This window comes from Mesorhizobium intechi (assembly GCF_002879535.1).
Taxonomy (GTDB): Bacteria; Pseudomonadota; Alphaproteobacteria; order Rhizobiales; family Rhizobiaceae; genus Mesorhizobium; species Mesorhizobium intechi.
Genome location: NZ_PNOT02000262.1, coordinates 1 through 48,434, shown reverse-complemented (window position 1 = coordinate 48,434; position 48,434 = coordinate 1). Strand labels below are relative to the sequence as shown.

Here is a 48,434-nt window from a genome sequence, read left to right as displayed (position 1 = left end):
GTGGGGCATGGGCCGTCGCAGCCCCGCCCCGTCTCGCAGGCCTCGCAAGATGCAGAGCCTGTTGGCCGACCCTCCCCGCAAGGGGGAGGCCGAGGCTCACAGCGCCTGCGTCGTATAGTCCCCTTCGGCCTCGTAAAGCCCGTCCTCGATCTTGGTCTTGTGCACGACCTTGAGCTTGCCGCCTTCGACCTTGGAGATGTTCTGGATGCCGAAGCACTGATGGATCTTGCCGTTGAAGGTCTTTGGCCCCTGCGGATGCTCCGGACCTTCGGCGAAGGCGGTCAACGCCTCGGTTGCCTCGACCAGCTTGGCGCGGTCCTCCGGTCCCTTGTACCCGGCATCTTCCATCGCCTTCTTGACGACATAGAGCGTTTCCCAGCAGCCGAACATGTGCGCTGCGGTGGAGACGTCCTTGGGGTCGCCAACCGCCGCGCCATTGTCGTCGATGCCGACCGCGGCGCGATAGGCCTTTTGCGCGGCGCTGTCATCGGGCTGGGCGTAGCGCGGCGAGCCTTCCCAGAAATGGCTGCCGTCCAGGAATTCCAGGCCGGGGCTGTTGATGTCGGTGGCCTCGAGCGAATCGATGAAGCCGAACAGCTGCGGCCGGTTGGAGCCGTAGAACTCGCCGAGCTCCTTGACGAAGGTGAGCACGGCCGGACCGACCATGACGTGATAGATCACCTCGGTCTCGGGCGGGATCTGCGGAAAATATTTGGTGAAGGACGATTCCGTCGGCGGGATGGCGATCTGCGCGATGACCTCGGCGCCTTGCGCCTTCAGCGCCGGCGGCAGGTAGTCGCGGTGGTCGTAGCCGAAGGCGAAATCCGGGAAGATCTGCGTCACCTTCTTGCCGGCATTGGCCGCGATCCACGGCGCCATCGACTGGATCTGGCTCTTCACGTCGGTGATGCCGGGCTGGAAGACATAGCGGTTGAGCTTGGTCGAGGCGACGTGGTGGCCTTCGCTGACGACGAAATAGGGCATCTTGTTCTCGCCGGCGGCAGGCGCCGAGCCGATGACGACATGCGAGAACAGCGTGCCGAAGACAATGTCGGTCTTGTGCTGGGTGGCGAACTTGCCGACCACTTCGGCGCCGCGGCCGGGGTCGGTGCCGTCATCCTCGATGATGACCTCGACCTGGCGGCCATTGATGCCGCCGGCGGCATTGATCGCCTTGACCGCGGCAGCGGTGGTCTTCTCGTACCAGCGGCCATAGGCGGCGCCGATGCCGGTGCGGTGCGACTGGAAGCCGATCTTGATCGGCGCCGAGCTCTGCGCCTGGGAGTAGCGGACGAAACCGGGCGCCACGGCGAGGCCGGCGCCCGCGGCAAGGCCCTTCAGCGCTGTGCGGCGGGTGAGGGCAGTCTTGGAGAGGTCGAAAAATCCGTTCTTGTCAGCCATGTTCGTTCCCCTGTTTTTTCAGTCTTGACCAACGATGAAGGCGGGTTCGGCATCCTCGCTCAGAGGATGCGGAAAATTGCATGTGTACAAACTAAATCACCAAAGCCCTGATGTGGCAAGCGAGCTTTCCCTAACGACATCGTGGGCGCCCTTTTGTCATCCGACGGTCGGGGTGGCAAGCAGCCAGAGGCCGAAGACCGTGTAGGCTATCATCAGCAGGGTGAGCGGAAACTGGCTGAGCGCGGCGCGGCCAGGCTGCGGATGCAGCCGCCAGGCAAAGCCGTGCGCGACCAGCACGGCGAGCACGTGGCCCAGGATGATCGCGCCGGCCTGGATGTTCCACAGCCACCAGGCCGACTCCGCCCCGGCGACGATGCCCGCCTCAACCTGGATATCGGCGGTGCCGAACAGGTTCCAGCCCAGCGCGAACGGGTCGGACAGCGCGGCGGCCGCATACTGGCCATCGACCAGCAGCGCCGTCAGATAGTGCGCGACATGATAGGCGAGCGCGATCGGCACGATCGACCACACCAGCAGTCCCGCCGCCTGGCCGAGCGGCGGACCGCCGCCGGCCAAACGCTGGCCGAGCCAGACGGCGAGAAGGAACACCACCGTCAGCAGCGCGAATGTCAGAACGAGCCCAAGGGTGCCGCTGCCGATCACGGCAGTGCGGCCGGGGAATTCGAGCGGGTTGATACCGAACAGGCCCAGCCAGAAGAAGGTCTTCGACAGGCCGTCGAAGGAGACAGAGGACAGGGCCAGCAGCAGGAAGGCTATGCCGCTTGGCGGCAGTGGCTCTGCGGCGAGCAGCTTGGCGGCCGGCCAGCACAGCGCAAGCCGGCCCTGCTCGTCGCGCTCGACCGGCGCGAAACGCGCCACCATCGAGAAGAAGACGATCAGGAACTCGCCGCCGCGGCTCCAGCCGCGATAGCCGAACACCAGCATGGCAAGAAAGGTGATCAGCCAGTAGAGGACGGCGGCAAAGGCGAGCCGGGCCGGATCGTCGGGCGCCGGATCGATGAGCTCGAACCAGGCAAAGGCAAGGAACAGGATGACGGCAGGCCAGCTCCCGAGCCATCGCGGGAGGCGCCATGGTCCGCCCTCGCCTGTGCCGAGCAGGCGCGAGGCGAGACGCCACGGTCCAATCCAAGGGTTCAGCCATGACCAGAGATCGCCGAAAACGCCTTGCAGCAGCGTGATGCCGGCCCACAGCAGCGTCCAGATCACCAGGGGCAATGGGTTGGAGAGCGGATCGCGGCTGCCGAAAAGGCCGGCGGCGACGAGAATTGCGAAGCCGGCAAAGGATATCAGGCTGATAGCGGTGCGGGCGCTGTCACCGAGGGTGAACAGCGGCAGGCGCCTGCGCCAGAAACGGTCGAGGGAGGCCGCGGGCAGCAGCGCCAGCACGAGGAAGCTGATGGCCACGGCGAACGCGCCGCCAATCAGGTAATAGCCGGTCGGCAGGAGCAGGACGTGGCCTCGGTCGGAGGCGTGGGCGAAGGCGGGCGTGGGGAGGAGGGCTAGCAGGGCGATGGCGAAAGCTAACCCGTGAGGATGGCGCTCGACGGCGGGCGCGGAGGAACTCGACCTATCCAACTTTGCCATCTCTTATGGGAATACAGGAGGCACCGCCTCCTCACACCTTGACCAGTTGCTCCACCCGGTCCTTCTCGCCGAAGATCCTGAGATAGCGCTCGATCTCCTTCTCGTCCCCCGTCGCCTTGGCCGGGTTGTCGGAAAGCTTCACCGCCGGCCTGCCATTGGCCTCCGTCACCTTGCAGACCAGCGATATGGCGTCGAGGCTGTTGGTTTCGGTCGGCGCGCAACCCTCGAAATCGTTGGTCAGGTTGGTGCCCCAGCCGAAGGACATGCGCACCTTGCCCTTGAAGTGGCGGTAGGTCTCCTCGATGGTTTCGACCTCGAGCCCGTCGGAGAAGATCAGCAGCTTTTGCTTCGGGTCCTTACCCTTCTCGCGCCACCAGGACAGGATCTTTTCGCCGCCCTCGATCGGCGGCGCGCTGTCGGGACGAAAGCCGGTCCAGTCGGCCACCCAGTCCGGCGCGTCGCGCAGGAAGGAGGCGGTGCCGAAAGCATCGGGCAGAACGATCAAAAGGTTGCCGCCATAGTAGCGCTGCCAGTCCTGCAGCACCTTGTAGGGGGTCTGTTTCAGCTCCTTCTCCGAATTGGCAAGGGCGGCAAACACCATCGGCAGCTCATGCGCATTGGTGCCGAGCGCTTCGAGGTCGTTGTCCATCGCCAGCAGCACGTTGGAGGTGCCGGTGAAGGCCTCGCCGATGCCTTCCTTCAGCGCCTCGACGCACCAGCGCTGCCACAGGAAGGAATGCCGCCGGCGCGTGCCGAAGTCGGAAATGCGGATGCCTGGCAGTGCCTTCAGCCGCTCGGTCTTGGCCCACATCTTGGCCTTGGCGCGGGCATAGAGCACATCGAGCGCGAAGGGGCCGAAGGCCCGCATGGCCGCGCGGGAACGCAGTTCATTGATGATAGCCAGCGCCGGGATCTCCCACAGCGTGGTGTACATCCATGGCCCGCCGAAGGTCAGTTCGTACTGGCCGTCACGCCGCGACAGTTCGTACGCCGGCAGCCTGAAATTCTCCAGCCAGGCGAGGAATTCCGGTTCGAAGATCTGCTTGCGGCCATAGAAATTGTTGCCGCCGAGCCAGATCATTTCCTTCTTGGAGAAGCGCAAGGTGCGGGCGTGGTCGAGCTGTTCGCGCAGTTCACCTTCGTCGATCTCGTCGGCAAGCCGCACCGAGGTGGTGCGGTTGATCAGCGAGAAGGTGGCGTCGACCTTGGGGTACATGCCCCAGATCATCTGCAGCATCAGAAGCTTGTAGAAATCCGTGTCGAGCAGGCTGCGCACGATCGGGTCGAGCTTCCAGGTGTGGTTGTAGACACGCCGCGCTATATCGGTTTTTGCCATGCTCGCTGCCGCCTTCGCTGCCTGCCATCCACAATCGCGACAGGCCTCATAGCATCGAATTGGCCAAAGCGCTGCCGGCTTTCAGGCTGGCCCGACAAAAAGAACGGCCTGCGCATGAGCCATGAGCGGCCGCTCTCAGCCCGCCGCCTTCGCGCCGATGACCTTGAGTTGCGGACGCTTGCGGCGGCCGATGATCCGGCCGGCGACCGGAGCGTCGGCGCGGCCGTCATCCCCGGCCTTCTCGGCGAACAGCCAGTCGATGAACACCTGCACGATCGGCGTCGTGCGCATTTCGTTGCGGCAGACAACGTAGAAATCGTCGACCGCCGGCACCGAAAGGCTGAACGGCGCGACCAGCATGCCCCTGGCCAGCAGCGCGCTTGCCGTCACCGAATCGCCTAGCGCCACGCCATGGCCGTGCACCGCCGCCTCGGTCGCCATGCGCGCATCGCCCAGATGATGGCGGCGGCCGCGCTCCAGGTCCAGCGCATCGGCGGCCGCCAGCCAGGTGTGCCATTCGCGGCCATCATCGCCATGCAGGAAGACATGGTCGGCCAGATCCCTGACGCTGCGGATCGGCCGGTTGTTGATCAAGGTCGGGCTGACCACGGGAAACAACTCCAGCCCCGACCATTTGCGCATCCAGCAATCGGCCCAGCTGCCATCGCCATAGTGTACGCAGACATCGATGTGCGGCGCACGGATATCCCTGGGATCGTTGGAAGGGATGAGCGTCAGCTGGATGTCGGGATATTGCGCGGTGAAGCTGCCGAGCCTCGGCGTCATCCACAAAAGCAGCAATGCCGGCACGCAGGACACCGACAGTGCGCCGCTGCTTGCCGGCCGCGTCAGCCGCTGCGTCGCCGCGGCGATGCCGTCGAAGGCGGTCGATACCGCCGGCAGCAGCTCCGCGCCATGCGGCGTCAGTCTGACCCTCTGGCCGATACGCTCGAACAGCTTGACGCCGAGCGACTGCTCCAACGCTTTGATCTGGTGGCTGACGGCGCCATGCGTGACATTCAGCTCACTCGCCGCCTTGGTCAGCGAGCCATGGCGCGCCGTTGCCTCGAAGGCGCGCAGCGGGTTCAGGGGTGGCAGGCGATTGACCATGGATGTCCGACTTCTTTGTGAGATTTTCTCACAGAGAACACCCTAACAATATCAATTGCATTTTCAATGCGCCTGCCGGACACTTCAGCTCGAAACAACATCAAGACGTGAAATCTGCAGGCAGCCAGCGGGACAGAGACCCGGCCGGATGACGGTCAGTTCGCTCGAGATCGCCAGCAGCCGCATTGCATCAGCCTAGGAGGAACGGAATGGGTTACGATCGCGGCAAGCTCGACGCCTTGCGTCGCAAATATGGCGAGAGCCACGGCGGCGAGATGTTCGACCCGAAATTCCGCAAGGTCGCCGACAAGATCTTCTCCAAGAGCGGCACCAGGCTGGCGCCCTATTCCGGCATCCCGACCTTCCTTGCCGCCCCCTACCGCGAAATCGCCGCGGAGAACCCGGATTTCGGCGACCTGCAGGTGGCGATCATCGGCGTGCCGATGGATCTGGGCGTGACCAACCGGCCGGGCTCGCGCTTCGGGCCGAGGGCGCTGCGCGCCATCGAGCGCATCGGCCCCTACAATCATGTGCTGGAATGCGCGCCGACGCATGAGCTTCGTGTTGCCGACATCGGCGACACGCCGTTCCGCAGCCGCTACCGGCTCGAGACCAGCCACGAGGATATCGAGCGCCGCACCAATCAGATCGTCGATGCCGGCGTCATCCCGCTGTCGGTGGGCGGCGACCATTCGATCAGCCACCCGATCCTGAAGGCCGTCGGCAAGAAGGCGCCGGTCGGCCTCATCCACATCGACGCCCATTGCGACACAAGCGGCCTGTTCGACATGACCAAGTTCCACCATGGCGGCCCGTTCCGCAACGCGGTGCTGGACGGTGTGCTCGACCCGACGCGCACCATCCAGATCGGCATACGCGGCTCGGCCGAATACCTCTGGGAGTTCACCTATGAGTCGGGGATGACGGTGGTGCACGCCGAAGAGGTGACCGGGATGGGCATCCCCGCCATCATCGAGAAGGCGCGCAAGATCGTCGGCGACGGCCCGACCTACGTCTCCTTCGATATCGACAGCGTCGATCCGGCCTTCGCGCCCGGCACCGGCACGCCGGAAGTCGGCGGGCTGACGACGCGCGAAGTGCTCGAGCTGCTGCGCGGCCTCAAGGGCCTCAACATCGTCGGCGGCGACGTCGTCGAGGTGGCGCCGCAATATGACGCCACCACCAACACCGCGCATGCCGGCGCCCAGGTGCTGTTCGAGATATTGAGCCTGATGGTGTTCAGCCCGGCCATATCAGGCAAGGGCGCCTGACACCTGAAACGAAAGGCGGCCGCCGCGCTGGAGCCGGCAGCCGCCTCAAACAATCAAAAGCTTCCAGAAGGGGAATAAAAATGACAATCCACTCGACACTGAAATCGTCCATCTCCGCCATCCTGGTGCTTGGCGCCGCTGGCTTCGGTCTCGCCACGCAGGCGGCCAACGCCGACGCGCTGGCTGACATCACCAAGGCCGGCACCATCAATGTCGGCGTCTTCGCCGACTTCCCGCCCTTCTCCTCGGCCAGCGCCGATATGAGCCTCAAGGGCTATGACATGGATGTCGCGCAATACATCGCCGACACGCTCAAGGTGAAGCTCAATCCGGTCGCAGTCACCGGGCAAAACCGCATCCCCTATCTCAACGACCATCGCGTCGACATACTGATGAGCGTCGGTTACTCGAAGGAGCGCGAGCAGGTCATCGACTTCGCCGCCGCCTACGCGCCCTATTACATCGCGGTGATCGGTCCGGCGGCAATGTCCGTCAAAGGCAAGGAGGACCTTGCCGACAAGTCGATCGCCGTCAATCGCGGCACGCTCGAGGACACCTCGTTGACCGAGGCCGCGCCCGCTTCCGCTGACATCAAGCGCTTCGACAACTACAATTCGGTCATCCAGGCCTTCATCTCCGGCCAGACCCAGCTCATGGTCGTCGGCAACGATGTCGGCGCCCAGGTGCTGGCCAAGCAGGATGCGCTGAAGCCGGAGCAGAAGTTCCAGCTTCTGACCTCGCCTTCGCATATCGGCCTCAACAAGAACGAGGACGGGTTGAAGAAGGCGGTCAACGACGCCATCGCCAAGATGCTGGCGGATGGCAAGCTGGACGAAAGCTCGAAAGCCTGGCTGAAGACGCCGCTCAATCCCGACAACCTCAAGGATTGAGTTCCCATGGCCTTCGGCTGGCTTCCAGGCGCCGTGGGCGATATCGCGCATGGCGCGGCCACGACGATCCTGCTGATCGCCGTGACCACGCTGGCGGGGACGCTGCTCAGCATCCTGGGCGCCGCAGGCCGGCGAAACGGACCTTTGCTGCTGCGTCACGCCATCGCCTGGTATGTCGAAGTGATGCGCAACACGCCGTTCCTGGTGCAGCTGTTCTTCATCTTCTTCGGCCTACCCAGCCTCGGCATCAGGCTCGATCCGATCCTGGCCGCCATGCTGGCGATGACGCTCAACATGGCGGCCTATACGATCGAGATCGTCGGGGCCGGGCTCGATGCCGTGCCGGGCGGACAGACGGAGGCCGCCCTGGCTTTGGGGCTCAGGCCGCGGCAGGTGTTCATCAAGATCGTGCTGCCGCAGGCGCTTAAGATCATCTATCCGGCGCTGACCAGCCAGATCGTCATCATGATGCTGGAATCGGCCGTGGTGTCGCAGATCGCGGTGCGCGAGCTGACCTATGAGGCCGACATGTTGCAGGCGCGCACCTTCCGGTCCTTCGAGACCTATTTCGTCGTGACGCTGGTCTACCTCGCAATGTCGATGGCCTTGCGCCGGCTTCTGGTCACCGGTGGCCGCCGCGCGCTCGGAGCGGGCGTGTCATGATCGAGTTCACCCTCTGGGACATCGTGCGCAACCTTCTGCTGGCCACGCGCTGGACCGTGCTGTTGTCGCTGGCCGCCTTCGTCGGCGGCGCGCTGGTCGGCATGGCGGTGCTGTTCTTCCGCATCTCCAAGCAAAAATGGAGCCGGCGCCTTGCTTCCGGCTATATCGCCCTCTTCCAGGGCACGCCGCTCCTGATGCAGCTGTTCCTGATGTTCTTCGGCCTGCCGATGCTCGGCCTGCGCATCGAGCCCTGGACCGCAGCGGTGCTCGGCCTGACCTTCTTCGCCAGCGCCTATCTCGCCGAGATCTGGCGCTCCGGTGTCGATGCCTTGCCGCGCGGCCAGTGGGACGCCGGCGCCAGCCTCGGCCTGCACTATCTGCAGGAGCTCCGGCTGATCATCCTGCCGCAGGCATTCTCGATCACCCGCGCGCCGACGGTCGGCTTCCTGGTGCAGCTGATCAAATCGACGGCGCTGACCTCGATCATCGGTTTCGAGGAACTGGTGCGGACCTCCAACGCCATCAACAACGCCACCTTCGAACCGTTCAAGGTCTACGGGCTGGTGGCGCTGATCTTCTTCCTCATGTGCTTCCCGCTGACGCAATATGCCCGTTCGCTCGAAAAGCGCGCGGCGGCCCGCTAGATCCAGGCGGATTGACCGGGATCGAGTGGACAACGGCCTGTCCGCTTCTCGCGATCGGCAGGGACAAGCCGCTATCCCCGTGCGCTACTTCAGGGGCAGGAAGAGTTCGACGACGACTTCGTGCAGTGGGCCTTCCGCGAGGCGGGACAGCCGGCGCTGGCAATAGACCGGAAAGTCGCGCACTTCCTCGCCGCTGGCCGGAAGCCATTCACGATAGAGGTAGAGTGCTGCGGGTTCGAGATTGTTGGTGTTGCCGGGGTAGCGCAGCACCGCGCAGCGCCCGCCCGGGATCACGCCGGCCTTCATCTGCCCGTCTTTCTCATCGATCGGCTGATCGGTCCCCACACAAATGTCCATGCTGTAGTCAGACGCGATTGCCGGCTCCCTTTCGGAACGGAAGACGTTGAAGGTCGGGCTTGTCTCGGGTGACAGGCCCGCCGCCTTGCGCCAGGCGATGAACCGCTGGATGGTGTCCTGGAGTGTCGCTCGGTCTCCGCGATGCTCCATGATCGCCACCGGTGTGGGCGGTACGTCGCGGATCGTTACGTCGTCGTGGTCAAAGATGATCTGCATGAGCGTGTTCCTTGCTTTGTCGAAAGGCCCGAAGGCCGTGAGCCACGCCGCCCAGTCGGGAGATTTCCGAAACGACGAAGGCGACTGGCCGAACCGTTGCCGAAAGGCCCGGGCGAAGGCATCCGGTGCGTCGTAACCGGCATCCATGGCGATATCGGTGACGCTTTCGGCGTCTCTGTCGACCAGCCGGTACGAAGCGCGCTTCATGCGGGCGAGCTGGACGTAGCGGTGCACGGACAGCCCGAAGGTGGCCATGAATTGCCGGTGGAAATGGAATTTCGAGAACGCCGCGACGCCGCTCAACGCTTCCAGGCCCAGATCGTCGTCCAGGTGCTGGTCTATGTGGTCCAGCACCCGCTGCATCCGGGCATGATAGTTTTCAACGGACGCCTTCACCGTCTCATCCTCCGTGGCAGCACCAGATAGACGCTCCCAAATAAGTCGCGCTCGACCGATCTTGCGATTTGGCATGGTCGCCTATCTTCACCACGCAACCGTGATTTGCGGTAAGCCGGACCGCGCCTCAATGTCACCACAGCGGCTTTCGGGAGAGAGGGCTCTGGCGATGCAGGCGAAATATCGTGTCGCTCTCGCGGGCTTGTTTGCCCTTTGGATGATACAGCCGGCCGCGGCCGCCGACCAGGCGCCCGACCGCGTCAGCATCCCGGCCGACGGCGAGAACGAGCCGGCGACGCTGGACGCAATACTGTTCAAGCCGCAAGGGCAAGGGCCGTTTCCGGCGGTCGTGGCCATGCATGGCTGCAGCGGCCTGTGGAGCAGCAAGAACAAGGCGGAACTCGGCCCGCGCCATGCCGACTGGGGCCGCCGCCTGGCCGCTCTCGGTTATGTCGTGATCTTTCCCGACAGTTTCGGCTCGCGCGGTCTAGGGCCGCAATGCAAGAACGGCGACCGGGAGGTCGAACCGTATCGCGAGCGGGTGGAGGATGCGAACGCTGCCCGCCGCTATCTGCAGACGCTGCCCTACGTGAAGCCCGCAGCCATCGCCTTGCTCGGCTGGTCGAATGGCGGCTCGACCGTTCTTTACACGGTCCGGCCAAAGGACAGGCCGAAGGCTGGCTCGCCGGACTTCCGCGCGGCGGTCGCTTTCTATCCGGGCTGCACGGCTCCGGCCGAAAAAGGCGATTGGGCGACCCGTGTGCCGCTGCTGATCGTGATGGGCGAGGCGGACGACTGGACACCGGCCGCGCCGTGCAAGGCCCTCGCCGACGCCAATCCCGGCAGCGTGAAGCTCATCCTCTATCCCGGCGCCTATCATGATTTCGACAATGAGGCGCAGAAACTGCACGAACTGCATGGGCTGGCCTATACCGCCAATGGCGACGGCGTGGCCCATGCCGGACTGGATCCGGCAGCCCGCGCGGCAGCGCTCAAGGACGTGCCCGACTTCCTCGCCGTGCTGAAGCAATAGGCGACATCGGATCAACCTGACTGTCACCGGCTACGGGCCGCACGCGGCCCGAATTATGTGCAAGACAGGAATATCATTCACGGCTAATATTCCAGCGCTGACCACCGATCCTGGGGGAAACCGCCTGCGGGTGCTGCTCGCAAGCGATTGATCTAAAGTAGCGCGCCTGAATCGGGGGACTGTGATGATACGGGTGATCGGAACGGGCTTTGGCCGGACAGGTACGGACTCGATGCGCGAGGCGCTGACGATCCTTGGCTTCGGCCCGTGTCACCACATGTACGAAGTCATGGCCAACGAAGACCAGAAGCGGCTTTGGCGCGCTGTGGCCCAGGGCGCGGCCCCAGAATGGAATCGTCTGTTTGCCGGCTACGCATCCTGCGTCGACTGGCCCTCGGCGCACTATTGGCGTGAGCTGATCGACTTCTACCCGGACGCCCGGGTCATCCTGACATATCGTCCCCCTGAAAGCTGGTGGGCAAGCTTCGAGAAGACGATCCTGGCGGGCATCAGCCAGAGTACGGATCAGGAATCGCTCGGTCTTGCCTTGGTCTCCAGGCAGGTCTTCGGCGGCCGGGCGCAAGATCGCGCCCATGCGATCGCCGTCTACGAAGCCAATGTAAGGGCGGTCATTGCGACAGTGCCACCGGATAGGCTGCTGGTCCACAATCTGGGGGACGGATGGGAGCCGCTTTGCCTGCATCTCGGCGTGCCGGTGCCGGACCGGTTGTACCCCCATCGCAACAACACCGAGGACTTCCGGTCGGCTCTCGAACAGAACTAGCTTGACCATGTTTGCAAGTGTTGATGGCCGCCTGGCGACCGCCGACGGTCTGGTTCAATGTCCAAATGCCAGCGGCGGTGCTATGCGGTCCCGCCGCAACCAGCGCGCCAGCAGCAGCGCCGCCACCACCGCCAGCCCCGATGACAGGCCGATCCAGATACCGACGCCGCGGAAGCCGAAATGGAAGGCCAGCAGCACGCCGAGCGGCAGGCCGACGCCCCAATAGCCGATCGCGGCATAGATCATCGGCACCTTGGTGTCGTGCAGGCCGCGCAGCATGCCGGCGGCGACCGCCTGCGCGCCGTCGAAGACCTGGAACAGCGCTGCAAACACCAGGAACGAAACGGCAAGCGCGATCACCCGGGCGTTAGCCGGGTTGGCGAGGTCGATGAAGGCGCTGATCAGCAGATGCGGCCACAGCACCATCACCAGCCCCATCAGCGCCATGAACGAGACGCCGATGACGAACGCGGTCCAGCCGGCGCGCGACACGCCTTCCGGATTGCCGGCGCCGTGCGCAAGCCCGACGCGCACCGTCACCGCCTGGTTGAGACCCAGCGGCACCATGAAGGAGATCGAGGCGATCTGGATGGCAATGGCATGCGCGGCCAGCGAATCCGCGTCGATCAGGCCCATCAGAAGGGCTGCCGCGTTGAAGATCGTCACCTCGAAGGCGAGGATGCCGGCAATTGGCAGGCCGAGCCGCAGAAGGCCCTTGAAGCGCGGCCAGTCGGACCGCCAGAAGCGGCCGAACAGGCGGTAGCGCTGGAACTTCTTCTCCAGCATCACCACGAGAGCCATGCCGATGAACATCAGCGTGCTGGAGAGCGATGTGGCAAGGCCTGAGCCGGCAATGCCCATGGCCGGGACACCGAGATTGCCGAACATGAACACCCAGTTGAACAGCGCGTTGCAGGCGACGGCCACGAAAACGATGATCAGCGCCCAGCCCGGCCGCTCCAGTGCCGAGATGAACGAGCGCAGCACGATATAGCCGTAGAAAGGCAGCACCGCCCATTCCAGCCAGCGCAGGTAGATACCGGCCTGATGCGCCAGCGCGGGTTCCTGGCCCATGGCCAGCAGGATCGCCTCGCCGTGCCACAGCACGATCCAGATCGGGACCGAGATCAGGATCGCCAGCCACAGGCCCTGGCGTACGGTGCGGCGCAGGTCACGCACCGAATAGCGGCGGCGGCCGAGTTCCGTCGCGATCATCGGCGAGGTCGCCAGCATCAGGCCGAGGCCGAAGATCAGCGGCATGAAATAGAGGTTGGCGCCGAGCGCCCCGCTGGCCAGCGTGTCCGGCCCGAGCCTGCCCATCATCATGACGTCGGTGGCCGTCATCGCGGTCTGGCCGAGATTGGTCAGCACCATCGGCCAGGCGAGCGCCAGCGTCGCCCTTATTTCCTGACGCCAATGATTTTCCGGCGCGCGAGCGCCGGCTTCGATCGCAGACATTGTTCCGCTCTTTCAAGGTTGCGGCGCATCGGCATAAGGCCGGAAGCCGCATTGCAAACGGCAAAACCTTCGGTTTCGCGGCGTTTGCGCCGTCTATTGAACGAAATGCGACATGATGGCAAGGGAGGAGGAGCGGGCACCGATTGAGCCAGCGCCATTCCAGGGGGTACGTCGCCGCGTTCCCTTGCCGGCCGCTGGCTGCTGCCGATTGCCGTGGAGACCGCCAGCCAGCGGCCCGCCGGGAGGAATGGATGGCGTTCAGGCAGCGAAAAAACACGGCCGCGATTCCGCGCACAGCGCCGGCTTTCGAGCACATCGTTACCGAAGCGAGCGACAGTTTCCTGTGGCGGCTGGACGACTATCCCTGGGAACGCAATGTCTGGAACTTCCATCCGGAATACGAGATCCACCTGCTTCGCAAATCCTCCGGCGTGGTCCTGGTCGGCGATCATATCGGCGAATTCGGGCCGGGCTACCTGACCATTGTCGGTGGCGGCCTGCCGCATGATTGGGTGACGGCGGTGCGGCCTGGCGAGTTGATCGAAGGCCGCGACATCGTCCTGCAGTTCGATGCGCAGAGGCTGCGCGGCTCGGCGGGCCTGCTGCCGGAACTGCGCGAACTGGAGCCTTTCCTGGAGCGGTCGTTGCGCGGCATGGTTTTTCACGGCCGCACGGCACAGGAAGGTGCCGAACTGATGGAGCGGATGGGAACCGTGCACGGGCTCGCGCGCCTTTGCCGGTTCCTCGAACTGGTCGACCTCCTGGCCAGGACCGACGAATACGAGCTCTTGTCGTCGCCGGATTTCTCGCCGGTTCTCGACGCCGCCTCGCTCGACATCATCCAGCGCACCCTGACCTATCTGTTCCAGCATTTCGCCGAGGATCTGAAGCTGCCCGACGTTGCCGAACGCGCCGGAATGAGCGAGAGCACATTCTCGCGCTTCTTCCAGAAGAACACCGGCAACTCCTTCAGCGACCACCTCGCCAAGCTGCGGCTCTGGCAAGCCTGCAAGCTCCTGGCCGACACCGATGTCGCGATCACCGACATCTGTTTCCAGGTCGGCTACATGAACATCTCCAACTTCAATCGCGCCTTCCTGCGCAAGCACAAGATGACGCCGTCCTCCTATCGCAAGCTGTCGCGGCAGCGGCTGACGATGCGCGCATAAGCACAAGCTGAATCAGCGGCTTTCACGCGATCGATACTCATGTGACGAACTTCGTTGCAGGGTTGCGGATTTTGCGCTGCACAATGCATAAAAGTACAGGTTTGCTGCAACGGGGCTTCTAGCTTGGCCCGGTTGAACTCCGCATTTTGGCGATGGGTGGCTTGTCGCTCGGGCGATGGTGAGGATCGCGGAACCCGAGGACTTGCGCTTCCTGCGAATGTTCCTGGAGGAGAAAAACAATGAAACCAATTCGGCTCGCTGCGGGCTTGGGCGCAGCTTTCGTGCTTTCCGCTACCGTATCAACCATCGCGCTGGCGCAGGCGCCGGTCTGCTCGGCGCCGGTCAAGGTGCTGGCGCAGCCGCGCGACGGCCTGACGCTTCTGGAGGACTCCAAGGCCGAGTTCGAGAAGCTCGCCGGCGCCGGCTTTCAGATCGACTATCTCAACGAAAACGACCGCCGGGCGAAATCACGCGCCGATGCGTCCACCGTCGGCAATTACAACGTCTACTATGTCGACGAAGCCAATGTCGCTCTGTTTGCCTCGTCGAAATGGATCGTACCGTTGACCGATTATTATCCGGCTGACTATGACTATGCCGACTTCGATCCCGGCCGCCAGAAGGTCGCCACCTATGAGGGCAAGGTCTGGTTCGCGCCGCTGACCGGCGGCGGCGACCTGATGGTCTACCGCAAGGACGTGCTCGAGGCCGCCGGCATCCAACCGCCCAAGACGCTGGACGAACTGATCGCCGACGTGCCGAAGCTCACCAACCCGGACAAGGGCATGTATGGCATCGCGTTGCGCGGCGCACGCGGCTCGGGCGCCAATGTCTGGCGCTGGATGCCGTTCTTCAAGGCCTATGGCGGCCAGTGGTTCGATGGCGACAAGCCGGTCTTCAACTCGGACGCCGCCGTCAAGGCGACCGAGACCTATCTGAAGCTGTTCAAGGATTCGGCACCCGGCACGCAGACCGGCAGCTGGGATGAATCGACCGGCGCCTTCCTGTCGGGCCAGGTCGCCATCCTCGTCGAATCGACGCCGCTGTCGGGCATGGCGGTCGATCCCAAGACCTCGCAGGTGGTCGGCAAGATCGGCTTCCTGCCGCCGCCCTCGCCGCTGCCTGGCGGCGGCTACGGCCATGGCCTCGCCATCGCGGCGAAGGCCAATGCCGACGATGCCTCGAAGAAATGCGCCGGCCTGTTCATCGCCTGGGCGACGTCGAAGGAAAACGAGAAGCGCCGGCTCGACGCCCATCAGTTCGGCGAGCTGAATCGCAGCAGCATCCTGTCCAACAAGCAGTTCGCCGACATCTACGGCGCCGATCTCGGCCAGGCGCTGGCCGAAACCGGCAAGGTCACGGCGGTCAATTTCTGGCAGGATCCGCGCTGGCCCGATCTCGGCGACCGCTGGGGCATCATCCTCGAGGAACTGGTGACGGGCACCCGCACCGATATCAAGGGCGGCCTCAACGAACTCGAGGCCTATGCCAACGAGCTGGCGAAGAAGAAGTAGGGCCATCCTCCCGCCCGTGGCGCGCGGTCCGCGGCATTGTCGCCAATGCCGGGACCTGCGCGTCGCGGGACTTTGCCCAACGAGGAAATCATGCCGACACGATCGAGACGCAAGCGAGGATAGATGCCCATGGCCCGACGCACGTCGCTCCCCGTCACCTTCGTCGTTCCTACCATCGCCATCCTTCTGGTGCTGTCGATGGTGCCGACGCTCTACGCCATCGTCATCGCCTTGCAGAACCGCGAGTTGAGCACGCCCGACTATTCCTGGGTCTGGCTGTCGAACTTCGCCGACCTGTTCCTCGACCGCCGCTTCCTCAACGCGGTCTGGGTCTCGGTGAAATGGGAGATCGTCACCGTCGTCGCCACCATGGTGGTGGCGATCGGGCTCGGCGTGCTGATGTTCGAGGTCGCCGGCCCACGCCTGCGCAACCTCCACTGCCTGCTCTTCATCATCCCGGTCCTGCTGCCGCGCGTCTCGGCGGCCTTCGTCTGGAAGTTCGCCTATCATCCGCTCTACGGCATCGCCACCTATCCCTACAGGCTCGTCACCGGCGGGCTGATCTTCGACCCGTTGTCCAAGCCGGGGACGGCCTTGTTCGCCGTCGCTTCGGTCGATGTCTGGCAATGGGGACTGTTCTTCGCGGTTATCGTGCTGAAACTGCTCGAAACCCTGCCGCCGCAGCCGATCGAGGCGGCACGACTCGACCATGCCAAACGCTGGCAGATCCACGCCTATGTCACCTTGCCGATGCTGAAGGCGCCATTGATCAGCCTGATGTTCGTCAAGATGATCGAATCGCTGCGCTCCTTCGACCTGATCTATGTCATGACCCGCGGCGGACCGGGCGTGGCGACCGAGACGCTCGACATGTACGCCTTCTCGCAAGGCTTCATCGAATCCGGCAAGGTTTCCTACGCCTCGGCCATGGCCGTGCTGATGATGATCGCCACCGTCATCACCTTTACCATGCTGTGGAAGCGGGTGCAGGCATGAGGCCCGGCAGACTGATCGGCAAGGCCATTTTGGCGGTGGCCGGGTTCCTGGCCGTGTTTCCGCTGCTGTGGACGGCCCTCAATGCGCTCAAGAACAATGTCGACATCATCACCCGCGTGCCGCGCCTCGTGTTCACGCCGACATGGGCCAACATCATCTACATTCTCGGCCGCGACAGCGTGCTGACCGGGCTCTACAACTCGGTCGTCGCCTGCGGCTCGGCCGTGCTGATCGGCGTCGTCCTCGGCCTGCCGGCGGCCTACGCGGTGGCGCGCTATCCCAACCGCTGGGCCGGCGACATTCAGTTCTTCGTGCTGTCGCTGCGCTTCCTGCCGCCGGTGGCGGTGGCCATCCCGCTGATGGTGATCTGGCTTCAGGTCGGCCTTTACGACACTTTGCCGGCGTTGATCATCACCTATTCGCTGCTCACCATCTCGGTGATCATGTGGCTCGCCATCCCCGCCTTCCAGAGCGTGCCGAAGGAGATCGAGGAGGCCGCCTTCGTCGACGGCTACGGCGCCTATTCGGTGTTCTGGCGCATCGCGTTGCCCGTGGCGGCCCGCTCCTTGGCAGGGGCGGTCGCCTTCAGCTTCGTGCTGGTCTGGAACGAATTCCTGATCGCGCTGATGCTGTCGAGCTCCAACGCCAAGACCTTGCCGATCGTCGCGTCCGAACTCTCCCAGCAAGGCATGAACGTGCCATGGGGCATTCTCAACGCCTCGGTCGTGCTCCTGTCGCTGCCGCCGTTGCTGTTCCTCGGCGTCCTCAGCGGCTTCCTGAATTCCGTTTTCCGGCAAAAAAAGACTTGATGCGAGGATTTCCCGATGCGGGCACTGGTGCTTGAGAAAAAAGGCGAACTGTCGCTGCGCGAGATCGCGCTGCCGCTCGATGTCGGACCGGACGACGTCAAGATAGCCATCCACACGGTCGGCGTCTGCGGCAGCGACGTGCACTATTACACGCATGGCGCCATCGGCAGCTATGTCGTGCGGGCACCCATGGTGCTCGGTCACGAAGCCGCGGGGACGGTCGTCGAGACCGGCGCCAATGTCGGGACGTTCAAGGTCGGCGACCGCGTCTGCATGGAGCCGGGCGTGCCGAACCTTTCGTCGCGCGCGACGAAACTCGGCATCTACAATGTCGACCCCGACGTCAGCTTCTGGGCGACGCCGCCGGTGCATGGCGTGCTCGCGCCCTACGCGGTGCACCCCGCCGCCTTCACTTACAAACTGCCGGACAATGTCTCCTTCGCCGAGGGCGCGATGGTCGAGCCCTTCGCCATCGGCATGCAGGCGGCGAGCCGTGCCCGCATCGTTCCGGGCGATGTCGGCGTCGTCGTCGGCTGCGGCCCGATCGGCATCATGATCGCGCTAGCCGCGCTGGCCGGCGGCTGTTCAAAAGTGCTGATCTCCGATTTTTCCGCGCCCAAGCTGAAAATCGCCGCGCAGTACGCCGGCATCGTGCCGGTCAATATCGGCGAGCAGTCGCTGGTCGACGCCGTCGCGGCGGCGACCGACAATTGGGGTGCCGACATCGTTTTCGAGGCCAGCGGCAGCCCGAAGGCCTTCGCCGATCTGTTCGATGTCGTGCGGCCGGGCGGCGCGGTGGTGCTGGTCGGACTGCCGGTGGAACCGGTGGCCCTCAACGTGCCGGCGGCGATCTCGAAGGAGGTGCGCATCGAGACGGTGTTCCGCTATGCCAACATCTTCGACCGCGCCTTGCAGTTGATCGCTTCCGGCAAGGTCGATCTCAAGCCGCTGATCACCGGCACCTATGATTTCCCGGACAGCATCAAGGCATTCGAGCGCGCCGCCCAGGGCAATCCGGAAGACGTCAAGCTGCAGATCCTGCTCACCGGCGAGAAAGGATGATCATGTCCGCGATCGTTTGCTCCCATGTCGACAAGGCCTATGGCGCCACGACGGTCATCCGTGATCTCAACCTCAGCATTGAAGAGCACGAATTCGTCGTGTTTCTCGGCCCGTCCGGCTGCGGCAAGTCGACCTTGCTGCGCATGCTGGCGGGGCTGGAGGACATCAGCGGCGGCGAGGTCTCGATCGGTGGCAAGGTAGTCAACGACCTCGATCCGGGCGACCGCGGCATCGCCATGGTGTTCCAGAACTACGCGCTCTATCCGCACATGACGATCTTCGACAACATCGCCTTCGGGCTGCGGCGCCAGAAGGTGCCGGCGGCCGAGATCCGCAAGCGGGTCGACGCGGTGTCGAGGACGCTCGGGCTGGACCCTTATCTCGGCCGCAAGCCGGCCGAGCTGTCCGGCGGCCAGCAGCAGCGCGTCGCCATTGCCCGCGCGATGATCAAGACACCAAAGGTGTTCCTGTTCGACGAACCGCTTTCCAATCTCGACGCCAAATTGCGCAACCATATGCGCGTCGAGATCGCGCGCCTGCACCAGTCGCTGAAGACCACCACCGTCTACGTCACCCATGACCAGCTGGAGGCGATGACGCTGGCCGACCGCATCGTGCTGCTCAAGGAGGGTGTCATCGAGCAGATCGGCGCGCCGGCGGAAATCTATCTGCGCCCCGCCAACATGTTCGTGGCCGGCTTCATCGGCACGCCGAACATGAATTTTGTCGAGGTGACGGTCGGCCGCTCGGACAATGGCTGGACGTTGACGGGCGCCGGAACGGTGCTTTCGATCGAGGGCTGGGGTTTCCATCTGCAGCATGGCGACCGCGCCGTGCTGGGTATACGGCCGCCGGATCTGAAGACGGCCGGCGCCGGCACCGCCGCCATACTACAAGGCACGGCCGATCTCATCGAGTTCCACGGCAATGACGCGCTGGTGACATTCGGCTCCGGCGGCAAGGAAATCAGCGCGTTGGTTCCGGCACGCGAATGCCCGGCGCTGAATGCCCCCGTCCGCTACACATTCGAGGAGGAAAGCATCCATCTGTTCGAAGCGACGTCAGGCGCATCGCTGCGCAAGCAGTAGGCAAAAGCCTACCGGATCGCGTCGAGCGCCTGGCGCTGGCGGTGCATCTCCAGGAAGATCCGGTAGTCGCGGTCGAAGCGGGCCCCTGCGGCCGGGTTGGCGGCACGCCTCTTGCCGCCTTGCTGCATGGCAAGGCAGGCGGCGTTGAGGTCGGGGAAAAGCCCGGCGGCGGTGGCGGCGACCATGCCGGTGCCGAGCAGCACCGCCTCGTCGGCCAGCGGCTCGACCACCGTGCAGCCGGTGGCGTCGGCGTAGAGCTCCATCAGCAGCGGGTTCTTGGTGTGGCCGCCGGTGACATGCAGCGTGTCGATCAGATAGCCGTTCTCGTTCAGCGCCTCCAGCACATGGCGCACGCCCAGCGCGATGCCGACGGCGGTGCGCCAGTAGAGCTTGCACAGGCTGTCGAAGGAGGAGTCAAGCGTCAGCCCGCTGACGACGCCGACCGCATGCGGGTCGGCGAGCGGCGAGCGGTTGCCATGGAAATCCGGCAGCACATGCAGGCGCGCGGCGAGGTTATCGCCCTCGGAGGCGCGCAGTTCGGCGACCCGCCTGGCGATCTTGGCGTGCATGGCGGCGTCCGGCTCGCCGCCGGCGCCGTGCAAGCGGATGATGTGGTCGAGCAGCGCGCCCGTGGCCGACTGGCCGCCTTCCGACAGCCACAGCTTCGGCAGCGCCGCGCCGTAGTAAGGCCCCCAGACGCCGGCGAAAGGCTGCGGATCGGGCGACATCGCCATGACGCAGCTCGACGTACCGGCGATCAGCGCCAGATGCCGGCTGATGTCCTGCTCGTCGCCGGCAAAGCCGCCGAGCACGCCAAGCGCGCCGGCATAGGCGTCGATGACCCCGGCGCCGACCCGGCAGCTTTCCGTCAGGCCGAGCTCCGCCGCCGCTTGCGCCGTCAGCGGACCAATGTCGGCGCCGACCGGGCTGGCGCGCTCCGGCAGATTGCCGTGCTCAAAGAGATCGTCGAGGCCGACGATCTCGAAGAAATCGCGCTGCCAGGCGGTGTCTTCGTGCGCCAGGTAGGTCCATTTCGCGGTCAGCGTGCATTGCGAACGAGCGAGCGACCCGGTCGCCTGCCAAGTCAGGAAATCGGCCAGGTCGAACAGATAGCCGGCTTCATTCCATGTATCTGGCAGATTGCGTTTCAGCCACATCAGCTTCGGCGTCGCCATTTCCGGCGACATCACGCCGCCAATATAGTTAAGGACCTCGTGGCCGCTTGCCGTGCATTCGTCGGCTTCGGCAATGGCGCGGTGGTCGAGCCAGACGATGGTGTCCCAGCGCTTCTGGCCGGTGGTCGAAACGCTGAGCTGGTCGCCCTGCCGGTCGCGGACGACCAGCGAGCAGGTGGCGTCGAACGAGATGCCGACAATGTCTTGCGCCGCGACGCCGGCCTTTTCGCGGGCGGCACGCACGGCGGCGCAGACCGCCGACCAGATATCGCGCGAATCATGCTCGGCATGATCGGGCTTTGGCTGGTTCATGGCGATCGGCCGATCGGCGCGGCCAAGCAAAGTACCACTGGCATCGAGAATGCCCGCGCGAGCGCTCCCGGTGCCGACATCGACCGCGCAAACAAACTGTTTCGTCAAGATGCTCTAACTCTCGCTCCCAGGCCTGCAATCAGATCGGGCAATTGCAGCATGTCAGCGAATATAAAGTCCGGTTCACTCGACGCAAGCCGCGCTTTCAGGGCGGCGTTGCCGGCATGCGCGCCGCCGGTGAAGGCAAGGACGCGCATGCCGGCCGCGCGCGCCGCCGCGACGCCGGCCGGACTGTCCTCGATGACGAGGCATTTGCGCGGGTGTGCCCGCATGCTGGCGGCGGCGTGCAGGAAGAGGTCGGGCGCCGGCTTTCCCTTGGCCACCATGGCGGCGCTGAACAGATGCGGCTCCATCAACCCGAGCAGATCAGTGACGTCGAGCGCATAGCGGATGCGGTCCAACGTGCCCGACGAGGCGACGCAGAACGGCAGGCCGAGCTTCGGCAACATCTCCTTGACGCCGGGGATCGGCTTGAGCTCCTCGCGGAATTTTCGCATCAGGTCGACACGCATCGCGGTCAGATGCTGATCGCTGATCTCCAGGCCGAAGTCGCTGGCAAGGATCTCGCGCACGCTTTTCATGCTCTTGCCGAGGAAATGCTCATAGGCGGCGTCCTCGCTGAGGGTACCGCCGGCAAGTTTAATCATGCCGAGCAGCGCCGAGACGGAGAGCGCCTCGCTGTCGACCAGAACGCCATCGCAGTCGAAGATGACCAGTTCAGGCGTCATGATGGCTGATGGCTCTCAGAGCTTGCCGGCGATGTAGCGCGTCAGCGTGGCGCGGGCGCCGCTGGCCCACAACACGTTGAGCGCGTGGCCGAAGGCCTCGACAAACGTCGTGGCGCGGCCGACATCGCCATAGATGTCCTCCATGGCCAGCCAGGCGGCGGGCGTCTCCTTTGCCGCCTTCGCCGTGGCCTGCAGCCGATCCCAGCTCGGGTCGTTGGGTTCGATGACGGCGCCGCTGTCTGACGTGCCGAAACAGTAGCGGCACCATAGCGCCGATTCCAGCGCCAGGCCGGCGACGCCTTTTCTGGCCTTCAGGCGGTCGGAGATGGCCGGGATGATGAATTTCGGCTGACGATTTGAGCCGTCGAGGCAGAGCCGGCGGACGGTATCGCCGATCTTGGGGTTGGAGAAGCGCTTCTCGATGAGCTGGTAATAGTCCTCCAGCACTGTGTTTGGCACCGGCGGCACGGTCGGGATGATCTCGTCATGCTCGAGCTTGTCGAGAAAGCCGCGCACAAGGGGCTCCTGCATCGCCTCATGGACGAAATGGATATCCATCAACCCGGCTGGATAGGCGATGGTGGCATGGCCGCCATTGAGGATGCGGATCTTCATCAATTCGTAGGGGGCGACGTCCTTGACGAACTGCACGCCGACCTTTTCCAGCGGCGGACGGCCATCGGTGAAGCGGTCTTCCAGCACCCATTGCCGGAACGGTTCGCAGAACACCGGCCAGGCGTCCTCCACGCCAAAATCCTTGGCCAGTATCCCGCGCTCGCGGTCTGTGGTGGCCGGGGTAATGCGGTCCACCATGCCGTTTGGAAAGGCGACGTTGCTGCTGACCCAACTGGCCAGATCCTCGTCGATCAGCCGCGCCAGACCAATGACGCCGTCCGAGGTGACATGCCCATTGTGAGGGATGTTGTCGCAGGACATCACGGTGAACGGCACGGTGTCCTCGTCGCGCCGGCGCAGCAGCCCGGCGAGGATGATGCCGAACACGGTTTTCGGCGTCGCGCCCGGCTGCGCGTCGGCGACGATGTCCGGATGAGCGGGGTTGAACTTGCCCGACGCCGGGTCGATGAAATAGCCGCCTTCGGTGATGGTCAGCGACACGATCTTGATCGCCGGATCGGCCAGCCGTTCGATGATGCCGGCCGCATCGCCCGGCATCAGGAAGTCGATCATGGCGCCGGTGACACGGGCGCTCATATGGCCCTCATCCTGCTCGACCACCGTGGTCAGCCAGTCCTGCTCTTCGAGTTTGCCGCGACCGATCTTCTCGCCCTCGAAGACGCCAGCGCCGACCAGCGCCCAGTCGTGGCCGACACCTGAATTGAACAGATCGTCGAGATAGACCGCCTGGTGCGAGCGATGGAAATTACCGACGCCGAAATGCACGATGCCAGGTCTGAGCGCCGCCCGGTCGTATTTCGGACCGGCGACATTGGCGGGCAGCCTGGAGAGATTTGAGGACGAGAGCTTCACGGTCATCTGTCTTACCCTTTGGCCGGGTTCCGGCCTTCGCTATTTAGGCCTCTGCTCCCCGCGCAGGGGCGGGGAGCAGAGGCCGTCCCCCGCCTCAACTCATCCACTGGCCGCCGTCGACATTGTAGGTCTGGGCGACGATGTACTCGGCGTCGCTGCTGGCGAGAAAGACCGCCATGCCGGCCAGGTCCTGCGCCGTACCCATGCGGCCATACGGCACCGCCTCGCCGACCAGTTTCTTCTTCTCGCCCTTCGGGCGGTTCTCATACTTGGCAAACAGTGCATCGACGTGATCCCAGTGCTCGCCGTCGACGACACCAGGGGCGATCGCGTTGACGTTGATGCGGTGCTTGATCAGGTCGAGCCCTGCCGACTGGGTCAGCGAAATGACGGCGGCCTTGGTGGCGCAGTAGACGCCGACCAGCGGCTCGCCGCGCCGGCCGGCCTGGCTCGCCATGTTGATGATCCTGCCGCCCTTGCCCCGGGCGATCATAGAGCGGGCCGCCGCCTGCAGCATGAACAGCGTGCCGGCGACATTGACCGAGAACAGCCTTTCATAGCTCGCCCGCGAGATCTCGACGATCGGCGCCAGGTCGAACAAGGCGGCATTGTTGATCAAGATGTCGAGACCGCCGGCCTCGCTCTCCACCGCCTTGACCGCGGCGTCGATGGAGGCCTGATCCGTGACGTCGAGCTTGACGGCATAGGCCTTGGCGCCGATCTCGGCCGCCGTCTTTTGCGCGGCCTCGAGATTGATATCGGCGATGGCAACGACAGCGCCTTCGCGCGCATAGGCTTCGGCGAAGGCCTTGCCGATGCCACGCGCCGATCCGGTGATCAGCGCCGATTTGCCTTTCAGCCTCATGCTGCCATTGCCTTGCCGTCGGCGCCGAAGCGATGCAGCTTGGCCTTGTCGGGCGTCAGATAGATGGTATCGCCATGATGCACGGCCAGTTCGCCGTCGGCACGCACCGTCAGCGGACCGACGCCGTCGGCCTGGACATGCAGGAAGGTGTCGGATCCCAGATGCTCGGCAACGCCGACGGTGGCCTTCCATTCGCCCGCCGTGGTCGAAATCTGCATATGCTCGGGGCGGATGCCGATGGTCTTGGCGCTATATTTGGCGGCCGGCGCGCCTTCGACCAGGTTCATCTTCGGCGAGCCGATGAAGCCGGCGACGAACAGGTTGCGCGGCGTCTTGTAGAGCTCCATCGGCGAGCCGACCTGCTCGATATTGCCGGCATTCAGCACGACTATCTTGTCGGCCATGGTCATTGCCTCGACCTGGTCGTGGGTGACGTAGATCATCGTCGTCTTGAGCTGGTGGTGCAGCTCGCTGATCTCCAACCGCATCGTGCCGCGAAGGGCCGCGTCGAGGTTGGACAGCGGCTCGTCGAACAGGAAGGCCGAGGGCTGGCGCACGATGGCGCGGCCGATGGCGACGCGCTGGCGCTGGCCGCCGGAGAGCTGGCCGGGCCGCCGTTCGAGATAATTGGTGAGGTTCAAGACGCGCGCCGCGTCCTTCACCTTCCGGTCGATGGTCGCCGGGTCCTCGCCCGCCATCTTCAGCGGGAAGGCGATGTTCTTGGCCACGGTCATGTGCGGGTAAAGCGCGTAGGACTGGAACACCATGGCGAGCTTGCGCTTGGCCGGCGCCTCGCCGGTGACGTCGCGGCCGTCGATGTTGATGGTGCCGCCGCTGGTGTCCTCCAGCCCGGCGATCAGCCGCAGCAGCGTGGACTTGCCGCAACCCGACGGGCCGACGAAGACGACGAACTCGCCATTCTCGATCACCAGGTCAATGCCCGGAATAATGACCGTCGACCCGAACGATTTGGAGACGTTCTTGAGCGTGATGTTTCCCATGGTTTCCTCCCCGAGGGGTTATTGTCCGACGTTCTTGAGCGCCACGTTACGCCACGGCTTACTTCACGGCGCCAAAGGTCAGGCCGCGCACCAGCTGCTTCTGGCTGAACCAGCCCATGATCAGGATCGGGGCGATCGCCAGCGTCGAGGCCGCCGAAAGCTTGGCCCAGAACAGGCCTTGCGGGCTGGAGAACGAACTGATGAAGGCGGTCAGCGGCGCTGCTTCCGTGGTGGTCAGGCGGATCGTCCAGAACGCCTCGTTCCAGGCCAGGATGATGTTCAAGAGCATGGTCGAGGCAATGCCGGGCACCGCCATCGGGGTCAGCACATAGACGATCTCGTTCCACAGCGAGGCGCCGTCCATGCGCGCCGCTTCCAGGATCTCGCCGGGGATCTCGCGGAAATAGGTGTAGAGCATCCACACCACGATCGGCAGGTTGATCAGCATCAGCATGACCATCAGGCCGATGCGGCTGTCGAGCAGGCCGGTGTCGCGGAAGATCAGGTAGATCGGGAACAGCACCGCGACCGCCGGCATCATCTTGGTGGACAGCATCCACATCAAAATGTCCTTGGTCCGCTTGGTCGGCGAGAACGCCATCGACCACGCCGCGGGAATGGCGACCAGCAGGGCCAGGACGGTCGATCCGACCGAGAGCAGAACGGAATTGAAGAAGAACTTGAAGTAGCCGCTCTGCGCCTGAACCTCGGCATAGCTCTCGAACGTTCCCGACGGGATCAGGGCGAAGCCCTGGATCGCCTCCTGTTCCGACTTGAACGAGGTGATGATCGTGTAGAGGATCGGGAAGAAGATCAGCAGGGCGACGATCCAGGCCGCAACCGTGGCGATCGTCTTGTGCTGGGTGGTGACTGCACGGGCCATCTTGTCCTCCCTTACTTGTCGAGGTTCTTGCCGACCGCGCGCATGGCGAAGAAGGCGACGATGTTGGCGAGAATGACGGCAATCACACCGCCCGCGGATGCCTGGCCGATTTTGAACTCCAGCAGTGCCTTCTGGTAGACGAGGAAGGGCAGGTTGGTGGAGGCGTAACCGGGGCCGCCATTGGTGGTGACGAGGATCTCGGCATAGACCGAAAGCAGGAAGATCGTCTGGATGAGAATGACGACGGTGATGGCGCGCGACATGTGCGGCAGCGTCAGATAGATGAAACGGCTGATGAAGCCGGCGCCGTCCATTTCGGCGGCTTCCTTCTGCTCGCCGTCGAGGGACTGCAGCGCGGTCAACAGGATCAGCGTCGCGAAAGGCAGCCACTGCCACGCTACGATGATGATGATCGCCGTCATCGGATGCTGCCCGAACCAGTCGATCGGTTGCGCTCCGAAGAAGCGCGCTATGTCGGCGAACACCCCATATTGCGGGTGCATGATCATGTTCTTCCAGACCAGCGCGGCCACCGGCGGCATGACGAAGAACGGCGAGATGACGAGGATGCGCACGATGCCCTGTCCCCACATCGGCTGGTCGATCAACAGCGCCAGCAGGATGCCGCCGATCACCGTGATCAAGAGCACGCTGATCACCAGGATCAAGGTGTTGAGGATCGACTGCAGGAAGGCGGGATTGGAATAAAACAGCGCGTAGTTGGAGAAACCGACGAACCCGTCGCGGATCGGGTTGAGGGGATTGTACTGCTGGAAGGAGAACCAGATGGTGATGACCAGCGGCACGATCATCCAGACGAACAGCAGCACGACGGATGGCGCCATCATGAAACGGGCAAGCGAGCGGGTCTGCTGAGTAGCCATGACGGTCACCCTTCAATGGTCAGACTGAATTTTCAGAGGCGTTGAAGGCGGCCGCCCGAGCTGGGAACTCGGGCGGCCGTTGCCGGTCGAGGAGGCAACCGGCATTCGGCACCGGGAGGAGCCTTACTTGATATACCCGCCTTCGGTCATCGCCGCGGTGGCTGCGTCCTGGGCCTGCTTCAGCGCATCGTCGACGCTCGACTGGCCGGCAAGAGCCGCCGAGAAGAGCTGGCCGACCGTGGTGCCAAGCCCCTGGAATTCAGGGATGGCGACAAACTGGACGCCGACATAGGGCACCGGCTTGACCGTCGGATGTGTCGGGTCGGCGGCGTTGATGGAGTCCAGCGTCATCTTGGCGAACGGAGCCGCCTTCTGGTATTCGGGGTTGGCGTAGAGCGAGGAGCGCGTGCCCGGAGGAACGTTCGCCCAGCCTTCCTTCGAAGCGACGAGTTCGGCATAGTGTTTGCTGGTCGCCCACGAGACGAACTTCTCGGCGGCGTCAGCCTTCTTGGTGCCGGCCGGAATGGCGAGCGACCATGCCCACAGCCAGTTGCCGCGCTTGCCGAGGCCGTTGTCGGGAGCCAGCGCATAGCCGACCTTGTCGGCGACCTGGGATGCCTTGGGATCGGAGACGAAGGAGGCCGCGACGGTGGCGTCGATCCACATGCCGCACTTGCCCTGCTGGAACAGCGCCAGGTTTTCGTTGAAGCCGTTGGAGGACGCCCCTTCGGGGCCGTCGGCCTTCATCAGGTCGACATAGAACTGCAAGGTCTTCTTCCACTCGGGCTGGTCGAATTGCGGCTTCCAGTTCTCGTCGAACCAGCGGGCGCCGAAGGAGTTCGACATGGCGGTCAGGAAGGCCATGTTCTCGCCCCAGCCGGCCTTGCCGCGCAGGCACACGCCGTTCACGCCATTGGCGCGGTCGGTCATCTTGTCGGCGGCCTGCTTGATGAAGTCCCAGGTCGGCGCGTCGGGCATCTTCAGTCCGGCCTTCTCCATCAGGTCCTTGCGGTACATGACGAAGGAGCTTTCGCCGTAGAAGGGCGCGGCGTAGAGCTTGCCATCGACCGAAAGACCGCCTGATATGGCCGGGATGATGTCCTTGGCGTCATAGTCGTCGCCGAGCTTGTCGAGCGGCAGCAGCCAGCTCTGCTTGGCCCAGATCGGAACCTCGTAGGTGCCGATGGTCATCACGTCATACTGGCCGCCCTTGGTGGCGATGTCGGTGGTGACGCGCTCGCGCAGTACGTTCTCTTCGAGAGTGACCCAGTTGAGCTGGATGTCGGGGTTGGCCTTGGTGAAGTCGTCGGTCAGCTTCTGCATGCGGACCATATCGCCATTGTTGACCGTGGCGATGGTGATGGATTCGGCATGTGCGGCCAAAGCGAGAGCGCTGGCAGACAACAAGCCCAGGGTGAGCGTGCGCAGTTTCATCAAATTCCTCCCATGAACCAAGATGAGCATTTGCCTTGGCTGTGAGCAATTACTCACTTGCCGTGAATTATGTCAAGCCGGATTCGATGCTGCAGCGCAGCACCGGGACCTGTCGATTGACGGGACGACAAGAGCCGCACCCGCGCGCGATATCAGGCGGCGTGACAGGAAGGCCTGGAAGATTGGATCGGGAGGCGGGCGCCCGTCAGCAGGCGATCTCGGCCAGCAGCCAGTCGCGGAAGGCGCGGATCTTCGGCACGTTGCGGCGTGCTTCGGGATAGACCAGCCAGTAGGCGTGGCCGTCATCGCCGACCAGGTCGAAAGGCTGGATCAGGCGGCCGTCGGCAAGTTCGCTCTTGAATAGCGCCCGGGTCAGGATCGCCACGCCATGGCCAGCGATGGCCGCATTGGCCTCATAGGCCTGCGCGCCCATGCTGCTGCCGGGTCGCTTGGCAAGATCATGCGCATGCACGCCGGCCGTCTCGAACCATTGCCTCCACCAGACATCGCCCGGATCGAGGATCGGCAGCCGCAGCAGGTCGGCCGGCTCCTTGACGCCGCCGATGCTGGCGGCGAGCTTCGGGCTCAGCATCGGCGTGAAATCGGCGTCGAGCAGCTTATGAGCTTCCAGCCCCGGCCATTTGCCGCCGCCAGAGCGGATGGCGAGATCGACATCCTCGCGGGCGAAATCCGTCAGCCGGCTCGATGTTTCGAGCCGCACGGCAAGCGCTGGATGAGCCATCTGAAACGAGCCCAGATGATGCGCCAGCCAGTTCGAGGCAAAGGTCAGCACCGTGGTGACGCACAGCAGCCCGTCCGCGCCGCCGCGCGCGGCGGCATAGGCCTGGCTAAGAATGGCAAAGGCCTCGCTGACCGCCGGCGCCAGCCTCTGGCCGGCTTCCGTCAGTTCGATCTGCCGCGGCCGGCGCAGGAACAGCGGTGCCCCGACACGCTCTTCCAGTACCTTGATCTGATAGCTGACGGCGGCCTGTGTCATGGCGAGTTCCACGGCGGCCTTGGTGAAGGAAAGATGCCGCGCCACCGCTTCGAACACCCGGACGGCCTGCAGCGGCGGCAGTTGCGAAACCTGCGGCGGGCTTAGATCCGGCATAAAGCCTCCTTATGGGTCCTTATCGACGTTCGATTGGCAAAGCCGGCCGGCAGGACCGACATTCACTGTCAACCCGTCATTCGGGTTCAGGATAGCGAAGGTTGACGATCATGACCATGGCGCAGCAAAAATGCACTCCCGCTCCCGATCACCGCTGGACTTCGTGGCTTGTGAACGGATTCGGCTGGTTCGCGATCAGAAAAAGGGCGCATCTCGACATCAGGGACCTGTCGCCGCATCTGCAGCGCGACCTCGGTTTCCTCGATGGCAACGACCCTTTCGGCCGGCACAGATAGATTTGTTGGCTTTATCGCCAGGCGGTCGCCGCAGCCGCATCGGGGAGGCGGCAGCGCTTCCCGATCAGATGCTGGCCAGCAAAGCGGTCGCCGTCCGCTCGTCGGTGATGAGACCATTGACCAGCCGGCGATTCACGGCCGCCAGGATACCCGGCAGCTTGCGCTCGCCCATGGCCAGCGCGATGACCAGCGATTTCTCGCGCGACGGCAGCGATGCCGACGACACCCGGTCGTTGGTGATGCCTTCGATCATGCGGCCTTCCCTGTCGAACACCCAGCCGACGATCTCGGCGATGCCGCCAGCCTTCTGCAAGGCCTTCAACTCGCTTTCGGAAATGAAGCCGTCCTCGTAGAGAGGCGCCTTCGGCCCGAGGTCGCCGATGCCGATGAAGGTGACATCGGCTTCCGCCGCAAGGGCCAGCGTCGGCTGGATCATCGGCTGGTTCAGCAGCATCTCGCGCTCCTGCGGCGAGGAGGCGATGACCGGTAGCGGCATCGGGAAGGAGCGTGCCTTGACCCGGTCGGCCATGGTGAAGATGACGTTGTAGAAAGCGGCCGAACCATCAGGCGAGATGTTGCCGGTCAAGGACACCACCTTGTGCTGCGGGCATTCCATCGGCGGCAATTGCTCGATCGCGGCCTTCAGCGTGCGCCCGGTGCCGATGCCCATGACGATCGGCGTCGGCGAGCGCAGCCGCCGCTCGATCTCGGCCGCCGCCGCTTCGGCGATGCCGATGGTGGTGGAGGATGAATTCGGATCGCTCGGCACCACCTCGATCAGGTCGAGCGCGAAACGCGATTTCAGCCGGGCGGCAAGGTCAAGGCAGTTGGCGATCGGATGATCGACGCGGACCTTGATCAGGCCCTCCGACACCGCCAGCGACACCAGCCGCTGCGCCGTCTGCCGCGAGATGCCGAGCGTGGCGGCGATCTGGTCCTGTGTGTTGCCGGCGACATAATAAAGCCAGCCGGCGCGCGCCGCGTCGTCCAGCCTGTTGCTGCCGCCATCCTGCCGGGTATTCACGTCCTGCCTCCGCAACCGCATAGGAGCGGCCCGCTCCCAGTCTCGCAGGGAACGGCTTCCTGCGCAATTGTCAATCTCAAGGGCAATTGCTTGGCCGCGCACGGCCGGCATTTTCTCGCTGACACTGTCACGAGGCGCAAGGCGGAGCGGCTTTGCTTCCGGCGGCGGTCACCTTCTGTGATCGCGACGGTTTATCTCCCGGCGCAAACCCTTTAAGGGGATCGCAAAAGGAGCGCTGCATGACACCGAAGGCGGTTTTCTGGGACATGGACGGCACGCTGGTCGACAGCGAGCCGCTGCACGAGGCAGCCCTTGTAGCGGCAATGCGCAATGCAGGCCTCAAGCCGCCCGCCGACCTTCATGAGCGCGTGCTCGGCGTCGCCGCCTGGCCGGTCTACGAAATGATGCGCGACGAGTTCGGTCTCGATCTTCCTTTCGACGACTGGATCATGCGCAAATACGAGCACTATCTGCCGCTGGTGGAGGGGCTGAAACCGCGTCCGGGCGCCATAGAAGTCTTCAACGAATTGCGCGCGCTTGGCGTGCAGCAAGCGGTGGTCTCGAATTCGGACCGGATGATCGTCGACGCCAATCTGCGCATGGTCGGCCTTTTTTATCCAGGCATGAAAACGATCAGCCGCAACGATGTGCGTGATGGCAAGCCGCACGCCGAGCCTTTCCTGCGCGCCGCCTACCTGGCCGAAGTCGATCCCGCGCACGCCGTGGCGGTCGACGACAGCTGGCCTGGCGCCATGGCGGGACTGGCGGCGGGCATGAAGACGATCTTCTGGCCGGAAAAGCCGATGGAAGGACCGCCCGGCGCCGTCGTCATCAACAGCGCCGACCAATTGCGGGCTCAGCTCGGGCTCTAGTTCCGGTAGACCGGCTCTTCCTCGTCGAGGATCGCCTTCAGCTCGGCGAGATGGCGCTGGGCCTGGCCGGGATAGTCGTCCATTTCGCTCGCCGCCTTTTCGGCGATTGCGTCGGACAGCGTACGCAAGGGGCGGCCGGTCCACAGTGCCTTGATGTAGGTCTCGGCGGCGCGCTCGAAATAGAACATGCGGTTGAAGGCATCGGCGACCGTATCGCCGATCACCAGCACGCCGTGATTGCCCATCACCATGACCTTGACCTTGGGATCGGTGAGAAGCTGCGAGCAGCGCTCGCCCTCCTCCTCGAAGGCCAGCCCGCCATAGTGTGCGTCGACGACGTGGCGGTTGAAGAACATCGCCGAATTCTGGTCGATCGGCGGCAATGTCGAGTCGGCCAGCGAGGCCAGCACCGTGGCATGGATCGAATGGACATGCATGACGCAGCGCGCGTGCGGTACATTGCGATGGATGGCGCCGTGCAGGCCCCAGGCCGTCGGGTCGGGCGCGTTGGGGCCTGACAGCGCGTCCGGATCGTTGGCGTCGATCATCAACAGATCGCTCGCCTTGATGCGCGAGAAATGCACCTGGTTGGGGTTCATCAGGAACTGCGTGCCGTCTTCATTGACGGCCAGCGAGAAGTGGTTGGCAACCGCCTCGTGCATGTTGAGCCGCGCCGTCCAGCGAAAGGCACAGGCGAGATCGACGCGCTCTTCGTAGAAGGGCAGGTTGGTCAGCGTTTCCTTCTGCAGGCGGGCGATGCTCATCGAAATCCTCCGGTTTTGGCGAGAATGCCGCGACCGACGGCTGCCCGCAACGGGTTTTGGTTGGTGCAGGGGGAACTGATGCCTGTCAGGCCGCCGTGCTGGTGGCGGTGCCAACCCTCAGCCCGCCATGCTCGACGATGAAATCGATGACCTCCCGCAGCCCCTTGCCGCGCGACAGATCGGTGAAACCGAACGGCCGCTTGCCGCGCATGCGGGCGGCGTCGCTCTCCATCACATCGAGGTTGACGTTCACATAGGGCGCCAGATCGCTCTTGTTGATGACCAGGAAATCGGAACGGGTGATCGCCGGTCCGCCCTTGCGCGGGATTTCCTCACCCTGGCAGACCGAGATGACATAGAGCGTCAAATCCGCGAGATCCGGCGAGAAGGTGGCGGCAAGATTGTCGCCACCGGATTCGATGAAGATGATGTCGAGATCGGGGAATTTCCGGTTGAGCTCGGCGATCGCCTGCAGATTGATCGAGGCGTCCTCGCGAATGGCGGTGTGCGGACAGCCGCCGGTCTCGACGCCGACGATGCGGTCTTCCGGCAGCGCCTGCAGCCGGGCCAGCATCATGGCGTCTTCCCTGGTGTAGATGTCGTTGGTGACGACGGCGATGGAAAACTCGTCGCGCAGCGCCTTGCAAAGTTTTTCGGTGAGCGTCGTCTTGCCGGAGCCGACAGGGCCGCCGATACCGATGCGAAGGGGACCATTGGCTTGGGTCATGCCGGGAACTCCATGATGGCCAGGATTGCGAAGCCGAGCCCGATCAACAGGCACAGCGGCGAATAGTAACGCACATCGAGCCGCGCGAAAGGCTGTTCGGGCGCCAGGCGCCGCCACCACGGCGTGAAGCCGGCAATGCCGCGCCCCAGGAACACCAGCCCGATGAGCAGCGAGGTGGCGGCAAGGCCCTCCCTCGGGAAAGGCGAGGCAAAGAAGCCGATGAGCGCCAGCGGCCAGAGCGTCGCCAGGCCGAGACAGGCGGCAACGGCGAAACTGGCGAAGGGCGTCGGCATTTCCTGGACGCCGCGAAAGCCGACGACCGCGCGGGCGCAGGAGGCCGCGTCCCTGCCCGGCCAGATGCCGCCAATGCCCCAATAGACATGCAGCGCCGTGATCAGCAGCAGGACGAATGAAAGCGCGAAGGCCAGGGCGATCATGAACGGAACAGCCGCGAATACTGGGTTTCGTGCCGCATCGCCATGACATCGGAGACGAAGGCGCAGCCGCCGAGATCGTCCAATGCCGAACGGGACGCGCGGTCGGCGGTCGAGAGCGCCAACGGCTCGAAGCCGGCCAGCAGCGTGGTGGCTTCGCTCTGGCCGATGACACCGAGCCTGATCGCCGCCTGGACCAGATTGGAGAAGAAGGCCTGCAGGAAGGCGGACAACGCATCCTGCAGTGCAATGCCGTTGCCGCCGGCAATGGCGCCGACGGCGACGCAATAGGCGCATTCGGCAGGCAGGCGCGCCAGCACCGGATTGCCCCACGGGGCGGCGGCTTTGAGGAAGGCGGTACCTTGCAGCATGGTCTCGGTATGGCGTTCACGAGAGCCGGCCAGCGCCTCGGCCAAGGCGGCGACTTCGTCGAGATTGCCGGCGTCGCGGGCGCGGCGCCAGCTCTCGGCAAACAGCACCGCATCGTTCCAGCCCGAGCCCATCTCGACCAGCGTTTCCAGCCAGTGAGCCAGGCTCGCGGCATCGGCAACCTGCCCGTCATGCACCGCCCGTTCGAGACCGTGGCTGTAGGCAAAGCCGCCGACCGGGAAGGCCGGCGACAGCCACGCCATCAGCCGCAGCAGGGCGATGTTCGAAGGCTGGTCAGTCATGATCGTGGTGATGATGGTCGTGGTGGGAATGGCCGTGCGCGTGCGAATGCGATTCGCTGCGCGCGTGCGAATGGGCCTCCGCATGGCTGTGCGCATGCGCGTGCCCGTGATCATGCCCGCCGGAATAAGCGCCGCGCACCGGCTTGAATGGTTCGGAGACCTCGCGCACCGTGGCGCCCAGCCCTTCCAGCATTGCCTTGATGACATGGTCGCGCAGGATGACGATGCGATCCGCCTCGATGCCTGCCGCGAGGTGACGGTTGCCGATATGCCAGGCCAGCTCGGTCAGATGCACGCCGTCGCGGGCGCGGATATCGTAGACCTCTTCCGGCGCCGCGATGATCTCGACATGGCGGCCATCCTCCAGCACCAGACGGTCGCCATCGTTCAGGGCGACGGGTTCGGGCAGGTCGACCAGCACCTTGCTGCCATCCGACAGGTCGATGGCGCGGCGGCGCAGATGCCGCTCGTCATGAGCAAGCACAGCCTTGGCAAACGCGGGCGCCGCGCCCGCATCGCCAGCGGCCAGCACCGAGACGGCGCGGGGAAATTTGGTGAAGTCGGTGTTGAGGTTGAGCTTCATTTCATGGAGCCTCCGTTGGCCTGCGCCCGCGCACGGGCTGGGCGCGAAAGCACCCGGTCGAAATAGGCGTTGACGCGATCGGATTCGATCGGGAATTTTCCAGCGCGCGCCCAGTTGCCCATGTCGCCCAGCAGCACGTCGACGGCGGAAAACCGGTCGCCCAGCGCAAACGGCTTGTCGCCGAGCCGGCGGTCCAGCGCCTTGGCTTCCGAGGCAAAATCATAGGCCGCCGCGGGGCCGACATCGACCCGCACTTCCTTCGGCAGCAGGAAGCGGTGGCGCAATTTGTTCCACAGCGGCGCCTCGAACTCGCTCTGGGCAAAATGCATCCAGGAATCCATCTCGGCACGGCCGGCGACTCCGGGGGCGGCGCCCATGCCCTTGTCAGCGTGCTTGTCGGCGAGATAGACGCAGATCGCCGCCGAATCCGTGACCGTCAGCTCGTCGTCGATGAGGACCGGCACCTTGCCCGACGGGTTGAGCGCATAGGCTTCCGGCGAGCGCAGTTTGACCTCGACGAATTCATAGGGCTGCCCGAGCTCCTCGAGCATCCAGAGAACGCGGCTGACCCGGGATCCTCGTGATCCGACGGCCTTGTACATGCTGAGATCCTGTCTTTTCCTGGACTCTAGACCATCCGCTGCAGTCATACGATCGTGTCGAAGAGCCGCAGGATGAACGATATCTGGTAGATCAGCGCTGCCGCGACGAAGGCGATGTGGAAGCGGCGGTCGCGCACCAGGATCGCGGCGATGCACAATGCCACGAAGACCGGCGTGCGGAACAGATATTCGTTGCCGAAGCGGGCGAAATGCTCGGGCCCTTTCAACAGCGTATCGACCACGTCGAGCAGATAGGTCGCCGCCAGCAGGCCGAAGAACCAGCCGCGGCGCGAATAGAAGAAATCCTCGTAGCTGGTATAGTCCAGCATCGAATCCGGAAACAGCAGCGCGCACAGCAGGAACAGCGTGATCGCGTAGAAGATGATGAACAGGTACTTGCCGAAGGTCCAGGTCTCGATGGCGTAGAGCCCAAATTCCCACCACCAGAAATGCACCAGCATCAGGAGCACCGAGGCGACCCAGGCCAGATGCACGGGATAGAGCCGGTACTGGCCGGGATGCTGGACGATGCGCGCCACCCCCGACAGCAGGCGGGCGACACCAAGCCCGATCACCATGCCCATGACGATACGGATATGCGGAAAGATGTCGTGGGGAGAGGCGATTTCGGTGGCCATGCCTGATCACGATGGGTTTCTGCTGCACCGCATATTGCGGCCCACGCCTGCCAGCCGCAACGGAATTTGGCCGGCCGACCTCAGAACAGGAAATACCGCTGCGCCATCGGCAGCACCGTCGCCGGCTCGCAGGTGAGCAACTCGCCGTCGGCGCGCACTTCATACGTCTCGGGGTCGACCTCGACATGCGGCGTGGCGTCGTTGAGCACCATGGAATGCTTGCCGATGCCGCCACGTGTGTTTTCCACGGCGACGAAATGCTTTTCGACGCCAAGCCGGCCATGCAGCCCCGACTCGAGCGCCGCCTTGGAAACGAAGGTCACCGACGAGTTGGTCATGGCCTTGCCATAGGCGCCGAACATCGGCCGGTAGTGCATGGGCTGCGGCGTCGGGATCGAGGCGTTGGGGTCGCCCATAGGGGCGGCGGCGATCATGCCGCCGATCAGCACCATCTCCGGCTTGACACCAAAGAAGGCCGGGTTCCACAGCACCAGGTCGGCACGCTTGCCGACGGCGATCGAGCCGATGTCTTTCGACAGCCCATGCGCGATGGCCGGATTGATGGTGTATTTGGCGATGTACCGGCGGACGCGGAAATTGTCGTTGTCGCCGGTCTCCTGCGGCAGCGAGCCGCGCTGGCGCTTCATCTTGTCGGCGGTCTGCCAGGTGCGGATGGCCACCTCGCCGACGCGGCCCATCGCCTGACTGTCCGACGAGATGATCGAGAAGGCGCCAATGTCATGCAGGATATCCTCGGCGGCGATCGTCTCCTTGCGGATACGGCTTTCGGCAAAGGCGATATCCTCGGGAATCGACGGCGACAGATGGTGGCAGACCATCAGCATGTCGAGATGCTCGGCCAGCGTGTTGACCGTGTAGGGCCGCGTCGGATTGGTCGAGGACGGGATGACGTTGGGCAGGCCGCAGACCCTGATGATGTCGGGTGCATGGCCGCCGCCGGCACCCTCGGTATGGAAGGCGTGGATGGTGCGGCCCTTGATCGCCGCCACCGTGTTTTCGACGAAGCCGGATTCGTTCAGCGTGTCGGTGTGGATCATCACCTGCACGTCGTACTCGTCGGCCACCGACAGGCAGCAGTCGATGGCGGCCGGCGTCGTGCCCCAGTCCTCATGCAGCTTCAGCGAGCAGGCGCCGCCCAGGACCATTTCCTCCAGCGCCGCCGGCAGCGAGGCGTTGCCCTTGCCGGAAAGGCCGATATTCATCGGGAAGGCGTCGAACGACTGGATCATGCGGGCCATGTGCCATGGCCCCGGCGTGCAGGTGGTGGCGAGCGTGCCATGCGCCGGGCCGGTGCCGCCGCCGAGCATGGTGGTGATGCCGCTCATCAGCGCTTCCTCGATCTGCTGCGGGCAGATGAAGTGGATATGCGCGTCGAAGCCGCCGGCGGTCAGGATCTTGCCCTCGCCGGCGATGATCTCGGTGCCGGGACCGATGATGATCGTGACACCATCTTGCGTGTCTGGATTGCCGGCCTTGCCGATCGCCGCGATGCGGCCGTCCTTGAGGCCGATATCGGCCTTGAAGATGCCGGCGCTGGCATCGATCACCAGGGCATTGGTGACGACGGTGTCGACCGCGCCCTGGGCGCGGGATACCTGGCTCTGGCCCATGCCGTCGCGGATCACCTTGCCGCCGCCGAATTTTACTTCCTCACCGTGAATGGTGAGGTCCCTTTCGACCTCGATGAAGAGTTCGGTGTCGGCCAGCCTGACCTTGTCGCCGACAGTCGGCCCATACATCTGGGCGTAGGCGGCACGCGAGATTCTGGCCATCAGCGATTGCTCCCGAAATGCGATGTGGTTGATGCTGGGCTGCACATTGCCGCCATCCAATGGTCACGCAATGACCCGCTGGGCGACACCTTCTGATCCCATTTGGCGGTTGAGGTTGGCAGGTCACCCCAAAACGACCGTTTGCCAAATCGATGGAAGGAAAATCCATGCGCAAAACGATAATTCTTGCAGCCGCCGCCAGCCTGATGCTGGCCGGTGCCGCCAGTGCCCAGCAGCAGCCTGCTCCGGCCACGCCTGCCCCCGCTCCGACCGCGCCTTCCCCCGGCGGTCAGCAGGCCGCGCCGGCGATCCAGAGCGTCAACATCGTCGACATCACCGAGCTGCCGAAGGACACCCAGACGCAGGTCAATCAGGTGATCGCCCAGCGCGGCGACGCCGGCATGCAGAAACTGCGCAGTTCGATCGACGCCACCCCCAAGGTGAAGTCCGCCCTCCAGGCCAAGGGAATGACCTCGGCGCAGGTGGTCGCTGCCAGCATGGAGCCAAATGGCGCGCTCACCCTGATCACCAAGAAGGCCAGCTGAAGGCCCGGCACGGCGGGCCGGTATCCGGTCCGCCGGTCGTATCGAGAGGGGAACCATGGCAGGCCTGGAGTCGTTTCGCTTCCTTACTGTTGAAACGGATTGCGAAAGCGAACGATGACCCCCACCACCTCGCCCGATGCCCGACGGCTGCATGCCATTGCGGCGGCCGCGTTTCTGGCAGCGAGCCTTCCCCAGGCCCCGCTGAACGCGCAGGGCCTTGAAAGTCCGGAGACGGTCGACCGGATCGTCGGCTCGCAAGTCAGCGAGGAACAGGCCAGGACGACAGCAGAAATCGGAAAAGTCAGTACGGCGATCGACCGCACGCGCGAAAACATCAGCACGGTGCGCAAGACCTCCAAGCTCGACAAGGTCGATATCGTGTTCCTGACCGACGCGGCGCGCAGCGAAGGCGGCCCGCCGCCGGTCATCGAGAACAAGGTGCGCCAGCACAAGGATGATGTCGCCGAACTGCGCAAGGAGATCGAGGCGAACGCCCTGCTTTTCAATGCCATCGATTCGCGGCGAGTGGCCGCGCAGGACGTTCTCGCCGTCGCGTTCGACGATCCGGGAAAGATCGTCATCTATGCGGCCGCAAAGCCGTCGGACTGAGCCGAAAGCACCTTTCAGGCGTGCCCAAACGCCGTTCGCGGTCTTTGGAGGCCAAGCGCGAGACGCCACGGAACTCACAGCTTGCCCATCACCTTCTGTTGGAATCCGTAGACCTCGCGCTTGCCGCCGAGCGGCACCAGCGTGACGTCGCGTTCCTGTCCCGGCTCGAAGCGCATGGCGGTGCCGGCGGCGATGTCGAGGCGCATGCCGCGCGCCCGTTCACGGTCGAATTTCAGCCCCTCGTTGGTTTCGAAGAAATGGTAGTGGCTGCCGACCTGGATCGGTCGGTCGCCGCTGTTGGCGACTTTCAGGGTGACGGTCGGCAGGCCCTTGTTGAGCTCGATGTCGCCTGGGACGGTGATGGTTTCGCCGGGGATCATCTGATGTCACGCGACGCCGAAGGCGAGACCAATGCCGATCGCCGCGCAAGCCGCTCCCGCGACACGGGCCAGACCACGGAACCTCGTGCCAAGGCCAAGCGCGGCGGCGATGCCGACGGCATGGAGCAGCGCGGTGGCGACGGCAAAGCCCGCCATGTACTCGAGGCCGTCGGCGTTTTCCGGCACTTCGGTTCCATGGGCGTGGCCGTGGAACAATGCGAACAGGCCGATAATGGCGACGCCGGCCGAGACGGGCAGATCGACTGCCAGCGCCACCAGCAGGCCGAGCGCCACAACGGAGGCCAGTATGCCCGGCTCGACGAAGGGCACCGGCACATGCGCCATGCCGAGGGCCGCGCCGGCAAGCATCACGCCGACAAAGGCCGCCGGCCACGCCCAGATCGCCCTGCCGCCCTTGAGGGCCGCCCACAGGCCGACGGCGATCATCACCGTCATATGATCGACGCCGGACAAGGGATGCATGAAGCCGGCGGTGAAGGAGGAGGTGGTGCCGATGCCGACATGGGCATAGGCCGGCATGGCGGCGGCCATGAGCAGGATCGCCGCGAGGCACAGGCGTTTGGCACGGATCATTCTACTTGCCTTTCGTTTGCGATGGAGCAGTCACGCGGCCTTGTGCGGGCCGCAGCCCTCGGCCTTGAGGACGCGCTTGGTCGACGCGGGATATTTCTCCAGTTTCGCTGCCGGGCGGACCGGCCGGGCGGAAAAATTACCACCGCAATTGGGGCAGACACCGTCCAGCACGTTCTCCACGCAATCGGCGCAGAAGGTGCATTCGAAGGTACAGATCAGCGCATCCGTCGCCTCCGGCGGCAGGTCCTTGTCGCAGCACTCGCAGTTTGGGCGCAACTCGAGCATCCCGGTCTCCTCACCTGATAGGCTCGTGCACGGTCACCAGCTTGGTGCCGTCGGGGAAGGTCGCTTCCACCTGCACGTCATGGATCATCTCGGCGATCCCTTCCATCACCTGCGCGCGGGTGACGACATGGGCGCCGGCCTCCATCAGTTCGGCCACCGGGCGGCCGTCGCGTGCGCCTTCGACGACGAAATCGGTGATCAGCGCGATCGCTTCCGGATGGTTCAGCTTGACGCCGCGCTCCAGCCGCTTGCGTGCCACGATCGCCGCCATGGCGATCAGCAGCTTGTCTTTTTCCCTCGGCGTCAGGTTCATGCGGTTTCCAGAATCACAGTGACCATAATTTGGGCAGTCCCGCCCTTCCATTGAGCAATCCGACGAGCGGAACCAGCCGCTGGCGCAGTTGGTAGCCGTCCCCGGCGTAAAGCCTCGCAAGAAGCTTGCCAGATGCGTGCACGCCCCAGGCGCTGGCGCCACCCTGGTCGCCGATGATCTCCCGGACCGGGTCGAGAAAGGCCTCCGCTCGCGGCGACACCAGCAGCAGCGTGGCCACAGCGACCGTTCCGCCGGTGGCCGCCGGACGTGCCAGGGCACCAGCGATATCGGGCCCGATGCGGAAATCCTCGGCATGGATGAGGAAACCATCCTGGCGAACACGCCAACGGTCACGGAAAATGCCTTGTGCGGCGCGTTCGCCCATGGCCAGGCGGCCGAAGACGGTGGCTTCCAGCACCAGTGCCTCGGCCTCCGCGGCGAGTTCGACGTCCAATGTGCGGGCAAAGGCCGCCCGGTCGAAGACGATGGTCTCCTGCGGCAGCCAGGCGATACGGCCGTTCTCGCCAACCGTCAGCTTGACCCGCACCTCGGCTTGGTCGGATGCGGCGCGGTAGACCTTCTCGCAGGCCTGGGTCGTTATCGACGCAGAGGCATTGGCACCGACATCCACATCCCAGCCGATGCGGTCGCCGCCGGTCAGTCCGCCGGCGGTGTTGATCAGCACCGCCTCCAGCGGATCGGCCGAAACGGCCGGCAGCCTTATCTTGGCGGAACCGTCCTGATAGAGGCGCAGCAGCCGCGTGCGACCGCCCGCGCTGGCGCAGCCCAGCTGCGCCAGACCCGCGGCGCGCTGGGCCAAAGAGGCCGAAAACTTGGTATATTCGATCGTATCCACGCCGTCAGGTTAAGCACTGCGGCGGTTTTGTCGATATATAGCTTGTTGCTTGATGGCGTTTCCGTTTCTATAGAGGGAGCCACCTCGATACGGTCATGCGATGCTTGGCGGGGGTAGAAGGCGACGATCGCGGCCTGATATCGAGGACAGAAGGCGCTGTTCAGTTGGCGTCGGGAAACGACAAAAGTGGGGAAGAAACCGAATGGCTGACCAACTGGCAACGGACATCATCGAAAAGATCAAGGCCCATGCCGAGCCGGGCGGTGAAGAAATCACCAGCAGCACCGAATTGACGGCGCTCGGCATCCATTCGCTGGAGCTGACGGAGATCATCTTCGACCTTGAGGAGCAGTATGGCATCGAGATCGAGATGAACACGGTCGATGCCTGGAGCAATCTGAAGAACGTTGGCGACATGGTCGAGGCCGTTCGCGCGCTGATCGCGAAAAAAGCCTGACCGAATGCTGAAACGCGTCGTCATTACCGGCATTGGCGGGCTGTGCGGCCTGGGCGTCGATGCGCAGTCGATCTGGGCCGAAATGCGGGCCGGCCGTTCGGCCATCGGCCCGATCGACAATCCCTTCCTGCATGACCTGAAGGTAAAGACCGGCTGCGAGATCAAGGCGTTGCCCGATCATGGCATCGAGCGCAAGCAGCTGGTGTCGATGGACCGTTTCAGCCTGCTGGCGGTTATCGCCGCGAAGGAGGCCATGCGGCAGTCCGGCCTGGCCCTGCATGCCGACAACACCTATCGCATGGGAGCCATTGTCGGCGTCGGCGTCTGCGGCTTCGAGACCGTCGAGGAGAACTATCGCGCCATTCTGGTCGAGGGCAAGAATCGCGCCGGCATTTTCACCGTGCCCAGGGTCATGCCGGGCGCCGCCTCCGGCCAGGTCAGCATGCATCTTGGCTTGCGTGGGCCGGTCTTCGGCGTCACCTCGGCCTGCTCGTCGGCCAACCACGCCATGGCCTCCGCGGTCGACCAGATCCGGCTCGGCCGTGCCGACGTCATGGTCGCCGGCGGCACCGAAGCGCCACTGGTCTGGGGCGTGCTCAAGGGCTGGGAGGCATTGCGCGTGCTGTCGCCCGACACCTGCCGGCCGTTCTCAGCCGATCGCCAGGGCCTCGTGCTCGGTGAAGGGGCCGGCATGGCGGTTCTGGAAAGCTATGATCATGCCATGGCGCGTGGCGCCACCATCCTCGCCGAAATCGCCGGCGCCGGCCTTTCGGCCGATGCCTCCGACATCGTCGCCCCGACCGTCGAGGGACCGGAAGCGGCGATGCGCTTCTGTCTCGCCGATGCCGGACTCAATCCCGAGGACATCGATTATCTCAACGCGCACGGCACCGGCACCAAGGCCAACGACCAGATCGAGACCAATGCGATCAAGCGCGTGTTCGGCGAACACGCGCGCTCGCTGTCGGTCTCCTCGACCAAGTCGATGCATGCTCATTGCCTGGGCGCGTCGGGCGGGCTGGAGATGATCGCCTGCGTCATGGCGATCCGCGAAGGTGTCGTGCCGCCGACAGCGAATTACCGCGAACCCGATCCCGATTGCGATCTCGACGTGACGCCCAACATCGCGCGCGAGCGCAAGGTTCGCGCCGCGATCAGCAACGGTTTTGCTTTCGGCGGCACCAACGCGGTGCTGGCAATCAAGGCCATCTGATCCCGGGCGGTAACCATTTGCCTCAGGGCGATCCTGCGCGCGCTCGGCGATCCGCCGCGTTGGATTCGGTTTGCTGTCCGTGCACGGCGAAACCGTAGCCGCCATATTGATCCAACCGGGCCGTGCCCCTAATTCTTGGCCACCCGCCGACACCGTGCGCCCCGTGGCGCGAATCCCCCGCTCAGGAGTTTCCCGATGGCTGACCTGTCCGCCTTTCCGATCACCACCCGTTGGCCGGCCAAACATCCCGACCAGATCCAACTCTATTCGGCAACGACGCCGAACGGGGTCAAGATATCGATCGCGCTGGAAGAGCTCGGCCTGCCCTATGAGCCGCATCTGGTCAACATCAGCAAGGACGAAAGCTGGACGCCGGAATTCCTGTCGCTCAACCCCAATGGCAAGATCCCGGCGATCATCGATCCCAACGGCCCGGACGGCAAGCCCATCGGCCTTTTCGAATCGGGCGCCATCCTGCTCTATCTCGCGGACAAGACCGGCCTGCTTGTCCCGGCGGACGCGGCACGGCGCTACGAGACGATCCAGTGGGTCTTCTTCCAGATGGCTTCCGTAGGGCCGATGTTCGGCCAGGTGGGCTTCTTCCACAAATTCGCCGGCCGCGAGATCGCCGACAAGCGCCCGCTGGAACGCTATCGCGACGAATCGCGGCGGCTGCTCGGCGTGCTCGATGGCAGGCTGAAAGGCCGCAAATGGATCATGGGCAACGACTACACCATCGCCGACATCTCGCTGCTCGGCTGGGTGCGCAATTTGATCGGCTTCTATGAAGCACGCGACCTCGTCGGTTTCGATGATTTCGCCAATGTGGCGGCATGGCTGGAGCGCGGCCTGACGCGGCCGGCGGTCCAGAAGGGCCTGACCATTCCGGCAAAGGGCTAGGCACGGTCGGGCGACCTGCTACTTCGCCTTGGCCTTTGAGCCGCCCTTGCCGATGACCGAGGCCGCCAGCGATACGGCACCGCGCGCGGTGGCGACCACCGCCCCGGCGGCAACATTCGCCGCCGTTCTGACGGCACCGGTTTTGGCCGGCGCCGCTTTGCGCGGGCTGGCGGCCTTCGCCGCCGGGACGACCTTCCTGGGGGCGGCCTTGCCGAAAGCGGCCTTGGCGTCCTTGGAGCGTTCGGCGATCGCCGGCCCTGCACCGGCTTTCGCCTGAGTTGCTTTCGCCGGCCTCGTCTTGGCTGGTTTCTTTGCCTTGGTTGCCATTGGAAAATCCCTTACGCCGAACAAACGGGTTGTCAGGTCATAACGGCGAGAAACTCTTAAGGTTCCCGCCCGAAAATACCGAAAATTAGGCGTGTTAACCAATGATCAGGTCGGCGGCCCGGCGCCGGGCCAGCACGCGTTCGATGTTGGGCATGTCGTTGGAGACAATCCAGGCGCGCGCCTCCTCGTCCGAACGGCCATGGCCGTGCCAGCGCTCCATCAGGCGGCGCTCGAGCTCATTGCGCGGCACGTCGACGAAGATCGAGAAATCGAACAGCGGCGCCAGCCGTGACCATGGCTCCTCGTCGAGCAGCAGGTAATTGCCTTCGACCAGGATGAACTTGGTCTCAGTGCCGACGATCGCCGCGGCGGCGCGCGACAATTCCATGCTGCGGTCGAAGACCGGAATGGCGATGTCGGGTTCACCGGCCCGGATGCGCTTCAGCAGGGTCTCGAAGCCGGCAAAGTCGAAGGTCTCCGGTGCGCCCTTGCGCGCCCGCAGGCCGCGCGCGTTGAGCACGATGTCATCATAGTGGAATCCGTCCATGGGCACGACCTCCACCGCCCCTTCCGGCAAAAGGTCATGCAGGCCGGCCGACAGCGTGGACTTGCCGGAGCCTGGCGGTCCGGCGATGGCGACGATGAAGCGCTTTGCCTTGCCGGCGCGCTTGAAGATGGTGGCGGCGAGGTGGGCGATTTCGGACATGGGAGCCTCACTTGCCTCGATGATCGGCAAAACTGTTACGCTGCATCTTGGCGGCAGTCGGCGGAAATTTCAAACCCCCGCGCTCGCGCAAACCTTGCCTTCAGGCGGCCGCAGGCTGGCCGATGCGCAGGAACGCGCTGTCGAACGGCACTTCCCTGGTCGAGCCGCCGGCCGCGAGCCGCATCCGGCCGTCGGCCGTGATGATCTCTCGCGGCGGCGTGTCGCCGGACAGGGGCAGGGCGCCGATGACATGGCGGAACGAAAAGCTTCGGCCTTCGCCGAGCGCAAAGGCGGTCGCCACGCCTTCGCGCTTCAGCCAGTTGTCGCCGATCGAGGCGGCATGGCCTATCGCCGAGCGGCCGTCTTCTATGCCGAGCACCCCGAGGTGGCGGCCGCTCCACGGCGCATAGTCGCGCCCGCCATTGCTCAGCCACAGCATGGTAATCGGCAACTCGGCCGGGTTCTTCAGCACCAGCACCAGATCGTCCTCGGCGTGGCGCGCCAGCGCCGTCCAGCCCGGCCCGCCATGATCGGCCTCGACCAGGGTAACGAAATCCTCGCGCCGGTCCTCCATGCGATATTCCGTCAGGTCGAGCGTGCCGCCGCCGGCGGCAGGAAACTGGGCGAGGTCGCCCGTGCGCGCCGGATAGACCAGCATGAAGCGGCCGCGCGCGGGATCGGGCTCCAGCGGATCGTCCAATGTCGCGGCAAAGCGCTTGGGCGAAAAGGCCAGCCTGCCGCCGCCTCTCATCACCGTCATCGGGTGATGGGCTACGGAAATCGCGCCGGAGCCGCCGGAAAACACATGTTCCTGGTACAGGAAGGGATGGCCGTCGATGAGTGTAAGAATCTTGTCGACGCTGGCGCCCATGACCTTGTGCCGCAGCCGGAAAACAGCGCGCCAGCCGCCGTCCGTGGCACTGCTCTCGGTGACATCCCAGGCGCTGTTGGCCGTCCAGCCATGCAGCGGCGCTTCCTCGACGTCGCTGCGCGAAAACGGCGCGCAGAGGAAGTCGCCGGACAGCCGGACCGTGCCTTGCGGAAGGTCCTTCGGCAGCGCCTCGCCTGCGTCGACCCAGGGCGCGCGATGCAGCGGCTTCAGCTGCCGACCGCCGCTCTCGACGGTCATGTCGGCGATGTGGCCGACGGTGAGGTCGAGCGAAACCGAAATACCCCTGGCCTTGATCGTGCTGATATCCATTGCGCTCACCGATTCTGAAGGCACGAACAGAAGCCTTTCGGCGCGGCTTGCGCAAGCGTGTTATCCGGCATTTCGCATCAGCTTGCCTCCCCACTCCTTGTGGGGCGATCCGCGCAGCGGATCGGGGTGGGACTTGCCGGAGCGGCCCGCCACCCGTCGAACGGTCTGCGCTTCGCTCCGCCCGCTCGCCGACCCTCCCCACAAGCGGGAGGGTGGCCAGCGCCTACTGCCGCTTGTATTCCCTGACCGGCGATTTCGTCCCGTCGGTGTAGGTCACCTGCACCGACATCGATTTCACGCTGTCGGCGACCTTGAAATAGCCCTTGGCGTCGTAGGGTATGGCGTAGGGGTCCTTCTTGTCGCATGGCGGTATCTCGAGCGACTTGTCGAGCGCGGCCCCATTCAGGCTGTAATGCACCTCCTTGATGGCGCAGCGGTAGGACAGCATCTGGGTGAAATAGACCAGGCCGTGATTGCCGCCGAAGTCGAAGGCGATCCACGACGTCCAGAACTGGTCGAGGATCTGCTTGTCACCTTGCCGCAGCGCGGCATCGGGATCGAAGCGTATGTCGAACGGGCCTGTCTCGCGGCCCCTGATGTCGAGATATTTTATGCCGATTGTGGTCGCCAACGTGCTGTCGGGCAATTCAAAGCTCGGATTGGCCATGGGCTTGCCGGTGGTCTGGTCCTTCATCGCCAGGAAGCCCGTGTCGGTGAAAGGGCCGGTGTCGCCGAGACGCCAGGAAATCGCGGTCGCCGGCTCGGGCAGCGAAATGGTCATCGACCAGCCCTGGTTGGAGCGCATCGGCGTCAGCGAAGGCGCGAAGCGCGCGGGGTCGAGCACGTCGCCAAGTGCTGCCAGCCGGCTGCGGCTGTGCTCCAGCCAGTCAGCCAGCTGCGTCTGGTCGACGAAATATTTGAGCAGCCCGCCATCCTTCTCGTAAGACATGAACTTGGTCAGCGCCTGGGCTTCGCTGCGCTTGTCGGCCAGCGTCTGGCTGCCGAGGCGGTCTTCCGAAAACTCCTGCGCCTTGAGGAAATAGGCCGGGGCGTAGTCGGGATTGGTTGTGATGAAGGCGTTGAGCTTGTCGAGCCGCTGGGCATCCTCGAACTGCAGGATATGCACCAGCTTGATCGACAGCGCCTTGCCCTTGTCGGCCAACTGCCCGAACACTTCGCGGGCGCCCGCCTTGCCGTCCTGCACCCGAAGCAGCGTCGCAAAGCGCGTATAGGGGTCGATGGCGTCGACATCGAAGCCGGCAAAGGCGAGGTAGGAGCGCCGGGCGTTGAGCATGTCGCCCGACAATTCATCGACGCGGGCATTGTGGTAGAACTCGTCCGGCCGCTTCGGCTCGGCGATCGCCCCGCCTTGCGCCGCGAGCTGGGCGAACCCCTTGGCGATGGTGTCGATCGAGGCGGCGATCTGCTCGGTGGTCGCCTGCAGCTTTTCGGCCTGTGCCTGCTGCTGTCGCTGGCCGGCGGAAAGCGTGTCGGTGGTTCGCTTGACCGCCTCGACCGTCTTCTGCGTCTGCGCACCCTGCTGCGTCTGCTGCTGCTGCGCGGACGCGATCTGGTCGGTCTTCTGGGCAACCGTGTCGGTCGATTTCTTGACCTCGTCGACTGTCTTTTGCGTCTGCGTGACCGTCTGCTCGATCTTGGCCACCTTTTCGGAGACGATGCCCATCGACTGCTGCAATTGCGCGATGGCCGGCACCAGGCCGGCGATGACCCCGTTCTGCGAATTGGTCTCCTGCTGCACGGCATAGACGCCGCCGGCGACCGCCGCCGCACTGGTGGCGAACAACAGCGCCGGCAGCGCCCTGGCCGCCAGCACCAGCCGCAGCACAATGGCGATGGCGATGATGGCCGCGGCGATGGCAGCGACCAGCGCGATATAGGCG

Annotated in this window: 52 protein-coding genes; 19 read left to right on the top strand and 33 right to left on the bottom strand. The window is 64.4% G+C overall.

Going from position 1 to position 48,434, the window contains the following annotated elements:
* Window positions 1-96: 96 nt before the first annotated feature.
* The 4 genes from C1D09_RS23445 to gcvA (C1D09_RS23430) all read right to left on the bottom strand — a co-directional run bounded on the left by C1D09_RS23445 (window position 97) and on the right by gcvA (C1D09_RS23430) (window position 5,452).
* A complete protein-coding gene (locus tag C1D09_RS23445; protein ID WP_143976519.1) occupies window positions 97-1,401 on the bottom strand; it encodes an ABC transporter substrate-binding protein in 1,305 nt (434 codons plus the stop codon).
* A gap of 156 nt (window positions 1,402-1,557) precedes the next feature.
* Complete coding sequence (locus tag C1D09_RS23440; RefSeq protein ID WP_143976518.1) at window positions 1,558-3,006, bottom strand: hypothetical protein; 1,449 nt, start codon at window positions 3,004-3,006, stop codon at window positions 1,558-1,560.
* A 31-nt stretch (window positions 3,007-3,037) separates the two neighbouring features.
* Entirely contained in the window at window positions 3,038-4,342 is a 1,305-nt protein-coding gene (pncB, locus tag C1D09_RS23435) for a nicotinate phosphoribosyltransferase (protein ID WP_143976517.1), read from the bottom strand.
* 135 nt (window positions 4,343-4,477) lie between these two features.
* Window positions 4,478-5,452: a transcriptional regulator GcvA gene (gcvA, locus tag C1D09_RS23430; protein ID WP_143976516.1), complete on the bottom strand. Its 975-nt coding sequence runs from the start codon at window positions 5,450-5,452 to the stop codon at window positions 4,478-4,480.
* A gap of 209 nt (window positions 5,453-5,661) precedes the next feature.
* Between gcvA (C1D09_RS23430) and speB the strand changes: the two genes are divergently transcribed.
* From speB to C1D09_RS23410, 4 genes are all read left to right on the top strand, one after another.
* Window positions 5,662-6,723 (top strand): agmatinase, encoded by a 1,062-nt coding sequence (gene speB, locus C1D09_RS23425; protein ID WP_143976515.1) that lies wholly within the window; start codon window positions 5,662-5,664, stop codon window positions 6,721-6,723.
* 80 nt (window positions 6,724-6,803) lie between these two features.
* Window positions 6,804-7,613: a transporter substrate-binding domain-containing protein gene (locus C1D09_RS23420; protein ID WP_143976514.1), complete on the top strand. Its 810-nt coding sequence runs from the start codon at window positions 6,804-6,806 to the stop codon at window positions 7,611-7,613.
* 6 nt (window positions 7,614-7,619) lie between these two features.
* Window positions 7,620-8,276, top strand: a complete 657-nt coding sequence (locus tag C1D09_RS23415) for an amino acid ABC transporter permease (protein ID WP_143976513.1) — start codon at window positions 7,620-7,622, stop codon at window positions 8,274-8,276.
* Window positions 8,273-8,920 (top strand): amino acid ABC transporter permease, encoded by a 648-nt coding sequence (locus C1D09_RS23410; RefSeq protein WP_143976512.1) that lies wholly within the window; start codon window positions 8,273-8,275, stop codon window positions 8,918-8,920. Before C1D09_RS23415 ends, C1D09_RS23410 begins: the two co-directional genes overlap by 4 nt.
* An 84-nt stretch (window positions 8,921-9,004) precedes the next feature.
* Here C1D09_RS23410 and C1D09_RS23405 read toward each other — a convergent pair whose 3' ends face one another.
* A complete protein-coding gene (locus tag C1D09_RS23405; protein ID WP_143976511.1) occupies window positions 9,005-9,889 on the bottom strand; it encodes an AraC family transcriptional regulator in 885 nt (294 codons plus the stop codon).
* 217 nt (window positions 9,890-10,106) lie between these two features.
* Between C1D09_RS23405 and C1D09_RS23400 the strand changes: the two genes are divergently transcribed.
* Both C1D09_RS23400 and C1D09_RS23395 read left to right on the top strand, forming a co-directional pair.
* Entirely contained in the window at window positions 10,107-10,922 is an 816-nt protein-coding gene (locus tag C1D09_RS23400) for a dienelactone hydrolase family protein (protein ID WP_246135844.1), read from the top strand.
* Window positions 10,923-11,106: 184 nt separating this feature from the next.
* Entirely contained in the window at window positions 11,107-11,706 is a 600-nt protein-coding gene (locus tag C1D09_RS23395; protein WP_281288630.1) for a sulfotransferase family protein, read from the top strand.
* 54 nt (window positions 11,707-11,760) lie between these two features.
* On the opposite strand, the gene C1D09_RS23390 is transcribed toward C1D09_RS23395, so the two are convergent.
* Complete coding sequence (locus C1D09_RS23390) at window positions 11,761-13,164, bottom strand: MATE family efflux transporter (protein WP_143976508.1); 1,404 nt, start codon at window positions 13,162-13,164, stop codon at window positions 11,761-11,763.
* Between the two features lie 251 nt (window positions 13,165-13,415).
* Here C1D09_RS23390 and C1D09_RS23385 point away from each other — a divergent pair, with 251 nt between their 5' ends.
* The 6 genes from C1D09_RS23385 to C1D09_RS23360 all read left to right on the top strand — a co-directional run bounded on the left by C1D09_RS23385 (window position 13,416) and on the right by C1D09_RS23360 (window position 19,802).
* Window positions 13,416-14,333 carry an AraC family transcriptional regulator gene (locus C1D09_RS23385; RefSeq protein ID WP_143976507.1) on the top strand — a complete coding sequence of 306 codons (918 nt, stop codon included), beginning with the start codon at window positions 13,416-13,418 and terminating at the stop codon, window positions 14,331-14,333.
* A 239-nt stretch (window positions 14,334-14,572) separates the two neighbouring features.
* Window positions 14,573-15,847, top strand: coding sequence for an ABC transporter substrate-binding protein (locus C1D09_RS23380; RefSeq protein ID WP_143976506.1), 1,275 nt, complete (start codon window positions 14,573-14,575; stop codon window positions 15,845-15,847).
* Between the two features lie 129 nt (window positions 15,848-15,976).
* Window positions 15,977-16,843 (top strand): carbohydrate ABC transporter permease, encoded by an 867-nt coding sequence (locus C1D09_RS23375; RefSeq protein ID WP_143976505.1) that lies wholly within the window; start codon window positions 15,977-15,979, stop codon window positions 16,841-16,843.
* Window positions 16,840-17,652, top strand: coding sequence for a carbohydrate ABC transporter permease (locus C1D09_RS23370; RefSeq protein WP_143976504.1), 813 nt, complete (start codon window positions 16,840-16,842; stop codon window positions 17,650-17,652). Before C1D09_RS23375 ends, C1D09_RS23370 begins: the two co-directional genes overlap by 4 nt.
* Before the next feature lie 15 nt (window positions 17,653-17,667).
* A complete protein-coding gene (locus C1D09_RS23365) occupies window positions 17,668-18,714 on the top strand; it encodes an NAD(P)-dependent alcohol dehydrogenase (RefSeq protein WP_143976503.1) in 1,047 nt (348 codons plus the stop codon).
* 2 nt (window positions 18,715-18,716) lie between these two features.
* Window positions 18,717-19,802, top strand: coding sequence for an ABC transporter ATP-binding protein (locus tag C1D09_RS23360; RefSeq protein ID WP_143976502.1), 1,086 nt, complete (start codon window positions 18,717-18,719; stop codon window positions 19,800-19,802).
* Between the two features lie 8 nt (window positions 19,803-19,810).
* Here C1D09_RS23360 and C1D09_RS23355 read toward each other — a convergent pair whose 3' ends face one another.
* From C1D09_RS23355 to gcvA (C1D09_RS23315), 9 genes are all read right to left on the bottom strand, one after another.
* Window positions 19,811-21,397, bottom strand: a complete 1,587-nt coding sequence (locus tag C1D09_RS23355) for an FGGY-family carbohydrate kinase (protein WP_143976501.1) — start codon at window positions 21,395-21,397, stop codon at window positions 19,811-19,813.
* Window positions 21,394-22,077 (bottom strand): HAD family hydrolase, encoded by a 684-nt coding sequence (locus C1D09_RS23350; protein ID WP_143976500.1) that lies wholly within the window; start codon window positions 22,075-22,077, stop codon window positions 21,394-21,396. The genes C1D09_RS23355 and C1D09_RS23350 overlap by 4 nt, the downstream gene beginning before the upstream one ends.
* Window positions 22,078-22,092: 15 nt before the next feature.
* The gene (locus tag C1D09_RS23345) at window positions 22,093-23,571 is read right to left on the bottom strand and encodes a mannitol dehydrogenase family protein (protein WP_143976499.1); all 1,479 of its coding nucleotides are present in this window, start codon (window positions 23,569-23,571) and stop codon (window positions 22,093-22,095) included.
* 88 nt (window positions 23,572-23,659) lie between these two features.
* The gene (locus C1D09_RS23340; protein ID WP_143976498.1) at window positions 23,660-24,430 is read right to left on the bottom strand and encodes an L-iditol 2-dehydrogenase; all 771 of its coding nucleotides are present in this window, start codon (window positions 24,428-24,430) and stop codon (window positions 23,660-23,662) included.
* Window positions 24,427-25,431 (bottom strand): ABC transporter ATP-binding protein, encoded by a 1,005-nt coding sequence (locus C1D09_RS23335; protein WP_143976497.1) that lies wholly within the window; start codon window positions 25,429-25,431, stop codon window positions 24,427-24,429. Before C1D09_RS23335 ends, C1D09_RS23340 begins: the two co-directional genes overlap by 4 nt.
* Before the next feature lie 58 nt (window positions 25,432-25,489).
* Window positions 25,490-26,314 (bottom strand): carbohydrate ABC transporter permease, encoded by an 825-nt coding sequence (locus C1D09_RS23330; RefSeq protein WP_143976496.1) that lies wholly within the window; start codon window positions 26,312-26,314, stop codon window positions 25,490-25,492.
* Between the two features lie 11 nt (window positions 26,315-26,325).
* Window positions 26,326-27,198 (bottom strand): carbohydrate ABC transporter permease, encoded by an 873-nt coding sequence (locus C1D09_RS23325; RefSeq protein WP_027047618.1) that lies wholly within the window; start codon window positions 27,196-27,198, stop codon window positions 26,326-26,328.
* Between the two features lie 123 nt (window positions 27,199-27,321).
* Window positions 27,322-28,632, bottom strand: coding sequence for an ABC transporter substrate-binding protein (locus tag C1D09_RS23320; protein ID WP_143976495.1), 1,311 nt, complete (start codon window positions 28,630-28,632; stop codon window positions 27,322-27,324).
* Between the two features lie 205 nt (window positions 28,633-28,837).
* The gene (gene gcvA, locus C1D09_RS23315; RefSeq protein ID WP_143976494.1) at window positions 28,838-29,743 is read right to left on the bottom strand and encodes a transcriptional regulator GcvA; all 906 of its coding nucleotides are present in this window, start codon (window positions 29,741-29,743) and stop codon (window positions 28,838-28,840) included.
* A gap of 110 nt (window positions 29,744-29,853) precedes the next feature.
* Between gcvA (C1D09_RS23315) and C1D09_RS23310 the strand changes: the two genes are divergently transcribed.
* A complete protein-coding gene (locus tag C1D09_RS23310) occupies window positions 29,854-30,039 on the top strand; it encodes a hypothetical protein (RefSeq protein WP_143976521.1) in 186 nt (61 codons plus the stop codon).
* 64 nt (window positions 30,040-30,103) lie between these two features.
* Here C1D09_RS23310 and C1D09_RS23305 read toward each other — a convergent pair whose 3' ends face one another.
* Entirely contained in the window at window positions 30,104-31,063 is a 960-nt protein-coding gene (locus C1D09_RS23305) for a sugar-binding transcriptional regulator (RefSeq protein ID WP_143976493.1), read from the bottom strand.
* A gap of 239 nt (window positions 31,064-31,302) precedes the next feature.
* Here C1D09_RS23305 and C1D09_RS23300 point away from each other — a divergent pair, with 239 nt between their 5' ends.
* Window positions 31,303-31,935, top strand: coding sequence for an HAD family hydrolase (locus C1D09_RS23300; protein WP_143976492.1), 633 nt, complete (start codon window positions 31,303-31,305; stop codon window positions 31,933-31,935).
* On the opposite strand, the gene C1D09_RS23295 is transcribed toward C1D09_RS23300, so the two are convergent.
* From C1D09_RS23295 to ureC, 8 genes are all read right to left on the bottom strand, one after another.
* The gene (locus C1D09_RS23295; protein WP_143976491.1) at window positions 31,932-32,699 is read right to left on the bottom strand and encodes a class II aldolase and adducin N-terminal domain-containing protein; all 768 of its coding nucleotides are present in this window, start codon (window positions 32,697-32,699) and stop codon (window positions 31,932-31,934) included. The two genes, C1D09_RS23300 and C1D09_RS23295, sit on opposite strands and share 4 nt — an antisense overlap.
* Before the next feature lie 85 nt (window positions 32,700-32,784).
* Window positions 32,785-33,426: an urease accessory protein UreG gene (gene ureG, locus C1D09_RS23290; protein ID WP_143976490.1), complete on the bottom strand. Its 642-nt coding sequence runs from the start codon at window positions 33,424-33,426 to the stop codon at window positions 32,785-32,787.
* Window positions 33,423-33,863: a DUF3995 domain-containing protein gene (locus C1D09_RS23285; RefSeq protein WP_143976489.1), complete on the bottom strand. Its 441-nt coding sequence runs from the start codon at window positions 33,861-33,863 to the stop codon at window positions 33,423-33,425. The genes ureG and C1D09_RS23285 overlap by 4 nt, the downstream gene beginning before the upstream one ends.
* Window positions 33,860-34,531 carry an urease accessory protein UreF gene (locus C1D09_RS23280; RefSeq protein ID WP_143976488.1) on the bottom strand — a complete coding sequence of 224 codons (672 nt, stop codon included), beginning with the start codon at window positions 34,529-34,531 and terminating at the stop codon, window positions 33,860-33,862. The genes C1D09_RS23285 and C1D09_RS23280 overlap by 4 nt, the downstream gene beginning before the upstream one ends.
* Complete coding sequence (gene ureE, locus C1D09_RS23275; protein ID WP_143976487.1) at window positions 34,524-35,114, bottom strand: urease accessory protein UreE; 591 nt, start codon at window positions 35,112-35,114, stop codon at window positions 34,524-34,526. Before ureE ends, C1D09_RS23280 begins: the two co-directional genes overlap by 8 nt.
* Window positions 35,111-35,716, bottom strand: a complete 606-nt coding sequence (locus C1D09_RS23270; protein WP_143976486.1) for a glutathione S-transferase family protein — start codon at window positions 35,714-35,716, stop codon at window positions 35,111-35,113. The genes ureE and C1D09_RS23270 overlap by 4 nt, the downstream gene beginning before the upstream one ends.
* A gap of 44 nt (window positions 35,717-35,760) precedes the next feature.
* Window positions 35,761-36,354 (bottom strand): hypothetical protein, encoded by a 594-nt coding sequence (locus C1D09_RS23265; protein WP_095773198.1) that lies wholly within the window; start codon window positions 36,352-36,354, stop codon window positions 35,761-35,763.
* An 80-nt stretch (window positions 36,355-36,434) separates the two neighbouring features.
* Window positions 36,435-38,147, bottom strand: coding sequence for an urease subunit alpha (ureC, locus tag C1D09_RS23260; protein ID WP_143976485.1), 1,713 nt, complete (start codon window positions 38,145-38,147; stop codon window positions 36,435-36,437).
* Between the two features lie 167 nt (window positions 38,148-38,314).
* Between ureC and C1D09_RS23255 the strand changes: the two genes are divergently transcribed.
* Both C1D09_RS23255 and C1D09_RS23250 read left to right on the top strand, forming a co-directional pair.
* The gene (locus C1D09_RS23255) at window positions 38,315-38,692 is read left to right on the top strand and encodes a hypothetical protein (RefSeq protein ID WP_143976520.1); all 378 of its coding nucleotides are present in this window, start codon (window positions 38,315-38,317) and stop codon (window positions 38,690-38,692) included.
* Window positions 38,693-38,806: 114 nt separating this feature from the next.
* Window positions 38,807-39,301, top strand: coding sequence for a hypothetical protein (locus C1D09_RS23250; RefSeq protein WP_143976484.1), 495 nt, complete (start codon window positions 38,807-38,809; stop codon window positions 39,299-39,301).
* 74 nt (window positions 39,302-39,375) lie between these two features.
* Here the strand turns inward: C1D09_RS23250 and C1D09_RS23245 are convergent, their stop codons facing one another.
* Genes C1D09_RS23245 through C1D09_RS23225 form a run of 5 tightly spaced genes read right to left on the bottom strand, consistent with a single transcriptional unit; the run spans window position 39,376 to window position 41,729 of the window.
* Window positions 39,376-39,681, bottom strand: coding sequence for an urease subunit beta (locus tag C1D09_RS23245; protein WP_143976483.1), 306 nt, complete (start codon window positions 39,679-39,681; stop codon window positions 39,376-39,378).
* A gap of 6 nt (window positions 39,682-39,687) precedes the next feature.
* Window positions 39,688-40,275, bottom strand: a complete 588-nt coding sequence (locus C1D09_RS23240; protein WP_143976482.1) for a HupE/UreJ family protein — start codon at window positions 40,273-40,275, stop codon at window positions 39,688-39,690.
* 30 nt (window positions 40,276-40,305) lie between these two features.
* Window positions 40,306-40,560 (bottom strand): DUF1272 domain-containing protein, encoded by a 255-nt coding sequence (locus tag C1D09_RS23235; RefSeq protein WP_143976481.1) that lies wholly within the window; start codon window positions 40,558-40,560, stop codon window positions 40,306-40,308.
* Between the two features lie 10 nt (window positions 40,561-40,570).
* The gene (locus C1D09_RS23230; RefSeq protein WP_023693076.1) at window positions 40,571-40,873 is read right to left on the bottom strand and encodes an urease subunit gamma; all 303 of its coding nucleotides are present in this window, start codon (window positions 40,871-40,873) and stop codon (window positions 40,571-40,573) included.
* Between the two features lie 13 nt (window positions 40,874-40,886).
* The gene (locus C1D09_RS23225; RefSeq protein WP_143976480.1) at window positions 40,887-41,729 is read right to left on the bottom strand and encodes an urease accessory protein UreD; all 843 of its coding nucleotides are present in this window, start codon (window positions 41,727-41,729) and stop codon (window positions 40,887-40,889) included.
* Between the two features lie 202 nt (window positions 41,730-41,931).
* Here C1D09_RS23225 and C1D09_RS23220 point away from each other — a divergent pair, with 202 nt between their 5' ends.
* The 3 genes from C1D09_RS23220 (at window position 41,932) to C1D09_RS23210 (ending at window position 44,299) form a co-directional block, all read left to right on the top strand.
* Window positions 41,932-42,186, top strand: a complete 255-nt coding sequence (locus C1D09_RS23220) for an acyl carrier protein (RefSeq protein ID WP_143976479.1) — start codon at window positions 41,932-41,934, stop codon at window positions 42,184-42,186.
* A gap of 4 nt (window positions 42,187-42,190) precedes the next feature.
* Window positions 42,191-43,399 carry a beta-ketoacyl-[acyl-carrier-protein] synthase family protein gene (locus tag C1D09_RS23215; RefSeq protein WP_143976478.1) on the top strand — a complete coding sequence of 403 codons (1,209 nt, stop codon included), beginning with the start codon at window positions 42,191-42,193 and terminating at the stop codon, window positions 43,397-43,399.
* 195 nt (window positions 43,400-43,594) lie between these two features.
* Window positions 43,595-44,299 carry a glutathione S-transferase family protein gene (locus C1D09_RS23210; protein ID WP_143976477.1) on the top strand — a complete coding sequence of 235 codons (705 nt, stop codon included), beginning with the start codon at window positions 43,595-43,597 and terminating at the stop codon, window positions 44,297-44,299.
* 18 nt (window positions 44,300-44,317) lie between these two features.
* On the opposite strand, the gene C1D09_RS23205 is transcribed toward C1D09_RS23210, so the two are convergent.
* The 4 genes from C1D09_RS23205 to C1D09_RS23190 all read right to left on the bottom strand — a co-directional run.
* Window positions 44,318-44,626: a hypothetical protein gene (locus tag C1D09_RS23205; RefSeq protein ID WP_143976476.1), complete on the bottom strand. Its 309-nt coding sequence runs from the start codon at window positions 44,624-44,626 to the stop codon at window positions 44,318-44,320.
* A 94-nt stretch (window positions 44,627-44,720) separates the two neighbouring features.
* The gene (locus tag C1D09_RS23200; protein ID WP_143976475.1) at window positions 44,721-45,332 is read right to left on the bottom strand and encodes a nucleoside triphosphate hydrolase; all 612 of its coding nucleotides are present in this window, start codon (window positions 45,330-45,332) and stop codon (window positions 44,721-44,723) included.
* Window positions 45,333-45,432: 100 nt separating this feature from the next.
* Window positions 45,433-46,533 carry a hypothetical protein gene (locus C1D09_RS23195; RefSeq protein ID WP_143976474.1) on the bottom strand — a complete coding sequence of 367 codons (1,101 nt, stop codon included), beginning with the start codon at window positions 46,531-46,533 and terminating at the stop codon, window positions 45,433-45,435.
* 223 nt (window positions 46,534-46,756) lie between these two features.
* The coding region (locus tag C1D09_RS23190) for a methyl-accepting chemotaxis protein (RefSeq protein ID WP_143976473.1) at window positions 46,757-48,434 on the bottom strand (1,678 nt) is incomplete at its 5' end.

Coding starts and splice junctions, on each gene's coding strand:
- C1D09_RS23445 (WP_143976519.1), bottom strand. CDS start 1,401: ATGGCTGACAAGAACGGATTTTTCGACCTCTCCAAGACTGCCCTCACC.
- C1D09_RS23440 (WP_143976518.1), bottom strand. CDS start 3,006: ATGGCAAAGTTGGATAGGTCGAGTTCCTCCGCGCCCGCCGTCGAGCGC.
- pncB (WP_143976517.1), bottom strand. CDS start 4,342: ATGGCAAAAACCGATATAGCGCGGCGTGTCTACAACCACACCTGGAAG.
- gcvA (WP_143976516.1), bottom strand. CDS start 5,452: ATGGTCAATCGCCTGCCACCCCTGAACCCGCTGCGCGCCTTCGAGGCA.
- speB (WP_143976515.1), top strand. CDS start 5,662: ATGGGTTACGATCGCGGCAAGCTCGACGCCTTGCGTCGCAAATATGGC.
- C1D09_RS23420 (WP_143976514.1), top strand. CDS start 6,804: ATGACAATCCACTCGACACTGAAATCGTCCATCTCCGCCATCCTGGTG.
- C1D09_RS23415 (WP_143976513.1), top strand. CDS start 7,620: ATGGCCTTCGGCTGGCTTCCAGGCGCCGTGGGCGATATCGCGCATGGC.
- C1D09_RS23410 (WP_143976512.1), top strand. CDS start 8,273: ATGATCGAGTTCACCCTCTGGGACATCGTGCGCAACCTTCTGCTGGCC.
- C1D09_RS23400 (WP_246135844.1), top strand. CDS start 10,107: ATGATACAGCCGGCCGCGGCCGCCGACCAGGCGCCCGACCGCGTCAGC.
- C1D09_RS23395 (WP_281288630.1), top strand. CDS start 11,107: ATGATACGGGTGATCGGAACGGGCTTTGGCCGGACAGGTACGGACTCG.
- C1D09_RS23390 (WP_143976508.1), bottom strand. CDS start 13,164: ATGTCTGCGATCGAAGCCGGCGCTCGCGCGCCGGAAAATCATTGGCGT.
- C1D09_RS23385 (WP_143976507.1), top strand. CDS start 13,416: ATGGCGTTCAGGCAGCGAAAAAACACGGCCGCGATTCCGCGCACAGCG.
- C1D09_RS23380 (WP_143976506.1), top strand. CDS start 14,573: ATGAAACCAATTCGGCTCGCTGCGGGCTTGGGCGCAGCTTTCGTGCTT.
- C1D09_RS23375 (WP_143976505.1), top strand. CDS start 15,977: ATGGCCCGACGCACGTCGCTCCCCGTCACCTTCGTCGTTCCTACCATC.
- C1D09_RS23370 (WP_143976504.1), top strand. CDS start 16,840: ATGAGGCCCGGCAGACTGATCGGCAAGGCCATTTTGGCGGTGGCCGGG.
- C1D09_RS23365 (WP_143976503.1), top strand. CDS start 17,668: ATGCGGGCACTGGTGCTTGAGAAAAAAGGCGAACTGTCGCTGCGCGAG.
- C1D09_RS23360 (WP_143976502.1), top strand. CDS start 18,717: ATGTCCGCGATCGTTTGCTCCCATGTCGACAAGGCCTATGGCGCCACG.
- C1D09_RS23350 (WP_143976500.1), bottom strand. CDS start 22,077: ATGACGCCTGAACTGGTCATCTTCGACTGCGATGGCGTTCTGGTCGAC.
- C1D09_RS23345 (WP_143976499.1), bottom strand. CDS start 23,571: ATGACCGTGAAGCTCTCGTCCTCAAATCTCTCCAGGCTGCCCGCCAAT.
- C1D09_RS23340 (WP_143976498.1), bottom strand. CDS start 24,430: ATGAGGCTGAAAGGCAAATCGGCGCTGATCACCGGATCGGCGCGTGGC.
- C1D09_RS23335 (WP_143976497.1), bottom strand. CDS start 25,431: ATGGGAAACATCACGCTCAAGAACGTCTCCAAATCGTTCGGGTCGACG.
- C1D09_RS23330 (WP_143976496.1), bottom strand. CDS start 26,314: ATGGCCCGTGCAGTCACCACCCAGCACAAGACGATCGCCACGGTTGCG.
- C1D09_RS23325 (WP_027047618.1), bottom strand. CDS start 27,198: ATGGCTACTCAGCAGACCCGCTCGCTTGCCCGTTTCATGATGGCGCCA.
- C1D09_RS23320 (WP_143976495.1), bottom strand. CDS start 28,632: ATGAAACTGCGCACGCTCACCCTGGGCTTGTTGTCTGCCAGCGCTCTC.
- gcvA (WP_143976494.1), bottom strand. CDS start 29,743: ATGCCGGATCTAAGCCCGCCGCAGGTTTCGCAACTGCCGCCGCTGCAG.
- C1D09_RS23310 (WP_143976521.1), top strand. CDS start 29,854: ATGACCATGGCGCAGCAAAAATGCACTCCCGCTCCCGATCACCGCTGG.
- C1D09_RS23300 (WP_143976492.1), top strand. CDS start 31,303: ATGACACCGAAGGCGGTTTTCTGGGACATGGACGGCACGCTGGTCGAC.
- C1D09_RS23295 (WP_143976491.1), bottom strand. CDS start 32,699: ATGAGCATCGCCCGCCTGCAGAAGGAAACGCTGACCAACCTGCCCTTC.
- ureG (WP_143976490.1), bottom strand. CDS start 33,426: ATGACCCAAGCCAATGGTCCCCTTCGCATCGGTATCGGCGGCCCTGTC.
- C1D09_RS23285 (WP_143976489.1), bottom strand. CDS start 33,863: ATGATCGCCCTGGCCTTCGCGCTTTCATTCGTCCTGCTGCTGATCACG.
- C1D09_RS23280 (WP_143976488.1), bottom strand. CDS start 34,531: ATGACTGACCAGCCTTCGAACATCGCCCTGCTGCGGCTGATGGCGTGG.
- ureE (WP_143976487.1), bottom strand. CDS start 35,114: ATGAAGCTCAACCTCAACACCGACTTCACCAAATTTCCCCGCGCCGTC.
- C1D09_RS23270 (WP_143976486.1), bottom strand. CDS start 35,716: ATGTACAAGGCCGTCGGATCACGAGGATCCCGGGTCAGCCGCGTTCTC.
- C1D09_RS23265 (WP_095773198.1), bottom strand. CDS start 36,354: ATGGCCACCGAAATCGCCTCTCCCCACGACATCTTTCCGCATATCCGT.
- ureC (WP_143976485.1), bottom strand. CDS start 38,147: ATGGCCAGAATCTCGCGTGCCGCCTACGCCCAGATGTATGGGCCGACT.
- C1D09_RS23255 (WP_143976520.1), top strand. CDS start 38,315: ATGCGCAAAACGATAATTCTTGCAGCCGCCGCCAGCCTGATGCTGGCC.
- C1D09_RS23250 (WP_143976484.1), top strand. CDS start 38,807: ATGACCCCCACCACCTCGCCCGATGCCCGACGGCTGCATGCCATTGCG.
- C1D09_RS23245 (WP_143976483.1), bottom strand. CDS start 39,681: ATGATCCCCGGCGAAACCATCACCGTCCCAGGCGACATCGAGCTCAAC.
- C1D09_RS23240 (WP_143976482.1), bottom strand. CDS start 40,275: ATGATCCGTGCCAAACGCCTGTGCCTCGCGGCGATCCTGCTCATGGCC.
- C1D09_RS23235 (WP_143976481.1), bottom strand. CDS start 40,560: ATGCTCGAGTTGCGCCCAAACTGCGAGTGCTGCGACAAGGACCTGCCG.
- C1D09_RS23230 (WP_023693076.1), bottom strand. CDS start 40,873: ATGAACCTGACGCCGAGGGAAAAAGACAAGCTGCTGATCGCCATGGCG.
- C1D09_RS23220 (WP_143976479.1), top strand. CDS start 41,932: ATGGCTGACCAACTGGCAACGGACATCATCGAAAAGATCAAGGCCCAT.
- C1D09_RS23215 (WP_143976478.1), top strand. CDS start 42,191: ATGCTGAAACGCGTCGTCATTACCGGCATTGGCGGGCTGTGCGGCCTG.
- C1D09_RS23210 (WP_143976477.1), top strand. CDS start 43,595: ATGGCTGACCTGTCCGCCTTTCCGATCACCACCCGTTGGCCGGCCAAA.
- C1D09_RS23205 (WP_143976476.1), bottom strand. CDS start 44,626: ATGGCAACCAAGGCAAAGAAACCAGCCAAGACGAGGCCGGCGAAAGCA.
- C1D09_RS23200 (WP_143976475.1), bottom strand. CDS start 45,332: ATGTCCGAAATCGCCCACCTCGCCGCCACCATCTTCAAGCGCGCCGGC.
- C1D09_RS23195 (WP_143976474.1), bottom strand. CDS start 46,533: ATGGATATCAGCACGATCAAGGCCAGGGGTATTTCGGTTTCGCTCGAC.